At 46.2% G+C, this 57,058-nt stretch carries 60 protein-coding genes, 1 pseudogene and 1 riboswitch (2 of these 62 running past the window's edge); of the genes and pseudogenes, 29 read left to right on the plus strand and 32 right to left on the minus strand.

Annotation, left to right across the window (positions count from 1 at the left end; genetic code table 11):
* Window positions 1-102 carry the end of a tRNA uracil 4-sulfurtransferase ThiI gene (gene thiI, locus ORJ00_RS01130; RefSeq protein WP_306125220.1) on the plus strand. Its footprint begins 1,356 nt before the window's first position, so 102 of the gene's 1,458 nt are visible here — the last part of the coding sequence; the start codon falls outside the window, past its left edge; the stop codon is at window positions 100-102.
* Here thiI and ORJ00_RS01135 read toward each other — a convergent pair.
* Both ORJ00_RS01135 and ORJ00_RS01140 read right to left on the minus strand, forming a co-directional pair.
* Window positions 90-992 (minus strand): ketopantoate reductase family protein, encoded by a 903-nt coding sequence (locus ORJ00_RS01135; RefSeq protein ID WP_306138732.1) that lies wholly within the window; start codon window positions 990-992, stop codon window positions 90-92. The two genes, thiI and ORJ00_RS01135, sit on opposite strands and share 13 nt — an antisense overlap.
* A complete protein-coding gene (locus tag ORJ00_RS01140) occupies window positions 959-1,315 on the minus strand; it encodes a VanZ family protein (RefSeq protein ID WP_306138733.1) in 357 nt (118 codons plus the stop codon). The genes ORJ00_RS01135 and ORJ00_RS01140 overlap by 34 nt, the downstream gene beginning before the upstream one ends.
* Window positions 1,316-1,408: 93 nt before the next feature.
* Between ORJ00_RS01140 and ORJ00_RS01145 the strand changes: the two genes are divergently transcribed.
* Window positions 1,409-1,891 carry a YajQ family cyclic di-GMP-binding protein gene (locus ORJ00_RS01145; protein ID WP_027669639.1) on the plus strand — a complete coding sequence of 161 codons (483 nt, stop codon included), beginning with the start codon at window positions 1,409-1,411 and terminating at the stop codon, window positions 1,889-1,891.
* A gap of 71 nt (window positions 1,892-1,962) precedes the next feature.
* A riboswitch (cobalamin riboswitch) is annotated at window positions 1,963-2,148 on the plus strand.
* A 37-nt stretch (window positions 2,149-2,185) separates the two neighbouring features.
* Window positions 2,186-3,946, plus strand: a complete 1,761-nt coding sequence (locus tag ORJ00_RS01150; protein ID WP_306138734.1) for a TonB-dependent receptor domain-containing protein — start codon at window positions 2,186-2,188, stop codon at window positions 3,944-3,946.
* 33 nt (window positions 3,947-3,979) lie between these two features.
* On the opposite strand, the gene ORJ00_RS01155 is transcribed toward ORJ00_RS01150, so the two are convergent.
* Window positions 3,980-4,774, minus strand: a complete 795-nt coding sequence (locus ORJ00_RS01155; RefSeq protein ID WP_306136457.1) for a transporter substrate-binding domain-containing protein — start codon at window positions 4,772-4,774, stop codon at window positions 3,980-3,982.
* Window positions 4,771-5,307 carry a peptide-methionine (S)-S-oxide reductase MsrA gene (msrA, locus tag ORJ00_RS01160; protein ID WP_027669637.1) on the minus strand — a complete coding sequence of 179 codons (537 nt, stop codon included), beginning with the start codon at window positions 5,305-5,307 and terminating at the stop codon, window positions 4,771-4,773. Before msrA ends, ORJ00_RS01155 begins: the two co-directional genes overlap by 4 nt.
* A gap of 140 nt (window positions 5,308-5,447) precedes the next feature.
* On the opposite strand from msrA, the gene ORJ00_RS01165 reads away from it, so the two are divergent.
* Complete coding sequence (locus ORJ00_RS01165; protein ID WP_306138735.1) at window positions 5,448-6,431, plus strand: NAD(P)/FAD-dependent oxidoreductase; 984 nt, start codon at window positions 5,448-5,450, stop codon at window positions 6,429-6,431.
* Window positions 6,424-7,131 (plus strand): SDR family NAD(P)-dependent oxidoreductase, encoded by a 708-nt coding sequence (locus tag ORJ00_RS01170; protein WP_306138736.1) that lies wholly within the window; start codon window positions 6,424-6,426, stop codon window positions 7,129-7,131. Before ORJ00_RS01165 ends, ORJ00_RS01170 begins: the two co-directional genes overlap by 8 nt.
* Window positions 7,132-7,318: 187 nt before the next feature.
* Here the strand turns inward: ORJ00_RS01170 and ORJ00_RS01175 are convergent, their stop codons facing one another.
* Entirely contained in the window at window positions 7,319-10,447 is a 3,129-nt protein-coding gene (locus ORJ00_RS01175; RefSeq protein ID WP_306138737.1) for an efflux RND transporter permease subunit, read from the minus strand.
* 2 nt (window positions 10,448-10,449) lie between these two features.
* Complete coding sequence (locus ORJ00_RS01180; RefSeq protein WP_027669633.1) at window positions 10,450-11,502, minus strand: efflux RND transporter periplasmic adaptor subunit; 1,053 nt, start codon at window positions 11,500-11,502, stop codon at window positions 10,450-10,452.
* 193 nt (window positions 11,503-11,695) lie between these two features.
* On the opposite strand from ORJ00_RS01180, the gene ORJ00_RS01185 reads away from it, so the two are divergent.
* From ORJ00_RS01185 to ORJ00_RS01200, 4 genes are all read left to right on the plus strand, one after another.
* Complete coding sequence (locus tag ORJ00_RS01185) at window positions 11,696-12,379, plus strand: DUF2982 domain-containing protein (RefSeq protein WP_306138738.1); 684 nt, start codon at window positions 11,696-11,698, stop codon at window positions 12,377-12,379.
* Window positions 12,380-12,438: 59 nt separating this feature from the next.
* Window positions 12,439-12,774, plus strand: a complete 336-nt coding sequence (locus tag ORJ00_RS01190; RefSeq protein ID WP_306125228.1) for a hypothetical protein — start codon at window positions 12,439-12,441, stop codon at window positions 12,772-12,774.
* A 105-nt stretch (window positions 12,775-12,879) separates the two neighbouring features.
* The gene (locus tag ORJ00_RS01195) at window positions 12,880-14,538 is read left to right on the plus strand and encodes a flagellar assembly protein A (RefSeq protein ID WP_306138739.1); all 1,659 of its coding nucleotides are present in this window, start codon (window positions 12,880-12,882) and stop codon (window positions 14,536-14,538) included.
* A 102-nt stretch (window positions 14,539-14,640) separates the two neighbouring features.
* Entirely contained in the window at window positions 14,641-15,405 is a 765-nt protein-coding gene (locus ORJ00_RS01200) for a DUF2884 family protein (protein ID WP_027669629.1), read from the plus strand.
* Window positions 15,406-15,433: 28 nt separating this feature from the next.
* Here ORJ00_RS01200 and ORJ00_RS01205 read toward each other — a convergent pair whose 3' ends face one another.
* From ORJ00_RS01205 to ORJ00_RS01220, 4 genes are all read right to left on the minus strand, one after another.
* On the minus strand, window positions 15,434-16,489 hold the full coding sequence (locus ORJ00_RS01205) for a succinylglutamate desuccinylase/aspartoacylase family protein (protein ID WP_027669628.1): 1,056 nt from the start codon (window positions 16,487-16,489) through the stop codon (window positions 15,434-15,436).
* Window positions 16,489-17,406, minus strand: a complete 918-nt coding sequence (gene rimK, locus ORJ00_RS01210; RefSeq protein ID WP_027669627.1) for a 30S ribosomal protein S6--L-glutamate ligase — start codon at window positions 17,404-17,406, stop codon at window positions 16,489-16,491. Before rimK ends, ORJ00_RS01205 begins: the two co-directional genes overlap by 1 nt.
* Before the next feature lie 102 nt (window positions 17,407-17,508).
* The gene (gene mgtE / locus ORJ00_RS01215; protein WP_027669626.1) at window positions 17,509-18,858 is read right to left on the minus strand and encodes a magnesium transporter; all 1,350 of its coding nucleotides are present in this window, start codon (window positions 18,856-18,858) and stop codon (window positions 17,509-17,511) included.
* 25 nt (window positions 18,859-18,883) lie between these two features.
* Window positions 18,884-19,846, minus strand: a complete 963-nt coding sequence (locus ORJ00_RS01220) for a magnesium transporter CorA family protein (protein ID WP_027669625.1) — start codon at window positions 19,844-19,846, stop codon at window positions 18,884-18,886.
* A 156-nt stretch (window positions 19,847-20,002) separates the two neighbouring features.
* Here ORJ00_RS01220 and ORJ00_RS01225 point away from each other — a divergent pair, with 156 nt between their 5' ends.
* The gene (locus tag ORJ00_RS01225; protein WP_027669624.1) at window positions 20,003-20,539 is read left to right on the plus strand and encodes a DUF924 family protein; all 537 of its coding nucleotides are present in this window, start codon (window positions 20,003-20,005) and stop codon (window positions 20,537-20,539) included.
* A 49-nt stretch (window positions 20,540-20,588) separates the two neighbouring features.
* Here ORJ00_RS01225 and ORJ00_RS01230 read toward each other — a convergent pair whose 3' ends face one another.
* The 8 genes from ORJ00_RS01230 to ORJ00_RS01265 all read right to left on the minus strand — a co-directional run bounded on the left by ORJ00_RS01230 (window position 20,589) and on the right by ORJ00_RS01265 (window position 27,130).
* Window positions 20,589-22,430, minus strand: coding sequence for a DUF885 domain-containing protein (locus ORJ00_RS01230; protein ID WP_305973163.1), 1,842 nt, complete (start codon window positions 22,428-22,430; stop codon window positions 20,589-20,591).
* A gap of 95 nt (window positions 22,431-22,525) precedes the next feature.
* Entirely contained in the window at window positions 22,526-23,668 is a 1,143-nt protein-coding gene (gene hemW, locus ORJ00_RS01235; RefSeq protein WP_306125231.1) for a radical SAM family heme chaperone HemW, read from the minus strand.
* Between the two features lie 4 nt (window positions 23,669-23,672).
* Window positions 23,673-24,272, minus strand: coding sequence for an RdgB/HAM1 family non-canonical purine NTP pyrophosphatase (rdgB, locus tag ORJ00_RS01240; RefSeq protein WP_027669621.1), 600 nt, complete (start codon window positions 24,270-24,272; stop codon window positions 23,673-23,675).
* 9 nt (window positions 24,273-24,281) lie between these two features.
* Window positions 24,282-24,704 (minus strand): DUF4426 domain-containing protein, encoded by a 423-nt coding sequence (locus ORJ00_RS01245; RefSeq protein ID WP_027669620.1) that lies wholly within the window; start codon window positions 24,702-24,704, stop codon window positions 24,282-24,284.
* 46 nt (window positions 24,705-24,750) lie between these two features.
* Window positions 24,751-25,035, minus strand: coding sequence for a DUF167 family protein YggU (gene yggU, locus ORJ00_RS01250; RefSeq protein ID WP_306138740.1), 285 nt, complete (start codon window positions 25,033-25,035; stop codon window positions 24,751-24,753).
* Window positions 25,036-25,040: 5 nt separating this feature from the next.
* Entirely contained in the window at window positions 25,041-25,580 is a 540-nt protein-coding gene (locus tag ORJ00_RS01255) for a YggT family protein (RefSeq protein WP_027669618.1), read from the minus strand.
* A 27-nt stretch (window positions 25,581-25,607) separates the two neighbouring features.
* Window positions 25,608-26,423 carry a pyrroline-5-carboxylate reductase gene (gene proC, locus ORJ00_RS01260; RefSeq protein ID WP_306136920.1) on the minus strand — a complete coding sequence of 272 codons (816 nt, stop codon included), beginning with the start codon at window positions 26,421-26,423 and terminating at the stop codon, window positions 25,608-25,610.
* Window positions 26,424-26,431: 8 nt separating this feature from the next.
* Window positions 26,432-27,130 carry a YggS family pyridoxal phosphate-dependent enzyme gene (locus tag ORJ00_RS01265; protein WP_305973169.1) on the minus strand — a complete coding sequence of 233 codons (699 nt, stop codon included), beginning with the start codon at window positions 27,128-27,130 and terminating at the stop codon, window positions 26,432-26,434.
* 30 nt (window positions 27,131-27,160) lie between these two features.
* Between ORJ00_RS01265 and ORJ00_RS01270 the strand changes: the two genes are divergently transcribed.
* From ORJ00_RS01270 to ORJ00_RS01345, 17 genes and pseudogenes are all read left to right on the plus strand, one after another.
* Window positions 27,161-28,213, plus strand: coding sequence for a type IV pilus twitching motility protein PilT (locus ORJ00_RS01270; protein WP_305973171.1), 1,053 nt, complete (start codon window positions 27,161-27,163; stop codon window positions 28,211-28,213).
* A gap of 6 nt (window positions 28,214-28,219) precedes the next feature.
* Window positions 28,220-29,344, plus strand: coding sequence for a PilT/PilU family type 4a pilus ATPase (locus tag ORJ00_RS01275; protein WP_027669614.1), 1,125 nt, complete (start codon window positions 28,220-28,222; stop codon window positions 29,342-29,344).
* A 27-nt stretch (window positions 29,345-29,371) separates the two neighbouring features.
* Window positions 29,372-29,800, plus strand: coding sequence for a CBS domain-containing protein (locus tag ORJ00_RS01280; RefSeq protein ID WP_027669613.1), 429 nt, complete (start codon window positions 29,372-29,374; stop codon window positions 29,798-29,800).
* Between the two features lie 461 nt (window positions 29,801-30,261).
* Window positions 30,262-30,870: a PEP-CTERM sorting domain-containing protein gene (locus tag ORJ00_RS01285; protein WP_027669612.1), complete on the plus strand. Its 609-nt coding sequence runs from the start codon at window positions 30,262-30,264 to the stop codon at window positions 30,868-30,870.
* 219 nt (window positions 30,871-31,089) lie between these two features.
* Window positions 31,090-31,713 carry a hypothetical protein gene (locus ORJ00_RS01290; protein ID WP_306138741.1) on the plus strand — a complete coding sequence of 208 codons (624 nt, stop codon included), beginning with the start codon at window positions 31,090-31,092 and terminating at the stop codon, window positions 31,711-31,713.
* A 197-nt stretch (window positions 31,714-31,910) separates the two neighbouring features.
* A complete protein-coding gene (locus tag ORJ00_RS19085; protein WP_502221306.1) occupies window positions 31,911-32,210 on the plus strand; it encodes an RHS repeat-associated core domain-containing protein in 300 nt (99 codons plus the stop codon).
* Between the two features lie 66 nt (window positions 32,211-32,276).
* A complete protein-coding gene (locus ORJ00_RS01300; RefSeq protein ID WP_306138744.1) occupies window positions 32,277-32,753 on the plus strand; it encodes a hypothetical protein in 477 nt (158 codons plus the stop codon).
* A gap of 3 nt (window positions 32,754-32,756) precedes the next feature.
* A complete protein-coding gene (locus ORJ00_RS01305; RefSeq protein WP_306138746.1) occupies window positions 32,757-33,539 on the plus strand; it encodes a hypothetical protein in 783 nt (260 codons plus the stop codon).
* A gap of 44 nt (window positions 33,540-33,583) precedes the next feature.
* Window positions 33,584-34,417, plus strand: a complete 834-nt coding sequence (locus ORJ00_RS01310) for a hypothetical protein (RefSeq protein WP_306138747.1) — start codon at window positions 33,584-33,586, stop codon at window positions 34,415-34,417.
* 197 nt (window positions 34,418-34,614) lie between these two features.
* Window positions 34,615-35,475, plus strand: coding sequence for an RHS repeat-associated core domain-containing protein (locus ORJ00_RS01315; RefSeq protein ID WP_306138938.1), 861 nt, complete (start codon window positions 34,615-34,617; stop codon window positions 35,473-35,475).
* Entirely contained in the window at window positions 35,472-36,392 is a 921-nt protein-coding gene (locus ORJ00_RS01320; RefSeq protein WP_306138748.1) for a hypothetical protein, read from the plus strand. The genes ORJ00_RS01315 and ORJ00_RS01320 overlap by 4 nt, the downstream gene beginning before the upstream one ends.
* A 73-nt stretch (window positions 36,393-36,465) precedes the next feature.
* Entirely contained in the window at window positions 36,466-36,861 is a 396-nt protein-coding gene (locus tag ORJ00_RS01325) for a DUF4259 domain-containing protein (protein ID WP_306138749.1), read from the plus strand.
* 180 nt (window positions 36,862-37,041) lie between these two features.
* A pseudogene (locus ORJ00_RS18975) lies at window positions 37,042-37,251 on the plus strand (RHS repeat-associated core domain-containing protein); the annotation flags it as partial.
* Between the two features lie 18 nt (window positions 37,252-37,269).
* Complete coding sequence (locus tag ORJ00_RS01330) at window positions 37,270-37,716, plus strand: GIY-YIG nuclease family protein (RefSeq protein ID WP_502221307.1); 447 nt, start codon at window positions 37,270-37,272, stop codon at window positions 37,714-37,716.
* A gap of 7 nt (window positions 37,717-37,723) precedes the next feature.
* Window positions 37,724-38,638 (plus strand): leucine-rich repeat domain-containing protein, encoded by a 915-nt coding sequence (locus ORJ00_RS01335; protein WP_306138751.1) that lies wholly within the window; start codon window positions 37,724-37,726, stop codon window positions 38,636-38,638.
* A gap of 136 nt (window positions 38,639-38,774) precedes the next feature.
* Entirely contained in the window at window positions 38,775-39,428 is a 654-nt protein-coding gene (locus tag ORJ00_RS01340; RefSeq protein ID WP_306138752.1) for a hypothetical protein, read from the plus strand.
* An 82-nt stretch (window positions 39,429-39,510) separates the two neighbouring features.
* A complete protein-coding gene (locus ORJ00_RS01345; protein ID WP_306138753.1) occupies window positions 39,511-39,972 on the plus strand; it encodes a hypothetical protein in 462 nt (153 codons plus the stop codon).
* Between the two features lie 89 nt (window positions 39,973-40,061).
* Here ORJ00_RS01345 and ORJ00_RS01350 read toward each other — a convergent pair whose 3' ends face one another.
* Both ORJ00_RS01350 and ORJ00_RS01355 read right to left on the minus strand, forming a co-directional pair.
* Window positions 40,062-40,763, minus strand: a complete 702-nt coding sequence (locus tag ORJ00_RS01350) for a lytic transglycosylase domain-containing protein (RefSeq protein WP_306138754.1) — start codon at window positions 40,761-40,763, stop codon at window positions 40,062-40,064.
* 83 nt (window positions 40,764-40,846) lie between these two features.
* A complete protein-coding gene (locus ORJ00_RS01355) occupies window positions 40,847-42,130 on the minus strand; it encodes a DUF3422 family protein (RefSeq protein WP_027669611.1) in 1,284 nt (427 codons plus the stop codon).
* A gap of 325 nt (window positions 42,131-42,455) precedes the next feature.
* Between ORJ00_RS01355 and ORJ00_RS01360 the strand changes: the two genes are divergently transcribed.
* Window positions 42,456-43,337, plus strand: a complete 882-nt coding sequence (locus ORJ00_RS01360; RefSeq protein ID WP_306138755.1) for an EamA family transporter — start codon at window positions 42,456-42,458, stop codon at window positions 43,335-43,337.
* Between the two features lie 6 nt (window positions 43,338-43,343).
* Here the strand turns inward: ORJ00_RS01360 and ORJ00_RS01365 are convergent, their stop codons facing one another.
* Window positions 43,344-43,829, minus strand: coding sequence for a fasciclin domain-containing protein (locus ORJ00_RS01365; protein ID WP_305975519.1), 486 nt, complete (start codon window positions 43,827-43,829; stop codon window positions 43,344-43,346).
* 214 nt (window positions 43,830-44,043) lie between these two features.
* On the opposite strand from ORJ00_RS01365, the gene ORJ00_RS01370 reads away from it, so the two are divergent.
* Window positions 44,044-44,475: a CBS domain-containing protein gene (locus ORJ00_RS01370; protein ID WP_306125243.1), complete on the plus strand. Its 432-nt coding sequence runs from the start codon at window positions 44,044-44,046 to the stop codon at window positions 44,473-44,475.
* Window positions 44,476-44,714: 239 nt separating this feature from the next.
* Here the strand turns inward: ORJ00_RS01370 and ORJ00_RS01375 are convergent, their stop codons facing one another.
* The 11 genes from ORJ00_RS01375 to ORJ00_RS01425 form a co-directional block, all read right to left on the minus strand.
* On the minus strand, window positions 44,715-46,868 hold the full coding sequence (locus ORJ00_RS01375; RefSeq protein WP_027669608.1) for a S46 family peptidase: 2,154 nt from the start codon (window positions 46,866-46,868) through the stop codon (window positions 44,715-44,717).
* Between the two features lie 161 nt (window positions 46,869-47,029).
* On the minus strand, window positions 47,030-48,736 hold the full coding sequence (locus ORJ00_RS01380) for a diguanylate cyclase domain-containing protein (protein ID WP_306138756.1): 1,707 nt from the start codon (window positions 48,734-48,736) through the stop codon (window positions 47,030-47,032).
* 94 nt (window positions 48,737-48,830) lie between these two features.
* Complete coding sequence (hisIE, locus tag ORJ00_RS01385; RefSeq protein WP_027669606.1) at window positions 48,831-49,445, minus strand: bifunctional phosphoribosyl-AMP cyclohydrolase/phosphoribosyl-ATP diphosphatase HisIE; 615 nt, start codon at window positions 49,443-49,445, stop codon at window positions 48,831-48,833.
* Window positions 49,446-49,755: 310 nt separating this feature from the next.
* Window positions 49,756-50,529 carry an imidazole glycerol phosphate synthase subunit HisF gene (gene hisF / locus ORJ00_RS01390; protein ID WP_027669605.1) on the minus strand — a complete coding sequence of 258 codons (774 nt, stop codon included), beginning with the start codon at window positions 50,527-50,529 and terminating at the stop codon, window positions 49,756-49,758.
* A complete protein-coding gene (gene hisA / locus ORJ00_RS01395) occupies window positions 50,511-51,248 on the minus strand; it encodes a 1-(5-phosphoribosyl)-5-[(5-phosphoribosylamino)methylideneamino]imidazole-4-carboxamide isomerase (RefSeq protein WP_306138757.1) in 738 nt (245 codons plus the stop codon). The genes hisF and hisA overlap by 19 nt, the downstream gene beginning before the upstream one ends.
* Complete coding sequence (gene hisH / locus ORJ00_RS01400) at window positions 51,245-51,841, minus strand: imidazole glycerol phosphate synthase subunit HisH (protein ID WP_306138758.1); 597 nt, start codon at window positions 51,839-51,841, stop codon at window positions 51,245-51,247. The genes hisA and hisH overlap by 4 nt, the downstream gene beginning before the upstream one ends.
* Window positions 51,841-52,911 carry a bifunctional histidinol-phosphatase/imidazoleglycerol-phosphate dehydratase HisB gene (gene hisB, locus ORJ00_RS01405; protein WP_306138759.1) on the minus strand — a complete coding sequence of 357 codons (1,071 nt, stop codon included), beginning with the start codon at window positions 52,909-52,911 and terminating at the stop codon, window positions 51,841-51,843. Before hisB ends, hisH begins: the two co-directional genes overlap by 1 nt.
* A complete protein-coding gene (hisC, locus tag ORJ00_RS01410; protein ID WP_306138760.1) occupies window positions 52,908-54,023 on the minus strand; it encodes a histidinol-phosphate transaminase in 1,116 nt (371 codons plus the stop codon). The genes hisB and hisC overlap by 4 nt, the downstream gene beginning before the upstream one ends.
* Window positions 54,024-54,031: 8 nt before the next feature.
* Complete coding sequence (gene hisD, locus ORJ00_RS01415) at window positions 54,032-55,375, minus strand: histidinol dehydrogenase (protein ID WP_306138761.1); 1,344 nt, start codon at window positions 55,373-55,375, stop codon at window positions 54,032-54,034.
* A 2-nt stretch (window positions 55,376-55,377) separates the two neighbouring features.
* Entirely contained in the window at window positions 55,378-56,286 is a 909-nt protein-coding gene (hisG, locus tag ORJ00_RS01420; RefSeq protein WP_027669599.1) for an ATP phosphoribosyltransferase, read from the minus strand.
* A gap of 379 nt (window positions 56,287-56,665) precedes the next feature.
* A protein-coding gene (locus tag ORJ00_RS01425; RefSeq protein WP_306138762.1) for a M24 family metallopeptidase crosses the window boundary here: on the minus strand, window positions 56,666-57,058 show its final stretch. The gene runs 681 nt beyond the window's last position; the window shows 393 of its 1,074 coding nt (coding positions 682-1,074); its start codon lies off the right edge, out of view; the stop codon is at window positions 56,666-56,668.

Below are 57,058 nucleotides of genomic sequence, written 5' to 3' on the forward strand. Positions count from 1 at the left end.
AAGCAGTACTACTGTTATTGCGATCGCGGTGTTATGAGCCGGCTACAAGCGGTAATTTTGCAAGAGCAAGGTTATGCTAATGTGGCGGTTTATCGCCCGTAAGCTTGTTCTAATTGTGTGACCCGTTGTAATAAACCAGCATTTTGCGGCACGGCTAACTGATAGCGTGCCGCTTGCTCTACCACAAAGCCATTTATTGCAGCGATTTCAGTGCGCCTTTGATGCTTTACATCTTGGTGCATAGACGAGTAATTTTTTGCTGTTTGGATAATCACCTGCTGCACCTTTGCCAGCGTGTCTTCATACACCAGCGATATGCCCATTAGCGTTGCCAACTGGCACACCTCAGCTAAAATCTCCGCAATTTGACTGCGATACTCAGCAGCACTTAGTTGGCCGTTTTGGCAATCATATATTGCCGTTAGTGGATTTATTACTGCATTAATCGCCAATTTTTGCCATAAATAGGGCGATATATTATCGGTTAATGTTATTGGTCCCAGGGCGATATCCATCACCTGAGTAACCGCTTCAGAGCATGCTATGGCGGCACTATTAAGTGGCGCGATGACACTTTGCCCTTGTCCGGTGTGAAACAGATTATGGTGTTGTTTAAGTGCACCGTGAGTGGTGGTAAGAAACCACAGCCCTTGTGTGGGCAGTAACAACGGTTTTACCTGCGCTATAGTTCCCATACCATTGTGGCTTAGCACCAGCTGAGCATCAGGGCTAAGATGTGGTAATAAACCTTTAATGGCATCGAGTATGGCATAGCTTTTAACCGGCACCAGCACGGCATTCAACGGCGCTATCGCTGGGGGGTAACTAAACTGCTGTTCAGTGAAATCAATATTGATAATGTTTGGAGTTTTTAACCACAATGAAACGGCGTTTCCGGCCAATGACAACCTGCAGGCTGCCAATAAACCAATAGCACCTTGGCCAACGATGGTCCAGCTTAGCGCTGGCTGCGGGGACGTATTCGGTGCCATACGCTGCGTACCAGATAGAAGCTAATAACACCGCCAATATCTGCCAGTAGGTCGAACCAATCGCCATGTCGGCGGGTAAAATAATGTTGTGCCAACTCTATGCTGCCACCATAGGCACCTAAAACGATTAACGCGGTCACCGGTGACACTTTAAAGCCTTTCCATAGTAACGCTGACAAAATAGCAAAAATGCCAAAATGCGCGACTTTATCAATATGGGCAAAGCCGGCAATAATACGGTGACCGTTGAGTTCAGCCAAGAAGCTCGCTGTAGCCAGTAAAAAACAGAATAAGCACAACCAGCGATAAAAACTTTGTGACACATACACCCCCAAACCTATATGGCACTCGGATTGTAACAGTTTTCTGGTTATAATCACCAGCAGACAGAATGGCTTATGCTAAGGAGATTTTTAATGCCCTCATTCGATATTGTTTCAGAAATTGATATTAACCAGGCTAATAACGCGGTAGAGAACGCTAAACGGGAACTTGAAACCCGCTATGATTTTCGTGGCGTTAACGCCAAAATTGAGCTAAAAAAAGAACAGATTGAACTGACCGCTGAAGCGGATCAACAAGTGATGCAGTTGTTCGATATTTTTGCCATTAAAGCCAGCAAGCTGCAGCTGGATGTTAATAGTTTCAAAATTGAAAAAGAAGAGCGTCATGGTAAATTCGTCACACGCTTTGTCAGCATTAAGCAAGGCATCGATAAAGACATAGCGAAGAAAATTATTAAACTTGTTAAAGACAGCAATATTAAGGTACAGGTGGCTATTCAGGGAGAGGAGTTGCGGGTAACGGGTAAAAAGCGTGACGATTTACAAGCGGCGATGCAATTGGTACGTACCTCTGATTTAGGCCAACCTTTCCAGTTTAAAAACTTTCGTGACTAACTGCATGGCTTCGGCCATCCAGACACCTATTGACAATTCCATTCCTCACGCTAAACTGCACGCGGCTCCAGCAAGGAGCCGCTTTTTCTGGTGCTGCAGCTAACTGCAGGTAAACGGGAATCTGGTGTAAATCCAGAGCTGCCCCCGCAACGGTAAACAACTGATCTGCGTTCAATGCCACTGTCATAGTATGGGAAGGCGAATGTAGGCGAAAGCAGGTTGTTAGCCCGGAGACCGGCCAGAAAAATCCTTTAACTTTATTAAACATGCGGTGGGCATGTTTTCGGAGCTTAGATGTTTAAACCTGCTTTGGCGGCCGTGTTGGTCGCATCCTGTTGTTCAGTTTATGCTGACGATATCGAACATATTAGTATTTATGCCAACCGCACTGCCACTGCACAGCAAGATGTGTTGGCGAGTGTAACCGTACTTGAGCATGACGATATCGTCGCGCGCCAGGCATCAGATTTACCCGCCTTGTTGGCACAGTTGCCAGGCATTAATCTATCGCGAGACGGCGGCCGCGGCCAGACGAGCGGAGTGTATATTCGCGGTGGCAATGTTGGCCATACGTTAGTGCTGATTGATGGTGTGCGCAGTGGTTCTGCCACCTTGGGCTATAAATCGCTTGCCATGCTACCGTTGGAGTTGATTGAGCGTATTGAAGTAGTCCGTGGCCCTCGTGCAGCATGGTATGGCTCTGATGCGCTTGCCGGTGTTATTGCCATAACGACCCGGCGTAGTAATGCAGTCGAGCTTAATGTCAATATTGGCAGTTACGGCCAAGCCGGCACTGATCTCAGCGTTAGCCAGCGCTTCGAACAACTTACGTTGCGAGCCAGTGCTGGTGTAAGCCGCGCCGATGGCTTTAATGTGCGTGACGAACTTGATAGCGATAGCGATGGTTACAAGCAAAAATTTATTAAAGTAGCCGCAGATTACCAGACTGAACTTGGTCTATGGACGGCACAAGCCGATGTCAATTCTGGTTATTATGAATTTGATACCAGCTACGGCAACGAAGATGTCGCTGATACACTAAACCGTGCTTACTTGCTGGGTTGGCAACAGCAACTTGGGCGTTGGCAGCACCAGGCACAACTTAGCCGAAATCTTGACAGCGAAGCTAGCTATGGCCCCGACTCGCGCAGCCCTTTTATCACTGCGCGCGATGAGTTCAATTATCAGGCAGAGACCAGCCTAAGCACCAGCTTGACGTTGCTGGCGGGGGTGAACTGGTATCAGGAGAAGGTCGATCGTTCGTCCACGCCTTACGAAAAAACCAGCCGTATAAACCGCGCCTTGTTTACCGGTCTACATTATCAGCTCAATGCGCTAAAACTCGAAGCCGCGCTGCGCCGTGATTTGATTAATCAATACGGCGGCCAAAACACCTGGCAACTGGCAGCAGGGTATCAGCTGACAGAGCAGTGGCTACTGCGTGCCAGCCGGGGTACAGCATTTAAAACGCCATCGTTTAACGAGCTGTATTATCCGGGTTATGCTAATCCTGCACTAAAACCGCAAGAGTCAGTATCAGATGAGATTGCTCTACGCTTTGTTGAACAAGACTTTAGTGCACAGCTTGCCTGGTTTGACCGGGATGTCACTAATTTGATCCAAGGGGTAGAACGTGCTGAGAACGTGCTATTGGCAACAATTTCAGGCGTAGAGTTTAGTGTGCAGCAGCAGTGGCAGCAGTTTAGCAGTAATTTGGCCTACACCTGGCTTGATACTGAAAACCAAAGTAGCGGCTTAAAGTTGGAACGTCGGCCAAAAAATACACTGAATTGGCGCGGTAGCATTGTCGAAGATAAGTGGTCGGCCTTTATCACAGCAGATTACCAGAGTTCGACGTATCAGGGCATGTATGCGAGTGTCGCCAACCTGGGTGGTTTTACGCTATGGGGTATTGGCGCGGATTATCAGCTAACGCCCGCCTTAACACTGAGGGCGAAACTGGAAAACCTGTTTGATAAAAATTATCAAACAAGTGCTGGTTATACTACCGCTGGCGCAAACGTTGGCATTAGCCTGCGTTACAGTCCGGGTTAATGGCTGCAAAACCCTTACTGACAATAGCGTGGATTAGTTTTCACGCTCTGTCGGTAGGGTAATATCGTTGTCGTTTAGTAGCAAATACTGGTAATAACGGTTGGCATCACGGGTATGCTGTAAGGTTTGCCATAAACTTGCCGCAAGCTCAGTATGCTGTTGGTAAAAGCCTTTGCTAAACACCAGATAACCGGTGGTGCTGTAAAGTGGTGGATAGTTTACTTGCAAGCCATACACATAATTATCAGGTAACGGCAGCTGATTCACTTCACACAAGGTGGTTGTGGCATCCACCCGTCCTTGCTTTACCAGCTCAAAAGCTTGTTGCTGAGATTGCACTTGTACCGTTGTCACCCCTTCAGGGTACTGAGGCATCACATAACCCAGCGGTCGGGCGATAACGATACCTTCAGTGGCGCGTTCTAATACGTTTTTGCCTGGTTGTTGCACCAGACACGTCGCATGTTGACTTAGCGCTAGATTGGCGTTGGGCTGGCTCTGCGCATCGAGCGGAAAAACCGCAAAGTTGCGGCGTGATTCGTCATAGGTTGCCACAAGCGCATCAACCTTATTTTGTTGCAATAATTGTAAGCAGCGAAGCCAGGGTTTGCGTTGCAGCGTCAGCTTTACCTGAGGTAGCTGCTTTACACTGTTCTGTAAATGTTCAATCGTTACACCAGGCGGGTTTGCAACCTGTGAGCCAGCACCCGTGTAGTAAGGTAATAGTTGCTTATCTTCATAACAAAACTGCAGTTCAACTATATCCTCCGCAATCGCAGGATAGATGATGTTTAGCAACAGAATAAACATCGCGATAAACACTTTCATGGTTTTAAAAACGCCTGATAACGTTGCCGAAACTTTGCCATTTTTGGCGCCACAATAAACTGGCAGTAGCCTTGTTCCGGGTGCTGGATAAAATACTGTTGATGATAGGCTTCAGCGATAAAAAAACGGCTTACCGGGCTCACTTCAGTGACAATGTCGCCATTAAATACCTGCTGCGCTGCAAGCTCAGATATCAAGCGTAATGCCAGGTTGTGTTGTTGCTCAGTGTGATAAAAAATTACCGAACGGTACTGTGTACCGACATCATTGCCTTGACGGTTAAGTTGCGTTGGGTCGTGCAAGCTAAAAAAAATCAGACAAAGTTGTTCAAAGTCGATAACCTCGTCATCAAATTCCACCTGTACCACTTCAGCATGCCCGGTATCGCCAGCGCATACTCTGTTATAATTGGCATCTTTTTCTGCGCCGCCCATATAGCCACTTAGCGCCTGTGTCACGCCGTTAAGCTGGTTCATGGCGGCTTCTAAACACCAAAAACAGCCTGCGCCGAAGGTTGCAGTTTGACTGGCCACGTGTTTCTCCTGATGATGATGTTTTACAGTACAGTAATTTGGCATCTAGTACGAATGATACGGGCAATTGGCTTAGTGGCTGATCGTGAATAAATACCGAGTCGTACTATAACGTTTACTGATAAAGCAAGGGAAGTACTTTGACTATAGCTGTGATAGGCGCGGGCATTGCCGGCGCGGCTTGTGCTAGTGAGCTAGTGAAGCAGGGCCTTGATGTTGTGGTATTTGACAAAGGCCGCAGCGCCGGGGGCCGTATGAGCAGTAAACGAACGCCTGACGGCTATCTTGACTTAGGTGCGCAATATTTTACGGCACGCGCTGCAGCATTTAAGCGCCAGTGCGAAAATTGGCTGACCCTGGGTGTTGTTACGCCCTGGCAGGGTCGATTAGCTATTTATGAAAACGGCACATTGTGCGCTTCACCCGATCAGACAACAAGATATATTGGCTTACCATCTATGCAGAAGCCGGTACAGCAATTGTTGCAGCAGGTTAAGCTGAACAGCCCATGCCGCGTAGACACGATTAAATATGATGGTACACATTGGCAGCTTTATAGCGATGAGCAGCATCTTGGCCATTTTAGCCAGTTGGTAATTGCCTTGCCACAGCAGCAGGCGGCCATGTTGCTAGCTGAGCACCTACTACAGCAACCACAACTGCAGGCGCTGTTTAACGCCGAAGCTTTGCTACCGTGCTGGTCGGTGAATATTGAACTTGATGCGGCAACATCGGTGCCCTTTGATGGCATTTTTGTCAAAGGTGACAATGCCATTAGCTGGTTAGCCCGGCAAAGCAGCAAAACCGGTCGAGCCCCCGGGGAGCACTGGCTTGTGCATTTTTCAGCTGCTTTTTCACAATTGCACCTGGAAGCTGACGCAGCACAAATTAGTAAAGTGGCCGTCGCTGAGTTGCAGCGGATGCTGGGCGATGACATCAGTGTTGTGCAAACCTTGTGTCACCGCTGGCGCTATGCGCAGCAAGCGCCAGATTATCCGGTGCATAGTCATATTTATCGTACAGATTTATCACTGGGGTTGTGTGGTGATTGGCTCAATGGTGGTCGGGTTGAAAACGCATGGTTAAGTGGTTATCAATTGGCAAGGGCATTAAGTTATGACTAAATCGGTATTAGTTATTGGTGGCAGTGGCGGTATTGGTTCTGCGCTGGCACAGCATTACGCGGCCGCCGCATCAGTAGTTACTGTGATCAGCAGGCAAAAAGCACCAACTCAAAACAGCTGGCATTGGTTTGAAGACACCTTACAAAGCCCAGCACACAGCGCACAGTGTGTGCAGCTGGCACTAGAACAGCGACCTGAGGTCATATTTATTTGCAATGGTGTACTACATGACGCCGCGGCTATGCCAGAAAAAACCATTCGACAGTTAGATACGGCAATACTTATGCAACGATTGCACGCTAATGTCGCGGTACCTGCACAATACCTGCAATTATTATTTAGCTATATCACCAAAACGGCAAGCATAAAGGTTGTGGTACTTAGCGCTAAGGTGGGGAGTATCACTGATAATGCGCTTGGTGGCTGGTACAGTTATCGTATGAGTAAGGCTGCGTTGAATATGTTGGTGAAAAACATCAGTATTGAAGTGCGCCGGCTAAACCCGGGTGCGGTAGTGGTAAGTGTGCATCCTGGCACAACAAACACCGCAATGTCTGAACCATTTCAAACGAATTTACCGCCGGGGCAACTACAAAGTGCAGACAATACCGCAGAGCGCCTGGCGCAGGTTGTAGCCGCTGTGCAGCCTGAACAAAGCGGTAAGCTATTAAATTGGGATGCCAAAGCCTTACCGTTTTAACGTTGGATATAAAATGTGGCTATGTTAAGGCTGAATAGTTAAGCACAATCGGTTTGCCCTAAACTAACGGTTGAAACCCTGGATGGGCTGAAACGAGCCCCCAGGGAGGGGTTACGGCGTGTTAGTGTGGGCAAACCGATGGTATCTTCAACCTTAACTGTTTAGCATTACCTATGGTTTTATTGCGTTAGCTTGGATGTATTTCATCGGCAGCGTGCTCGTCTGGGGCTTCGTTTTCCAATTTATGTAATTTTTGCTCCAGGCGTTTGGGCGAACCGGTGTTGCGCGCGAAAACCATATAAGTTACTGGTACTACATATATCGTCATTAATGTTGCCAGCGCCACGCCAGAAAATATCACCATACCAATTACCATACGGCTTTCCGAACCTGGCCCACTGGCCAAAATAAGCGGAATACTGCTCATTGCTGTTGTAAACGCGGTCATCACAATAGGCCGTAAACGTTGCGTAGCCGCTTGCTGTATCGCCGTGGTAAAGGCCACACCCGAATCACGTAACTGGTTAGCAAACTCGACAATAAGAATACCGTTTTTAGCGACAAGGCCTATCAGCATCACCAGGCCTATCTGGCTATAAATATTCAGCGTCATACCGCTAAAATATAAGCCGGATAGGGCGCCGACCAAGCCAAGTGGTACGGTAATTAAAATAACCAGCGGATGGATAAAACTCTCAAACTGAGCCGCCAACACCAGGTAAGTGATGAGTAACGCCAGCACAAATACCATCAGTGTTGAGCTACCACTTTCCTGATACAGCAATGATTCGCCTTTGTAATCAATGCCTACAGTGTCTTGTATTTCGGTATGCACAATATGTTCTAAGTATTCCAGCGCTTCGCCGAGGCTGTAGCCTGGCGCCATGCTGGCGGTAAGCGTAATACTGCGCATGCGGTTGTAGCGGTTTAGGCTTGATGAAGTCGCTTCCTCACGCAATGTTACCAGGTTGTCTAATGGTATCAGCTGGCCCGACGTTTCAGAGCGGATATACACGTTTGTAATGCTACCCGGTGCGGTAAAATCGTCATCCTTACCTTCAATGATAACATCGTATTCTTTACCCCGATCAAGGAAGGTAGTTACTCGCCGCCCACCAAGCATTGCTTCAAGAGAGCGCCCTATGGCACCAACGGATATACCTAAATCACCTGCACGTTCAGTGTCAATCTCAACAAGTACCTGTGGCACTGTCTCTTTATAATCGTGATCTAGCATTAAAATATTTGGGTTTTCAGCGGCTTTTTCCAGCACAATGTCTCGCCAGCGCGCCAGTTCTTCATAAGTATTGCCCTGCAACACAAACTGAATGGGTCGGCCACCACCACCACCACCACCACCTAAGCCACTGCGCATAAACGTAAATGCGCGTACATCAGGGATTTCATTTAATTTTTTGCCAACTTCACCCATTAATTCACTGGTGCGGCGCTTACCATTATGCCAGTTTTCAGTACCAACAATCGCAACACCACCACTGTTACCCCAACCCGGTACCCGGACTAACAGCCGGTTAAACTCACCTTGTTGATAGTAAGGCATCAACACATCTTCAATCAGGCGCATATTGCGGCTGTTGCTTGCATAGCTGGCACCTTCTGCCGGGCTCATCATCACAAAAAATGTACCCCGGTCTTCGCTTGGTGCCAGTTCACTTGGTAGCATCTTAACGAGCAGGTAGCTGGCAACAAAGCACAACGCCACAACGATCATCACCGGCCAGCGGGTGGCGCAGACGACTTCTAATTGACGACGGTATGCGTTTTCCAATTTATGAAAAGCCGCATGTAGCCAAAGGCCAAGCTTACTCTCGCGTTTTTGATGGGTGAGTAATTTGCTGCACAGCATGGGAGATAACGTCAGTGCCGTGACACTGGAAAATGCGACGGCGGCGGCAATGGCCAGCGCAAATTCGGTGAAGAGTTTTCCCAACTGGCCTTGCATAAAGACTAATGGCACAAATACCGATATTAATACCAGCGTTGTGGCCACTACAGCAAAGCCGACTTCACGAGCACCACGATAAGAGGCTACCATTGGATGCTCGCCCAGTTCAATGCGGCGGTATATATTTTCCAGCACAACAATGGAATCATCTACGACCAGACCAATGGCTAAAACCATCGCCAGCAAAGTGAGTAAGTTGACGGAGAAATCCAGTGCAAATAACACGGTAACGGCGGCAACCAGAGCAACCGGCACCGTAACGGCCGGAATAAAGGTGGCGCGAATATTACCCAAAAATAAGAAAATAACGATGATAACCAACACCATAGCAATGCCTAGGGTGTTGTATACCTCTTTGATGGACTCAGCGATAAAGAGTGATGAATCGTAACCGGGTTCAATGGTTGTGCCTTGAGGCAGCGTTTCTTTTATGCGTTCCATCTCTGCGCGGGCAGCACGCACCACCTCAAGGGTATTGGCTTTTGATTGCTTAATAATACCAATACCAAGTAAGTTTTTGCCGTCACCGCGGAATTCACTTTCTTCATTTTCAGCCGTTAGTAGCACCTCAGCAACTTCACCTAAGCGCACCAGATAGTTGTTATTGCCGCGCTTTATCACCAGACGGCGAAAATCTTGTTGCGTTTTATAGGCTCGCACCACGCGAACGGTGAAATCACGATCGGTAGATTTAATATTACCGGCAGGTAACTCTACGTTTTCTGCCCGCAATACGCTTTCTATATCCTGTACCGTAACACCACGCGATGCCATGGCATCGCGGTTTAGCCAAATACGCATGGCATAATCACGTGCGCCACCCAGCTGTAAGCGGGCTACACCATCGACCACAGAAAAGCGTTCAACAATATATCGGTCTGCATAGTCGGTAAGCTCCAGTGACGACATGTTTTCACTGTTAAGCACAAACCAGGCAATGGTGTCTTCGTCATCACTTGCTTTTGACACTTCTGGTGGATCTGCTTGATCGGGTAAGTTATTCAGCGCACGTGAAACACGATCGCGTACGTCGTTAGCAGCAGAATCAATATCTCGTTCAACATTAAATTCAATGGTAATGTTAGAACGGCCATTGCGGCTGGTGGAGTTGATATTTTTGATACCCTCTACACCACTTATACGATCTTCCAGAAGCTGGGTAATTTTTGATTCGACTATTTCAGCTGATGCACCCGGATAATTCGTGCTGATACTGACAATAGGGGTATCAATGTCCGGGTATTCCCTTAGGGGCAACATCGTAAAGCAAACGATGCCAAATACTACCAGCAGTAAGTTTACAACAGTGGCAAAAACCGGGCGTTTAACAGAGGTGTCAGATAGCCACATAATCAGCCCCCGACACGATTAATAGTAACGCCAGAGCGCAGTTTCTGAATGCCTTCAACCACCACTTCATCGCCTTCTTCCAAGCCGCCTATTATTTCGACCCAACCAGGTATGCGTTGACCAATAGTTACTTCAACTTGCTGGACGGTATTGTCAGCACTTACTTTATACACAAATTGTTTTTGCTGCTGAGGGACCAGTGCTTTTTCAGAGATTTGTTTCGCTACATGTTGTTCCAACACCAGATTTACGTTTAGTAGCATGCCAGGGCGCAAGCGTAAATCATCATTGGGCAAAGTGCCGTGCACGGTAACGGTGCGAGTTAATGGGTCTAGTCGGGTATCTATTGCACTGACGGTGCCAGCAAAACGCACATCACCATAGGCTGCATTAGTTACTGTTAATGGCATACCCACTTTAATCTCGGCCAAATAATGTTCAGCCACACTAAAAGCAACTCGCAAAACAGCTAAATCATCAAGGGTGGTAATGGCCGTACCAGTGTTGATATAAGCACCCTGGCTAACCTGTCGTAACCCCAGGTAGCCATCAAAGGGCGCTGTAATTGTCATTTCTGCTAACTGTGCGGTGGCAATATCCAGTTGGGCTAATGTCGTATTAACCTTGGTTTGTTGTTCATCCAGCATTTGCTGCGCGGTAGCTTGAGTGGTTGCTAAGTTTTTCAGACGGTCTAACTGACGCTTTTGGTCTACCAGTATACCTTGTAGCTCAGTAACCCGAGCGCGCTCTTCCACATCGTGCAAGCGGGCAATAACTTCGTCGCGTTTAACTAATTTGCCTTCACGTATATTAAGCTCGGTAATAAAGTCACTGGTAGGCGACGTTAAGGTAATGGAGTTGTTTGCAATGCCAGTACCTAGCGAGCTGATACTGCGGATCATGGCTTTGGTTTCCACTTTTGCAGTACTTACTGCTACGGCTGCGCCGCCACGACGTCCATCAACTTTTTGGCTTGGCACCCAGTACAAATAGGCAACAAACACCAGCAAGATGATCAGAATTAGCCAAATTAATTTTGAATGCAATTTTGCCACAGTAACCCCAAATAAACGACGATATAAAACCCTGCGTTATTGTATGGAAGAAACAGCGATTTAGATTTCCTATTATCGCAGTCACTCCGGCGTTGGTCGCGTAAGCACACTTGAACTGCAGATCAATTAGGCACAATATAGAACCTTAATGGTGAATAACCAGCCTAAATACAGATTTCACTGGGGAAATAATATGCCTGATAGCACGGTTGGATTTGCGCCAATAAGGGTTCAAGGTGCTGCAAGTCGTGGTGGCGCTAGCTTAATGTTGGGCAGCTCTGTGGTTATGTTGCTATTTATATTAAGTTTGATTTTGGTAGAGCAGTTGCAGCCGTGGCAAGGTTTGGTGTTTGTTGGAGCTGGCTTAGGTATGTTTGCTGGATGGGCTAAATTATCCGAACCAGAATACTTTTTGCAGTTTGACTCTGACGGTGTGCGCTACCAACACCGGCGTGGAAGCTGGCTGTTGCCCTGGGACTGTTTTTTATACAGTGGTATACCGCAATTTAATCAACAATCTCTTGGTTTTATTGGATTTAACGTTACAGACTATGATGGTTTTTTACAGCATTTGCCACTGAGATTAGCAGTTCGTATTATGACGGAGCAACGGGCGTTATATATTGAGGCTGTGCGACAGGGTTGTGCGGGTGGACAATGCGCCAGTGAAATGCTGGCTGAAGTAGCAAACTTTAGCACCAAGCATATGCAATATAATGGCATAAAAGCCGCATTTGCTCATCGCATGCAACGTCTTTCTAATGCGACAGGGTTTGACGTTTTTATTCCCGTTAGTTTTAATGAAACAGAAGCACAACAGTTGTGTCGGCAAATTAATCAAACCAGACTACAATTAACTCAGAATACAGCAACCTAGACACTCTGTGCGGTCTGTATCATAATAATGGCAATATTACATGTTACGCAGGGCAGTTGATGAATAATTACGAAAAAGCATTTTTGGTAAGTGGTCGTAATACTTTGATCCATAAAAATAAAAAAATGGATCTTGTAGTGGTCAATGACGATAACGACCCTAATATCGTCGTAACGCGCCATGGTGTAAAGCTGTTTACCGAAGCGGTGCCTACGAACCGTGCAGAAGCAAAAGAACGTTACATGGAGGTAGTTGATATCTCCAGCTCAGACGTGTTTGGTGAAGCTAAGACGCTGTTGTTTATCCAAGCTATCAATAATAAAGAATATAAAGTGGATTACAGTAAAACAGGAACAGATCTGTTTATTCGCATCCATCAGGAAAATTATATTTAAATTTTCCGGATAAATAGCCCTGTTACACTTTTCAGGGCTTGCCTTTAGCCAGGTTATTTGTTTCAGTAGGGTTGCTTTAACGTAGTAACCAAAAGTGTGAATAATATGCAATTTACCGAGCACAATAATAGTATAAAAATAACGGTGCCAGTAACGCTTGCGCCGCTAAGTGCGCAGGACGTGAATACTCAGCTACAAGCGGCAGGCTATGGTCGATGCCTGGTTATTCAAGAACAAATTACTAATCTGCTGGTGGAATATCAGCAAATCCAGCAAAAAATCAAAGAAAAACTTCAGCCCGAAGGCGCATTACTTTCTTATCGTGTAGCCGAAAAGCGAGATGCCGAGCTTAGTTTTGACATCACTGAAGATAAAATGTCAGCGGCAGCAATCATTACAGCAGCCTGGGGCGGCGCACCAATGTCTGCCAATGCTTTGGTTAAGGCAGCACAAGAAGCCAGCATAGTATTTGGTTTCAGTAAAGACCACATTATTAAACTTGTCACCCACGCCAGTAAAGCTGACTCCGGCAGCAAAGTTAAACTACTCGTTGCGCGGGGGCGTGCCGTTGTGCATGGACAAAACTCACGTTTTGAACCATTAATTCCCGAAATGCAAAGCCGGCGCAATAAGCCGCTGGTGCAAACTGAAGACAAAGCTGATTTACGTGACTTTGGTGTGATTCCAGCAGTACGTGCGGGGGACAACTTGATGCGTCGCCACCCGCCAACAGCGGGGGTTGATGGCATGCTGGTCGATGGCAGTCTTATCCCCGCTAATCCAGGGCAAGTTATTGAATGGCAAATGGCTGAAGGTAGCGAGCTATCAGCTGCTGACAATGAATTGCTGATTGCTGCGCGTGATGGTTTGCCACGTGTTGTTGATAATGGTGCTACCGTTGATGAAGTTTTTACGGTAAAAAATGTGGATCTGTCAACCGGGCATATTATCTTTAAAGGCTCAGTTGTCATTAACGGTGATGTTACCGAAGGTATGAAGGTTATTGCTGGTGGTAACGTGTTTATAAAGGGCTTTGTTGAAGGCACGTTGATTGAGGCCGGTGGTGATATCAACGTTGGTGGCTCGATTATCGGTCACCAAATCCCCAGTGCTGAAAAAGACAGTGAATATAGCACTGAATTAAAGGCTAAGGGTGATATTCAATGCAACATCGCCCAGTATGCCAGACTTAGTTGCGACGGCAACATATACGTTAACAAGCAACTTATGCATTGTGCCGTAGCGGCAGCAAAAGTGTATGCGGGGCCAGAAGATAATCCCAACGGCAAAGTTATTGGGGGTTATTTTTATCTGGATTACGGTATTTATACCGGAAACCTTGGCGCGCCATCAAGTAGTAATATTCTGATCGAGCTTAATCGCATGATAGATCCGATTGCAGAAAAGCAAGAGGTATTGCGTGCCAGTGTGAGTGCAGCAAAAAAAGATATGCAGGACATTCGTGAGCAACTGGAGAAATTAAAGAAAATTGAAGGTAACGCCCAGATTGAACTTCGCAAGCAGGAGTTACAGCAGGCGTTTGAGGATAACCGGAATGTGGCGATGGCCCTGATTGAGGATATCAAGCAGTTAGAGTCGCAGCGCCGGGAAAAGTTAGACCAGACGTTGATCGTGGTGCGTCAGCAGTTATTTTCTGCAGTAGTTGTGCATTTTGGCACTGATCATATTCGCAGTCGCCGTGAGTATGGCCCATCAAAAATAATGCTTGTTGACAACAGCCCTGCAATAGAACCGTTTTTATGATGTTGTTTTCGACAATTGCCAATGTTTGTGCGGCATACGCTAAAGCTTTCGTTTGGATAGTGTCGTAAGCTCTAGCGACGTGTTGGTGTTGGAGCCTGTGGTATGAAATCCTATATTTATCTGCTTGCCATGGTGTTTGCTACGCCATCGGTATGGGCTGCTGAATGCAATATGGCGTTTACCCATGGTGTGCTTATTGCGCCAGAACACATCCGTATACTGCAAAATAACCGCACCCATGTGCAAATAAGTGGTGACACACAACTGTTTATCCGAGGCGAATGGATTAACTTATCTGCCGAAGAGTCCCTGTTATTGCAGCAGTATAGCCATGGTTTACGCAAGTTTGTGCCAGAGATAGTCAGTATTGCTGTTGATGGTGTTGAACTGGGTTTGTCTAGCATTGAAGCCATGTTTACAGGTATTGGTAGTAAATCGCAGCAGGCTGAATGGCGAGAGTTGGTGCGAGAAACGACATTTCAGTGGATGTCACGTTTTGTGCGTACAAATGAACACTTTTATTTGGCGCCTCAAAGTTTGAAAGAGCTTGATTATTTTTTGCATGCCGAACTTAAACCACAACTAGATAACTTAGCACGGCGCACAGTAGGGGCAGTTTGGGGCGCATTGCGAGATGCGTTACGCCATTCTGATAGTAACTTTGAACGCAGCGATAACCAGGAGTGGCAATCTGTTGGTCACTTAGTCGATAAAATAAATTTGGGCCTGGATGCCAAAGCGGTAGAGCTTGAAGAGAAATCCGCTTTGTTTTGTCAGCGTATGCAAGAGCTGGATGAAATAGAACAGCAGCTGCAGCAACGTTTACCCGCGTTAAAGCCTTACGATGTTGTTGCAGAAAAAGACTAATACCTATTTTGTGTAAGCAGGCGTAGCATTACACTACGCCATATTCCTCGCCCAATACCGGCGGCATGGCATTGTCCACTTCATCGTTAATGGCGTCGAGCGTTTTTTCGGCTTCATCTAGCGAGCTGACTTCGGCTACATGAAACAAAGCTTCGCCTTCGTTTACCAATGGTAAGTTGTTTCTGCCAATAACAATACCTGCAAAGCTGGCATGTACCGCAACTTCAAAATCGGAGTAGGGTGAGTAGATATGTGCCAGAACGTCACCGGGCTTCACTGTTTGGCCCAGGCTAACATAATAGCGTGCTATGCCATCGTGTTCGGCTCTTACCCAGCTACTTTTTTTCGAGAATAACGATTTCGTGTTTGGGCGTTTCCGGCCAGCTCTTAACATGCCCAAATCCGTCATTACATTGAGTATTCCGCGTACGCCAACATTTATAGCCTGCTCGTCAAAGCGCAGCGCTTCTCCGGCTTCATAAAGTAATATTGGAATACCGAGGTTGTTTGCCGTGCCGCGCATTGTACCGTCCCGGCTGGCCGCTTTAATGATAATGGGGGCATTGAACATTTCTGCCATGCGCAGTGCTATTTTATCCTTAGCGCTGGCACGCACCTGGGGCAGATTAGCGCGGTGAATCGCACCGGTGTGCAAATCTATGGCATGGGTGCATTTGCGCAAAAATTGCTCAGTAAACTGACAAGCCATTCGGCTACCCAGTGAGCCTTTTTCACTGCCTGGGAAACATCGGTTTAAATCACGCCGGTCTGGCAGATAGCGGGACTGTTGTACAAAGCCGTAAGTATTCACAATAGGCACTACAACCAATGTGCCTTTTAACTGGCTCAGGCGGGGAAGTTTTAGCAGGCGGCGGCATATCTCCACGCCGTTAATTTCATCGCCATGAAGTGCAGCCGTAACCAGTAAAATAGGGCCAGCTTTTTGACCATGCACAACATGAGCACCAATATTCAGTTCGGTATGGGTATACAACTTGCCAAAGGGAATATCAACAACCGCGCGGCTGCCGGGTGGAATGCTGCTGTTACCCAATATAAACGGGGCTCGGTTGCCGGTCTGCATTAGCCAGTTCCTTTGGTATTAAGTTTACGTTTGGTTTTATGGGCAGCCACTTTTTGCTCCAAAAACGCAATGGTCAAATCAGCAATATTCTTATCTGTTGCCGCTTCAATACCTTCAAGCCCGGGTGAACTGTTAACTTCCATCACCACTGGCCCATGATTTGAGCGCAGTAAGTCTACGCCGGCAACATTTAACCCCATGGTTTTCGCGGCGCGAATGGCCGTGCTGCGTTCATCTTTACTCAGGCGCACAGTTGATGCAGTACCTCCCCGGTGCAGGTTTGACCGGAATTCACCTGCTTTAGCCTGCCGTTTCATCGCCGCAATCACTTTATTACCGACTACAAAACAACGGATATCGGCGCCGTTAGCTTCGCGGATATATTCTTGTACCAGTATGTTGGCGTTTAAACCCATAAAGGCTTCAATCACACTCTCTGCTGCAGTACGGGTTTCCGCCAGCACAACCCCAATGCCCTGGGTGCCTTCCAGTAATTTTATCACCAGCGGCGCACCGCCCACCATCTCAATAAGATCGGGAATATCGCCTGGCTTATCTGCAAAACCCGTTACGGGTAAGCCAATACCCTGGCGCGCTAGCAGCTGCAGGCTGCGCAGTTTGTCCCGTGCACGGCTAATCGCCACAGACTCGTTAAGGGTATAAACACCCATCATTTCAAATTGGCGCAGCACCGCGGTACCATAAAAGGTGATAGAGGCACCAATACGTGGGATAACCGCATCAAAGCCTTCCAGCGCTTCACCTTTATGGTGAATTGATGATTTGATTTGATTCACATTGATGTAGCAGGTTAGGGGGTCGACCACCTGAACCTGATGGCCACGGTTTGTTGCTGCTTCAACCAAGCGTTTGGTGGAATACAGCTCTGCATTGCGCGATAAAATCGCAATTTTCATGCGCTCTCCGATAAGCGATAAGTCTATTTGCTATTGTAAAATTGTCTGGCGCTGGTAGCAGCAAGAATACTGCTACCAGCATGAAATAATTGCGTTGCTTTTTCAGGCCATTAAGAATAGAGAGCCTAAACCGAGAAAGGCAAAAAAGCCAACGACGTCTGTCACTGTGGTAAGAATAACTGAACCGGAGAGGGCAGGATCAATATCCATTTTCTCCAGCCAAATCGGGATCATCACCCCTGATATAGCTGCGGCGACAATATTAATGACGATGGCTAAACCAATTACGCCGCCAATAATTAAATCACCAAACCAAAAATAGGTAATGGCGGCAATAACCAGCGCCCATAACAGGCCATTAATGGCCCCAACACCCAATTCTTTTCGCAGTAATGTCATGTACGTTTTGGGGGTGATTTGTTCCAGCGCCAGGCCCCGGATCATTAACGTAAGTGTTTGGCTGCCTGCTATACCGCCCATACTGGCGACAATTGGCATTAATACGGCCAGAGCGACGACTTGTTGTAAGGTCGCTTCAAATAAGCCAATGGTCCAGGCGGCAAGAAATGCGGTTAACAGGTTAATCCCCAACCAAAGTGCCCGGCGTTTTGCACTGTTAAAAATCGGTGCAAACAAATCTTCTTCTTCGTCCAAACCTGCTGTATGCATAAACTGGCTTTCAAGGCTTCTGCGCACGTTTTCCAAAGCTTCACCAATCGACAGACGTCCCAGTAGCTTGCCGTTTGAGTCTATTACCGCTAAGGCGGTGTAGCCCGAGCGTGAGACAATATCTGAGCCTTGATCCAAATCCATCTCCCCCTCTACCAGCGGTGCTTCTTTATCTATCACCGTTTCAACCGGTAAGTGGCTGCCAAGGCCTAACAATTGGGTCGCATGCACTAAGCCAACGTAGCGGCCTGTGCGATCGACGACAAATAAAGCATCGTGATATTCAGCGTCTTCTGCCAACTGACGGAATAAACGAATGGCGTCCCGCACCTTGGCGTTTTTGTTGATAATGAGCATATCGTGATCAGCGTAACGGCCGCACTGATCTTCATCATATCCTAAGGCGGTGTCCAGCCAACGGCGCTGACTTTCGTCAAGGCGTGAGCAGGCGTAGTCGTATATTCTCTGTGGAAGTTCGTCTAGCAATTCAATCAGATCATCAACTTCCATGCCCTCAACTAAAGAGCGCAGTTGTTGTTCGTCTAATTGTTTAAAAATGTTATCACGGGCATCAACCCGCATATAGGTTAAGGCAGCAATCTGGTCATCAGGATGTAAGCTCAGCCAGGTGCTCACCCGCTGTTCAACCGGCATTGCTTCTAAAGCAATAGCAATTTCCTCCGGTTCTAACTGGCTTAATTTATCCGTCAGTTGTTCCGCTTCGTTCTCATCAAAGCTGTCGCGAACAATTTCTTCAATATCCAGCGGTTGGTTATCAGCCATCTACTACTCCCTAGCCCGGGTGGTATTACCACCAGCCGCGTATTTTAAACCAAATCAAACCGGCAATGCCGCCTAACGCCATCAAAATTAACACAATAAAATAGGCATTGGCTATTTGTAGTTCAGGCATGTACACAAAGTTCATGCCGTAAATGCCGGCTATAAAGGTCAGCGGTATAAAAATGGTGCTGACAATGGTCAATACTTTCATACGTTCATTAATTTGATGTGAAGTAGTAGAAATATAACCCTCTACCAAGTCACTGAGTTGATCGTAGTATAAATCTGTCATGCTGTGCAGGCGTTCAAATTTTTCATAGAAGTCGCGTACATCTGTGGCGCTAAAATGCCGCAACAGCGGATTCTGCTCTTCATAAAAAGCGTCAGCAAAAATATCTTTTTGATAGGCCAGATTACGGTTAATTTTTCTTAGTACTGAGCGGTAGCGCATAATTCGCGCCATCTGTTCATCTGTGCCTCGTTGTAGCATACCATCTTCAAGTTCACTTTGTTCTTCTTCAAAGTTAATCAGTTTTTCCAGATAACTTGCAGACACTGTTAAAATTAGATGTTTAATCCACTCGGCAATATCAGCGCTTTGTGTTGTCTTAATTTGCGGTTTAAGTTGGCTAAGTAAACTGGCGTTATGACAGTAAATCCGGCTGATTAATACCTGCTTAGAGTACAATAAATTTACCTGCGCACTGCCGCTATACTCGCTAAAATCGACGTCGGCATATCCCCGCAAAATAAGCAGCGTAAAATGAGTTTCTGCTTCCAGTTTTGGTGGGTGGCGTTGGCGGCCAAAGTCTTCTGCTAAAGTAGGTGCAATAGCAAAATGCTGCAGTATCGTCTGTTGCTCATCACTGCTGGCGTCATTCAGGTTTATCCATAAACGCGCGTCAGCCGGTAACTGGGTGGGCAACTGATTAAATGTTATTGGCTGCCATTGCTGGGTTTCTGGCTCATAATAGTTTAATGAAATCATATTGTTTCTCTGGCAAAGGCCTATAGTCCACAGCATACCTATAAATGCGCGCAAGGGGCAAATATCAGGTGCTACATCGCACTAAAATTGCAAGGTAACGCAACAGCTTATAAGCTAGAGTGTGATGTAATGCTATAAACCTATAAAAGGACTGACATGTTTAAAGACATATTAACTTTCTGGTTTAGCGATATTGAACCCAAACAGTGGTGGGTGAAGGATGCCGCTTTTGATACGTTAATTACCCAGCGTTTTTCCTCGGTGTTAGAACAGGCTGCAGCCGGTGAGTTATACCTATGGCGTAGTAGTCCTCAGGGACGGTTAGCAGAGATAATTGTGTTAGACCAGTTCTCACGTAACATTCATCGCGATTCGCCCGCTGCGTTTGCTCAGGATGCAATGGCATTGGTATTGGCGCAAGAGGCAGTGGCGGCTCATGCACTGCTTGGGCTAAATACGGATGAGCGCAATTTTTTGTTGATGCCTTATATGCATAGTGAATCGCGCGCTATTCATCAGCAAGCTGAGGTATTATTTAAAAACTATGCGCCAGAGAATAACTACCAATTTGAACTTAAGCATAAAGCTATTATCGACCGCTTTGGCCGTTATCCGCACCGCAATAGTATTTTAGGGCGTAGTTCAACCGCTGAAGAGTTAGCGTTTTTACAGCAACCGGGTTCAGGTTTTTAATGCAAAGAAGCCGGTGATAACACCGGCTTCTTATTACCCTGCAAAGCAATTATGCTTGTGTTGCAGCAATATACTCGTCTACTAACTGCTCCAGCACATCCAATGGCACAGCGCCGTTTTTCAAAACCACATCGTGAAAGGCGCGGATATCAAATTTATCACCTAACGTAGTTTTGGCTTTTTCGCGCAGCTCAATCAGTTTAATCATGCCAATTTTGTAGGCGGTAGCCTGTGATGGCATAACAATATAACGCTCGATGGCTTTTTCAATAGCGGTTGCGGTATTGGGGGTGTTATCCAGTAAATATTGAATAGCGTCTTCACGACTCCACTTTTTAGCATGAATGCCGGTGTCTACCACTAAGCGACAGGCCCGCCAAAGTTCCATTGCCAAACGGCCGAAGTCAGAGTACGGGTCTTGATACAGGCCAATTTCTTTTGGTAACAGCTCGGTATATAACCCCCAGCCTTCAATATAGGCGGTATAGCCACCAAAGCGGCGGAATTTGGGCATATCTTCCAGCTCTTGAGCGATAGCCAATTGCATATGATGGCCAGGGATCCCCTCATGATAAGCCAAGGCTTCCAGTTCATACTTTGGCATGTCACTCATACGATACAGGTTAGCGTAGTATATGCCTGGGCGTGAGCCATCCATTGAAGGTGACTGATAAAATGCCTTGCCGGCAGTTTTTTCTCTAAACGGCTCCACGGCTTTAACAATCATCGGGGCTTTGGGTTTTACCAAAAATAACGTGTCTAACTGGGTGCGCATATGGTCGATAACCGCGGTGGCCTGCGTCAGATATTCAGCTTTGCCTTCCTCTGTTTCTGGGTAATAAAACTGCGGGTCGGTTTGCATAAAGGTAAAAAAGGCATGCAAGTCACCGTCGAAGCCGGTTTTTTGCATAATAGCGCGCATTTCATCATGTATGCGGGCAACATCGTCTAAGCCAATTTGATGAATTTGCTCTGCGGTTAATTCGGTGGTAGTGGTGTCTTTTAATTTGGCATTATAAAACGCCGCGCCGTCTTTAAATCGCCATACGCCATCTATGCTACTGGCTTGTTGCTCAAGGCCTTGTAAATATTTAATCAGCGCGCTGTAGGCCGGCTTAATACTGGTCAGCAGAGCCACTTTAGCCTCGTCGATCAGTAATTTTTGACTCGCGTCATCAAGTGACAGCGCGGCAACTTTTTTTGTGAAATCAGCTAGCAAGGTGCTGTCTTCGCCCTCTTCAAAGGGCGCGCCTTTAATCACATTTTCGCTGGCAGAAATAACATGTGGAAATACAAATTTCGGCGCAATAATGCCGGCTTCTGCGCGTTGCTGTAATTGATGCTGTAACTGGCTAAACAAAGTAGGTACCGCGTTTAAACGGGCAATATAGGCTTTGGCATCACTCTCGTTGCTGATTGTATGCTGGTTAATAAGCAATGAAGGCACCTGTGAGTGCGTACCAAACATTTGGTTAACCGGGTAGCTGTACAAGCGCCATTTCGCCTCGTCAAGGTCTTGCTGCAGGTTGCGCTGCATCAGTAAGTAACTGACGCGGGTATTGTCATCCAGCTTGGTAACGTCTATTGCTTCTAACATAACCAAATGTTGGCGTGTTAGCTCAAGCCCGGCTTCAAAGTGAGCGTCAGATAAATCCTGCCACTTGTCGTAATCATCTTTTATGCCCAGCCGGGTTTGTTGCACCGGATTACGTTTAACGCCAGCCATAAAAATTTGTTCGAACAGCGCATTGGCTTTGTCTGACTCGCTTTGTTGCTGAACTGCAACCGCTGTTTGGGTTGGGGTGGCGGTTTGTTGTGGGCCGCAACCAGCAAGCAGTGCAGCACTAATGGCTAGCGGTAAAGCTAACTGACGCACGGAGAGTGACTTCATGGATATTCCCTTTTTTATCTTTATTGTAATGATTTTATTCTACGTCACTGCTTCAATATGAAAAGGTCAGCTGTCGCAGCGAATGGTTAATCAACCTAGATAAACAGGGTCAGTAAGTCATTTAAGTAACGTGCACCTTTGTCAGTAATTTGCCAGTGGCTGTCACTTACGCTAAGCAGGCCTTTATGTTCTGCTTCTGTTATCGCTTGTTCTATGGCGCTAAGTGGCAAGCCGGTGTAAGCGATAAAGTCTGCTTTTGGGCAGGGTTCCAGCAACCGAAAGCGGTTCATAAAGAACTCAAAGGGTCTGTCATCACAGTCTACTGGTTCCCGGCTATCTAAATAACCGCGACTGATATCCATATAGCCTTTGGGATGCTTAATTTTTACCGTGCGTAAGATAGCATTACGTGAGGGCAGGGTAATTTTACCGTGTGCACCACAGCCAATACCTAAATAATCACCGTAGCGCCAGTAGTTTAGGTTGTGCTGACATTGCTGTCCGGCTTTGGCATAAGCTGAAATTTCGTATTGCTGATAACCATGCTGTTGTAACAGTGCAAGGCCCTGCTGCTGAATATCCCACAGTGTATCATCTGGTGGTAACACGGGCGGGCGGGAAGCAAACGCGGTGTTAGGCTCAATGGTCAGTTGATACCAGGACAAGTGCGGTGGAGCCAGATCGATTGCCTGTTGTAAGTCAGCCAGGGCACCACTGATATCTTGTTGTGGCAAACCGTGCATTAAATCCAGATTAAAGCTTTGTAATGGTAATTTTTTTGCCAATTGAGCCGCAAAAATGGCCTCTTTGCTATCATGGATCCGGCCTAAGGCTTTAAGTTGAGCCGTTTGAAAGCTCTGTACACCAATAGAAAACCGCGTTACCCCCGCGCTGACGTAACCGGCAAAGCGCTCCGCCTCAACCGTGCCGGGGTTGGCTTCCATCGTAACTTCCATATTGGCATCGCAGGTTAAGCGTTGCTTTACACCCTGAAGTATTTGGCTAATACCGTTGGCACTAAATACACTTGGTGTGCCACCACCAATAAAAATACTGCTAAGGCTACGCCCGGCAACAAGGGCAAGATCTTGATCTAAGTCTGCCAACAAATGGGCAATATATTCCTGCTCTGGAATGCCTTGTTTTACCGCATGCGAGTTAAAGTCGCAGTAAGGACATTTCTGAATACACCACGGAATATGAATGTAGAGCGCCAGTGGCGGTAACTGCAAGGCCACTGCGTTATCCTTTTAGTTTGAGCAAGGGTAACAATTGGCTTAACGCTATGGCGCGGTGGCTTAGTTGTTGTTTACGTTCAGCAGGCAGTTGTGCACTGGTGCAACCTTCATCTGGTAAAAAAAACACCGGGTCGTAGCCAAAACCCGCGCTTCCAGCCGGTGCACGGGTAATATAGCCACGCCATACCCCATGACATACCAATGGCGTGGGGTCTTCAGCATGGCGCATATAGACGAGTACGCAGTGAAATTGTGCACCGCGCTGTGCATCGGGTACTTTTTCAAGCGCACTAAGCAGTTTAACAATATTATCGTTATCACTGGCCGCTTCGCCGGCATAACGCGCCGAATAAATCCCAGGTGCGCCTGCGAGTGCATCTACTGCCAGGCCGGAGTCGTCGGCAATAGCGGGCAGGCCGGTCGTCAATGCGGCATGGCGCGCTTTGATAATGGCATTTTCAATAAAGGTTAAGCCAGTTTCATCGGCATCGGTTACGCCCAGTTCTGTTTGCGGCACTATCGTTAACTGCAAAGGTGCTAATAACTGAGACAGTTCAGCGACCTTACCTTTATTACCGGTAGCAAGTACAATTTTTTGTGTCATAAAGCGTTATTAATCTACGTAAAAGGTTTGATCAAACATCAGTTGCTGCGTTTCGCTGCTATTGCTAATAGAAATAGTGAAAGTGAAACGTTGCTCATGGCGAAATGGCAGCTGGGCCAGATAATAGACTGCCGAGCCTTCGGTAACTTCAGTAAACTCCAAAGTGCGCTGACGGCCTTGTAAATCTTTGGCAATACCAGAAATAGTAACCTGTTGTGCCTGTTTAGATTCGGTATCCAACACTGAAATATTGATGACGCCGTTATATTTACTGCGTTGCAGTTTGTATTGCTGGGCAATTTCTGGCGTAAGAAGCGGTGCAGGAAAAGCAATATAGTGTACATCCCAGTTGCCCAGTTGTTTTTTCTGCTCAGCGTCGGCGTTAAAACTCAGGCTAAGTACGAGTAAACAGACTGTGATAAATATTTTCATAATGAGCTCCGTGCTGTGGTGGATGTTGACTACTAAGTATAGTGTTTTAGTTCGCCAGCAGGTTTTTTATTAATTCAGGTAACTGCTGCGGAGTGCGGATCAATACCGTCTTATGTCTACCCAACTGGCCTTTTTCAATTTCAACATCACTTTTAGCCACGTTAAAACACATGGCTAAATACTTTTGTAAGTGGCTATTAGCTTTACCGTCAACCGGCGGGGCGGTAATGGCGACTTTGATTTCATCGCCATGTAAGCCTACCCAGTTATCTCGACTGGCTTTGGGCTGAACATATAGCATAAGCCTTAGGTTGCCATCCGATGTTAACACACAGCTTAAAATGGCGGGATCCAGCCTTGTGTCAGTTTGTTTAATACATTCAATGCAATAATGACGATTAAAACGGATAAATCTAATCCCGCTATCGGCGGAATAATGCGTCGTACCGGGCGTAATACTGGCTCAGTCAACTGATGCATTAAATATTCTATGGGGTTATTTCCCTGACTAAACCAGCTCATAATGGCGCGAATAATCAAGATCCAGAAAAACAGTGTCAGCGCTTCACGAATCAGTAATGGTATGGCCATAATCATTAAATTAACGATGAATACCTGGCCAAAAGCGAGGTATCGTAAGCAAATTGATTGCGCAATAACCAAAACCAGCGCTAAAAATACCGATGCAGTGTCTATTTTACCTATGCTTGGTAAAATACGACGCAGCGGGATTATTAATGGATTGGTGGCTTTAACCACAAATTGGCTAAGTGGGTTGTAAAAATCAGCCCGTGCCCATTGAAGCCAAATGCGCAATAGCACAACCATAAGATATAAACTAAAAGCGGTATTGATTAAAAATATCAACGCTTGCATCGGGCTCTCCTGTTAAAACGCGACATGCTACAGACTTTTTGCCATTTCTTGCGCGCGCTTAATAGCGGCATACATGGCGTCAGAAACCATTTTTTCAAGCCCTTGCTCAGCAAAAGTAGTTACCGCTTCATGGGTTGTGCCGCCTTTTGATGTTACCTGCGCGCGTAGCTCGGCAAAACTATGATCGCTTTGCAGCGCCATGGTCGCAGCACCCAGAGCTGTTTGTGCGACCATCTTTTTCGCCTGCTCTGGCGCAAAGCCTAATTCTTCTGCCACTTGCTGCATCGCCTGCATAAAAAAGAAAAAGTAGGCGGGTGAGCTGCCGGTAACGGCAATAATATGGTCAATTTGGCTTTCTTGCTCTAGCCATACTGTCATGCCAGTACCTGCAAAAACATGATCAACAAAGGCTTTTTCGTAGTTGGAACAGCCACTTGGAAATAGCCCTGTTACCCCTAAAGACACTAATGAGGGGGTATTTGGCATGGCTCTAACAAAACGAACTTTACCAAGCCATTGCTGGTAGCGAACAACAGGAATACCTGCCGCCAAGGTAACGAAGAGTTTTTCGCTAATTTCCGGTGCCGCTAAAATTAAGGCCTCACATACGTCTTGCATCATCTGAGGTTTAACGGCCAATACAATAACATCGGCTTTTTTGGCCGCTTCAACATTATCTAATGTGGTTTCAATCGCATAGTCGGCATGTAAAGCGCTAAGTTTAGGCTGGCTTCTGTTGGCTGCAATAATATTGCTTGCCGGGTAGCCTGCGCTAATCATCGATGCGATAACACATCTGGCCATATTGCCAGCACCAATAAAGGCGACGGTATTGTCATTCATTTGTTGGTTCATTCCTTCTTATAATCCCTTGCGCCAAAAATAGCCGTACCTAATCGTATCATAGTTGCACCATATCTCAGAGCCAAAGGCCAATCGTCAGACATACCCATCGATAATTCAGTCGCCGAAGGATAGTGCTGTTGTAAGCTGGCGGACAACGCCTGCATAGCTGCAAATGCTTGTTGTTGCTCTATTTCTGGCTTACCTGGCGCCGGAATGGCCATTAAGCCTTTTAAACACAACTGGGGTAGCGCGGCGATTTGTTCAGCCAGTTGCAGCATTGTCGCTGGCGCAATACCTGATTTACTGCCTTCATCACTAATATTAATTTGTATTAGCACATTTAACGCGGGCATTTGCTCAGGGCGCTGTTCTGACAGTCGCTGAGCAATTTTAATTCGGTCAATGCTGTGAACCCAATGCGCATGTTCAGCAACCAATTTGGTTTTATTCGATTGCAAAGGCCCGATAAAATGCCAAATAAGGCCAGCGAGGTCTGTGGCATCGCGCGCTTTTTCGGCCAGTTCTTGTGGATAATTTTCCGCAAAATGCCGATGTCCTGCAGCAAAAGCACAGCGAATATCAGCTAGTGGTTTTGTTTTACTAACGGCGATCAATTGTACAGTGTCTGTTTGACGTGACAGCAACTGACAATTTTCGTCAATCTTGTGATAGGCGAGGCTGAGTTGTTCTGCTATGTTATTCATATTAACTGGCAACGTGGAGTAGAAATTGTCATGGATATTACCGAATTATTAGCCTTTAGTGTGCAACATAAAGCATCAGATTTACACCTTTCTGCAGGTGTGCCGCCCCTTATCCGGGTAGACGGCGATGTGCGTAAGTTAAACATTCCGCCCTTGTCGCATAAAGATGTACATGCATTAGTGTACGAGATTATGACGGACAAACAGCGCAAAGAATACGAAGAAAACCTGGAATCGGATTTTTCGTTCGAAGTGCCTGATTTAGCCCGCTTCCGGGTAAATGCCTTTGTAACAAATCGCGGTGCAGCGGCAGTATTTCGTACCATCCCCAGTGAAGTATTGTCATTGGATGATTTGGGTGCGCCGGATATTTTTAAAACGATCTCTGAAAACCCACGCGGTTTAGTGTTAGTTACCGGGCCTACTGGTTCGGGTAAATCTACCACGCTGGCGGCAATGATTGATTACATTAATACCATGCGCCACGATCACATTTTAACCATTGAAGATCCTATCGAATTTGTGCACAACAATAAGCTTTGCCTGATAAATCAGCGCGAAGTGCACCGCGATACACACAGTTTTAGTAACGCCTTGCGCTCTGCACTGCGTGAAGATCCCGATGTTATTCTGGTAGGTGAATTACGGGATTTAGAAACCATTCGTTTGGCAATGACCGCGGCCGAAACGGGCCACCTGGTGTTTGGTACACTGCACACCACCTCAGCGCCGAAGACCATTGACCGTATTATTGACGTGTTTCCGGGTGAAGAAAAAGACATGGTGCGTTCTATGTTATCTGAATCACTACGTGCCGTTATTTCACAAACCCTGTTGAAGAAAGTGGGTGGTGGCCGTATTGCCGCGCACGAAATTATGGTGGGATTGCCCGCCATTCGTAACCTTATTCGTGAAGACAAAATTGCACAGATGTATTCCGTTATTCAAACTGGGGCGGCTCATGGTATGCAAACCATGGATCAATGTTTACTCAATCTGGTTAATCGCGGTTTAGTGTCGCAAAAAGATGCGGCTACCAAAGCGCAGGATAAGAATACGTTTGGCGCCATGGGCAGGATGTAAACCTTTATGCATCTAAATGATTTTCTAGACAAAATGATCGTTGAGAAGGCGTCGGATTTGTTTGTAACCGCTGGTATGCCGGTGGCTGCAAAGATAAACGGCGAATTATTGCCAATTGATGAAAACCCGCTAACGGATGCGGGTTCACTTAAATTGGTTTTGTCAGCGATGAATGATAAACAGCAGCAAGAGTTTATGAATAGCAAAGAATGTAACTTTGCTATTTCAAACGATTCAGGCCGTTTCCGTGTGTCCGCATTTTGGCAGCGAGACTGCGCTGGGATGGTGGTGCGGCGCATTGTTACCGACATACCGCATGTTGATGAACTGGGCCTGCCGCCCATCATGAAAGAAGTGATCATGTCCAAGCGGGGCCTGGTGCTGTTTGTTGGTGGTACCGGCACAGGTAAATCAACCTCGTTGGCGGCTTTATTAGGGTATCGCAACAGAAATGCTAAAGGCCATATTCTCACCATTGAAGACCCCATTGAATTTGTGCACGACCACCATAAGAGTTTAATTACTCAACGTGAAGTGGGTATCGACACCGAGTCGTTTGAAGCCGCGCTGAAAAGCTCGTTGCGTCAGGCGCCCGATGTTATTTTGATTGGTGAAATTCGTAGCCAGGACACCATGGAATACGCGTTGTCATTCGCCGAAACCGGCCATTTATGTATTGCAACCTTGCACGCCAACAATGCCAACCAAGCGATTGACCGTATTATGCATTTGGTCCCCAAGGAAATGCACCAGAAGCTGTTGTTCGATTTATCATTAAACTTGCGCGGTATTGTGGCGCAGCAATTGGTGCCAACTGCAGATGGTTTCGGTCGCGTTGCGGCTATAGAGGTGCTGCTTAACTCACCATTGATTGCCGACTTAATCGCCCGCGGTGAAATGGGTGAAATTAAAGCGGTAATGAGCAAATCGCGTGAGTTGGGTATGCAAACCTTCGACCAGGCGTTGTATGACTTATACCAGCTTGGACGTATAAGCTACGCTGATGCATTGCACCATGCCGATTCACCTAATGATTTACGTCTGATGATTAAACTGCGCAGTGGTGACACCAAAGGCGCAGGTTTCTTGTCGGGTGTAACCATCGAAGGGCTTGAAAAAGAAGACGATTAAGCATCTATCACATAGCGCGAGGCCGGTATGAGTATTGCCAATATAATGACCCGCCGTAACAGGTTAGTTACCACTCTTGCCGATGCAAGTCTGGCCACGCTGCATGATGTTTTTGCAAAATCCCGTTTTCAACATGTACCAGTCATTGACAGTAGTAATCGCCTCATCGGTATTGTGTCGGTTAAAGACTATTTTCGGGTATTAAGCCCCGTGATGGACTCGGCAACCGACCCTGCTATTGGTATATTTATCCGCAGTCGCAAAGTACATCAGGTTATGGTGTCGCCGGTTATTACCGGTACTGAAACCACGTCGGTAAAGCAGGCCGCGGCACTGCTACTCAAACACAATATCGGTTGTCTACCTGTCATTGATGAACAAAAACACTTACTGGGGCTCGTGTCCTGGAAGGACATTATGCGTGCTGCGCTAGGCAAATCAGGCTCAGGAACATAGTTGGCCAAGTAGCAGCACATACCTTAAACCTGCAACAATTAATTCTTTCTTACGCCATGCGCTTCCAAGGCGCAAAACCTCGCAGATTCGTTTTGGCTGCCGTTAAGCAAGCCGCCTGGCGGGTTTTCAGCAAATACATAAGCTTATAGCGGACTCTGTGACGCTATGCTGACTTTTCTGTCGAAGGCTCATGAAGGAGTTACTGGGAACGCTATTTAATTAACGATAATAAGCAATATAATTTACTATTTAATAAACTAATTGTTTTTTCTTTCCTTTATTGTTTAAGGGCCATATGAATATAAGTGTCAAATATCTTTACGGGTTATTAAGGAGATTGCCACTAATTAACTTAACTGCCTGTATTATAAGATTTTAATTCTAGGCATGCTTTTTGCTTTGGATTAAACCAACTAAAACTTTCCAAATATCAAAGGAAAGAAGTTAAAAAGGAATATTAAATGAAGTTTAAGGTTTTTTTTAAAGCCGCTTTTGTCGGTCTGATTTTATCGGTAAGCGGTTTTGCTAAAGCTGGTCTCATTATCGATATTTACGATAATGGTAGCGGGTTAACAGAAATAAAATTAAGTGGGTCTGATTTAGCCCTTGCGGGGTCACAAAATATTACCAACGGTTTTTGGCTTAATGATATCAGTTTACTCAACATAGGGACTTCTGCTAGTACATTCACGATACTTGAGTCTTTGTCTTTTTTTACAACGACAGATGGAATTAACACTAATTTATCTGATGTATATACTTCAATAAACAGCTCTTGCTGTGCATTTGGATTTAGGATGGCTGATGGTGTTTTTAGTGTATCAGCTGGCGACATAATATCGTTATCAGGCCGTTTGTTAGTTAATAAGCTATTTACGGATTGGAAGGCGGGAACCTATCAATACACAAGTTACTCGGCATACAACGATAATTCCAGCCGTACTTTTTTGCGTGATGGTTTGACTGTTAACATTGGTAATGTGTCGCAGGTACCTGAGCCGTCAACACTAGCTATATTAGCTTTGAGCCTGATTGGTTTAGCATCACGTCGGTTTAAAAAAAGATTTTAATCTAGCTTCAGTACGTCGCTTAGAAAAACACCAATTGTCATGATTGGTGTTTTTTTTCGTCTGATGTTTGTACACGTGAGAATGTCTATAAATGTTAAGGCTTTATTTTGTAATGCTGAAAAGCGCCTTTCAACATTAGAGTAACCAAAGTAAGCAGCTAAGCTCGTTTATTCCTTGTTTGATGTCGTGCGAATTACACTGAGTGCAGCAGTTTGCCGGTTGTCAGGCCCTTGCAGCTATAATGCCTTTTTGTCCAATGAACCACACAGTATTTTTACTGAAGGCCGCTGTAACGGCTGTGGTTTTCCGCTGGGTGAGCGAAATGAAGTGCTGCTAAATAGCATTACTAAATTAAAAAATGGCGTGGGTTATTTTTCTAATACACGCCCACGCATTTACTATTACTCGGCTGCGTTGTTGGAGCAGTTAACAAACCTGTTTGGTGCGGTGTTTAGCACCCGGCCTATTTTATACAAAGGTGAGCCAACCGACTATGTCGAAATTCTCAATGCCCCTGATGTGCATTATCAGTTGCACAAGGGCGTTAAAGCAGATTCTAAGCTGAAAACAACCTTTAAATGCCAGCAATGCCACCGGGCGTCGTTTGCAAATAGGGGAAAGCAAGCACTAGCTGTTGAAGCGTTAAAACCCAATAGCGTAAATTTTGTGCGTTCAGATGCGCTAGATACGTTATCCTTGGTTTTGGACTCAAAAGCCGTGCAGCAGATAAATCAAAAATTACGGTTGCACCGGTTTTCAGCTGTACCTGTGCAGGTAATGCCAGAGGAACAGCTGTACATACCCACCGACTTACCGGAAGTGGAGCATATTAACTGGCGCTGAGCGGCAGAGATGTTAAAAAGCCCGGCAAGATTATCAATAAAGCGCTGCTGTATGGTTGCCCCCAACAGCAGTCGTTGCCAAAGGCTCAGAACAATGGATTTCTGTAAGGGGTAAAATTTGAGCCTTACGCTCAGGTAATTGCCGAAACCAACGATAATGGCCAGGCGATAAAAACCTACCTGTACGGCGATGATTTAATCAGCCAGAGCAGCGGCGGGCAAACGCACCGCTTCCACTACGACGGTTTAGGCTCCACCCGGTTACTTAGTGATGCAGCAGGTAATGTCAGCGACAGTTATAGCTACGCCGCCTTTGGGGAGCTGCTTAATTCAACCGGCGACACAGATAATAACTATCTGTTTACCGGTGAGCAATTCGACGACAGCCTGGATAACTACTACCTGCGGGCCCGCTACTACAACCCGGACATAGGCCGCTTTACCCGCCAGGACGAGTGGCAGGGGCGCGATGGCGAGCCGGTAACGCTGAATAAGTAACTGTATACCCATGCGGATCCTGTGAACAATCTTGATCCCTCTGGAAACACTACCTTAGCCGGTGTAATGAGCGCAATCAATATTCAGATCAGTCTGAGGATTGTCAATACAAGTCATAAAGTAAACCAAGTTAGACGAACTGCAGCGAGACTATGTAATATCTGTGCAAAGCTGGCCAAGAGAGCAAATGATGAGGGGGAATTGCTGTTAAAGTTTAGCTACCGTAGTGTAGGTAAAGCTACGGGAGGTACGAAATATCATGCACATCACGTTATTCAAGACGCTGCGATGAGAGTGAAATTTGATACTACTTACCGAAAAGCACTAGGGTTAGCTGTGCCTTTATTTGGTAACTCGTATGGTGGAGGAGCAAAAAAGGGAAGTCCTCATTATAATGCAAATCAAGCTCAAAAAGGGAGCGTAGGAAAAAATCCTGTCCATGTTGCTTACAGTGCCTTAACCGCTGCTGGTTGCCGCAGTAGTGATGCTAGAGAAATCGTTCAAATGTTCGAAGTTGCATACAAACTTGAAGGTTGGTTGTAGACAATGGTCTTTTCAGAACTTTACAGAAAAAAGCTACAAAACCTTTCGTTTGAAATTTGGGTAAAAGATGTGAATAGAGCCTTCTCCGAGGTTTCTGGAGAAGATGGTCTTAGTGATATTGTCTATTTATTTTTACTAATTGACTGTGACACAGATACCGCAATTTTTGAAAAGATTAGAAAGGGACTCGGATTGCTTCGTGATCATCAAAAAAATTTTATTTTTGATGAGTTGACTGATTCTGTTAGTGAGCTGGATATTGAAGCATTTTTAAACTGTGTAGTTAGGCAGGACTTTGTTTTGGCAGTGGGATTGTTCCGAAATTTTTTATATAGTGAAAAAGTTTCGGTCATTGATAAATTTATACTATATGGTGAACTGGTAAGCGAGTTGGATAATGCTGAATGTTTTTATATTTTTACAAATAATATTATTGATATAGCAGCTTCGGTATTGTCCAATGATTTATCTGTTAAAGGTGAAGTTCGTTTTGCTGTTAGAATACTCAAAATGATAATTAGAGATGTAGGTAAATATAAGGATGAATCTCAGGAGGTACTTGATGCACTGTATGTGCAGAATGAGGTTTGGAAAATGTATTACGAAGAAGAAATTTCGCACAGAAAAAAAGTTCTCACAGAAAGCTTTAATTTGAAAGTGAATAACGCAATTAAGATCGGGGATTACGAAAAAGTTATAAAGTTAATTGGCCCTTATGAAAGCGAGATTTCTGGATTGCTAAAGAAGAAGCTTATGTTTTGCAGGAAAAGGCTAGCGAATAAATGAGCTATGTTGAAAAAAATAAGCATAAATTCTTGTAAGGTGATGCAATGAGCAACAAAAACGTCTACGTAGTTAATTGGTTGCACCATGATGATGCTCATGTGCTTTGGCTGGAAAAACAGCCGGAAATTCAGGCTGAAAGTAATGAGCTTGAAGCAGCGAAAGATTGCTTGTGTGAGCTAATTTGTGACCACCTGGGGGATAGTGAAGCCTGTTTAGAACTAAAACCGGTTAATTACCTGGACTTGGCAGAATGGTATGCGTTAAGGCCCATCGAACAAGCCGGTTTGTCCAATGAGCCGCACAGTATTTTTACTAAAGGCCGCTGTAACGGCTGTGGTTATCCGCTGGGTGAGCGAAATGAAGTGCTGCTAAATAGCGCGAATAAATTAAAAAATGGTGTGGGTTTTTTTTCTAATACACGTCCGTATATTAATTATTACTCCGAAGCACTTCTGACACAGTTAACAAACCTGTTTGGCACAGTGTTTAACACCCGGCCTATTTTATATAAAGGTGAGCCAACCGGCTATGTTGAAATTCTCAATGCCCCTGACGTTCACTACCAGTTGCACAAGGGGGTTAAAGCCGATTCTAAGCTAAGAACAACCTTTAAATGCCGGCAATGCCACCGGGCGTCGTTTGCAAATAGTGAAGAGGAAGCGCTAGCTGTTGAAGCGTTAAAACCCAATAGCGTAAATTTTGTGCGTTTAAGTGCATTAAACACATTAATGCTGGTTTTGGACTCAAAAGCCGTGCAGCAGATAAATCAAAAATTACGGTTGCATCGGTTTTCAGCTGTACCTGTCCAGGTAATGCCAGAGGAACAGCTATACATACCCACCGACTTACCGGAAGTGGAGCATATTAACTGGCGCTGAGCGGCAGAGATGTTGAAAAGCCCGGCAAGATTATCAATAAAGCGCTGCTGTATGGTTGCCCCCAACAGCAGTCGTTGCCAAAGGCTCAGAACAATGGATTTCTGTAAGGGGTAAAATTTGAGCCTTACGCTCAGGTAATTGCCGAAACCAACGATAATGGCCAGGCGCTAAAAACCTACCTGTACGGCGCTGATTTAATCAGCCAGAGTAGTTCAGGGCAAACGCATAGCTTCCACTACGACGGTTTAGGCTCCACCCGGTTACTTAGTGATGCAGCAGGTAATGTCAGCGACAGTTATAGCTACGCCGCCTTTGGAGAGCTGCTAAGTTCAAACGGCGACACAGATAATAACTATCTGTTTACCGGTGAGCAATTCGACGACAGCCTGGATAACTACTACCTGCGGGCCCGCTACTACAACCCGGAAGTTGGCCGCTTTACCCGCCAGGATGAGTGGTTAGGGCGTGATGGCGAGCCGGTAACGCTGAATAAGTACTTGTATACGCATGCTGATCCGGTTAATGGTACTGATCCAAGCGGTTATCAGAATTTGATTTCAGCCGGGATCGCCAACTCGATTAATACTGCGTTGGCGGGGGGCAGAGCGGTGAACTTTAGGCTCTTTCTCCGGGAGGCGACTAATGGTGCACTTTGTTTAATGCTTCAAGAAGCGACTGAGTATGCTATTGGGGAAGCGTTTAGTGGGGTTTATATATTCGAAGATAGTAATGAGAAGAAACCCTACGTGGGTCGGTCTGGCAACTACCGCAAGCGCAAAAGCCAGCATGACGCGTTAAACCGAATTAAACGGGAAATTGCTAAGGTTGAAGTGGTGATAGATAACGTATATAAAAAATTTGGCTTCTCGGATAAAACAAAATCTGCAGTTAATCAGCTGCGGTTAGTTGAGCAGTGGTTTATTGAGTATATTAAGTACGATAATACAGCTAATGCCAGAAGGGAAGTTGCCGATTCGCCGAGAAGTATAAACAGTAAACAGTTAAGAAAGCTGTTAAAAGGTAATATCGATTTCTGTGATGATAAGGTGAAATTATGAAAGAGCTGTCATTTGAAAATGACATTAATCAGCGCGATATTGTTTACTGGGAGCATCGGAGCTTGTGCCGGCTGTACAATAAGATAACGCCTGAATCTATTGAAATAATGCATCGCCTGGAATTTGATGAACTTAGTTTTGAAAACGGAGTTTGGGACGATTTAAGTTTTTTGCAGGCATTTAATGGCAAGATACAAAAAATCAGTATCAATACAAGTGAGGTGGACTGGCAAGGCTTGCGCCATTGCGATTTGGTTGAGCAGCTTATTTTCCCAGACGTTATGAAAAATACCATCGATTTCTCAATATTCAAAAATCTTAAACGTCTTTGGATTGATGGCCGGGAAAAAAATATAGAGCAAGTTCTGTCTTTAACCAGCTTGCAGGACTTAAGAATTGCTAACTGGCAGGGAAGCGATTTATCTGCGCTTCGGCAGCTAACGAATCTGGTATGCCTGGAGCTGGTCGATGCAAGAAAGCTGCAAAGCCTAGATGGCATTGCTGCTTTGACGCAATTACAAATGTTCAAACTACGGTTTTGTGCAAAATTAGTCGATATTGCCGCGTTAACGACGTTACATGACTTGAAAATGTTTAGTGTCGAGAGCTGCAAAAAAATTGAGTTTGCGGCAGATTATTCGATGTTTACCTCCTTAAAGTATTTGAGCTTGTGGGGGCAAAAGCAATTGTCATCGTTACTGCCATTTAGCCAATGCCACACGTTAGAAATTTTAAAAGTCAGTGATGTGCGGGTATTGGATGGGAAGGTTGCCTTTATTCAAACTTTCCCCAATTTAAAGAAACTTATTCTGCAACAGAAAAAAGACTATGACGCAGACCTAAGCGCATTTGAACAATCATTAGAGGCGAAGTTTGGTGATTATATAATTCAGGAAAAGCACTTTCAGCAGGGTTAATAAAGGCAGCTTACCTAACAGAGTACACGTCGCCAGGCTGGATATAATTTAATAACGAATAAGGAGATAACCTATGGGCGCATGGTCAGCAGAGCCATTTGGTAACGATACCGCCTGTGATTGGGCAAGTGAGTTGGAAGACAGCCAAGGGTTGTCGGCAGTTAATAAGGCGCTGCAAGCGGTACTGGAGTGCGATGATTATATCGATGCCGATATCGGTGAAGAGGCACTGGCGGCGGTGGAAGTGATTGCCAAACTGCTGGGTAAAGGCACGCAAAACGATGCTTATACCGAAGACGTTGATGCGTGGGTAGCAGCACAAACAGAACAGCCAGATGCCAGTGTTATTACCAATGCAAAACAGGTGCTTAAGCGGCTGTCATCAGATGAGTCTGAGTTGATGGAGCTTTGGGAAGATGATGATGATTTTACTGACAGCCTTAACCTATTAGCCCAGCAAATAAGCTGAAGCATTAGTTATAACCTTTTTTAGTATCTATACCTGATTAAATGGCCAGAAAAGACGAATTCTGGCCATGATTAGCCAGCCTTTTCCCTCAGCTTTCACTACGACGGCTTAGGCTCTACCCGGTTACTTAGTGACGACAGCGGTAATGTCAGCGACCAATACCGCTTCGCCGCCTTTGGAGAGCTGCTAAGTACAAACGGCGACACGGATAATAACTATCTGTTTACCGGTGAGCAATTCGACGACAGCCTAGATAACTACTACCTGCGTGCCCGCTACTACAACCCGGACATAGGCCGCTTTACCCGCCAGGATGAGTGGTTAGGGCGGGATGGCGAGCCGGTAACGCTGAATAAGTATTTGTATACCCATGCGGATCCGGTTAATGGCTTTGACCCATCTGACTTTATGACGTTGTCAGAGCTGGGGACAACACTAAACATATCTGCTAGGCATACTCTATCGTGGGCTGGAAATTATAGAATACTCATAAAAAAAACCGGTTGCGTGGTGATTAAATCAATTGTAGAAGAGGTGGTTACGCATGGTGTGTATGTTTTCTTGGACGAACTTGCGGACAATAAACCCTATGTTGGGAAGTCCAAGAGAGACTTAGATAAACGAATAAAGGAACATGCGAAATCAGGTAGCAGAAGAGCAAGCCTAATTGTGTCTAAAATTAATGTTAAAGGAAGTAAGGATGATGTGCAGGTTATTGAGCAGTTAATATATGATTTGTTGGCTGGTGATAATGCTGACTCGCTATCTAATACTAACAGACCTTTAAGTAAGACAAGGGCATCTAAACATAAGCTTAGGCAAAAGTTAGCCACACTCAAAATTTGCAGCAAATAGGTTTTATATGTCTCAGACTAAATGCAATGTTATTGGTAGTAGACTTTACTTGGCGGGTTCATTTTCAAAAGAAATAGAACATGCTCTGAAAAATAATAGAGTCACAGAGCTCGAGTTTCTTGAAGACTGGAGTGACTTTTCTTGTTTTGATGGATTAGTTAACGAAATAGAATATATTAAATTATGCGGGGCGTCAGAAAGTGGCAAAATTAGTGCTGTTGATAACATTGGTGTTTTCATTAAATTGAAAAAGCTTGTGATGTTGTCGAAGGTGAAAAAAGATTTTGATTTGTCTGTGCTCCATAATTTAGAAATGATAGATGCAATATGGCAAGCGAAGCTATCTACCGCACTAAAATGTAATAATCTTAATAAGTTAATTATTCATTCTGTTGGTTCGGATTTTGTTAACTATTTTGGTCAATGTAGCCATGTTGAATATCTCTGGTTATCAAAGCCAAAAATAGATGACTTAAGTTGTTTGAAATACTTTCCAGGGCTTACAACTTTGCGCATCACTGATGCTCATAAAATAGAGACTGTTGACGGGATAGCTTATTGTAAAAGCCTGAGGAAGCTGGATGTTGAAAATGCTAAATTACTGCATGATATTGGTGAAGTGATTCAATTGCAGAATCTTAGTAATTTACGTCTTATTAAGCTTTCAGAAAATCTTGATATCTCGATAGTTAAAAGCTGTTCAGCTATTGAAACATTGTATGTAGGCGGCCCAAATGCGCCAGTGCTAAATTGGACAGTGTTATTAAAAAATCTTCCATTAAAAAAAGTAATTGGATGGTGGAATCCTTTGGATGCTCCAAAAGATGAGCTACTCAGTGCCCTAGGTTCCGGTAAAACGCCAAGTAGGTTTGATGTAGTAGGAGGAAAGGGAAGGCAGCTCCTTACTATTGAATTTTCATAGTTTATTGGGCCAGTTATAGGTGTAGGAAAAAGTGGTCATATTTGCGCTCAATAGAATAGCTTTTGCAGCTTGTTTAATACTGAACTTATTCGCGTGTAGTGATACAGATCTTGTCAGGAAAAAGGAAAACATTACTGTGCTTTTAACTGAAAAAAACTCGGGATACCAGCGAGGGACCGAGCAATGGTTAGGCTTTTTAAAATGCTGGCAAGCAACGGGGGAGGCAGAGTTAATTCGCTTTGAAGGCAATACTGTGAATGAGAAAATAAAGCCTTCGGCCGGTGTTAGCTTACCCAATTCAGTTAAGGATTTTTACCAGGCTTATGCCCTGCTGAGTGGGCAGTTTGTTGAGCCGCAGAGTGATGAGGTAGGCCTGTTCCAACCGGAAAATATAGTTACTCTGGTTGAATATTCCGCCGACTTACAGACCGCGTTGCAGGCTTGGCCTGCAACCTCTGACGATGAAGCTTACTATACTTATGGTGTTGAGCAAGACACGGCAACTAGCCGCACAAGTAATTACGCTGGAGCTTTAGTACTTGGCCGGTTCGGTCAATTCCCCGAAGAAATTATTCTGCTGTATCCAAACAGCCTTACTGCTGATGGCGAGTATGAAACTGCAATTTTATCGCATGCTTATGAGTTTCGAACGCCGTCATTTGCTGAAATGATGCGTCAGCTTAGTATTCTGGAGACAGAGAAAAAAGATCTAATGCCGCCTTATTCCTACCAGGAAAGCCTAAATTACTGTTCGGCTTTGTTGGCGTTGAGGGATGTTTGGTGGAAGTAACCGCTAACTGCAGAATGACGGATAAATACCAACATCGTTGTTCAAAAAGGGAATGTTAAACAGTTAATTCAATGGATTTAAAATGAAAAGAGAAAAAGCTTTCGAAATACTAAATATTATGGAAGATGAAACTACATTTTCATTATCGAATTTTATTCCATCTTATGCTGTTCTTAAGGTTTTTCTTCAGCAGCACATTGCAGAGAATGCTCTGGAGGCAAAGCTAAGCTTTCCGTTTGATGAACAGCTGTACCGTGAAGTTACTGATTTATTGGTGGCCGGGGAAATTGGCCGGCGTTTTGAGCAGGTTGCTGTTCCAGCTTATGTTGATACGCCGTTAAAGTGGGAAGCCTGGGTATGCAATAAAAAATATGCAGTCCCTTATGAAGAGTACTTAAAACTTATCGAGACTGAAAACGATGCATTACTAAAGCTGAATGCTGCTTTGGATGGCGCGGAAGATGAAGTCTCTGCTTTGAATTTAGCCTATTTGGATAGCGCGCAGCAAAGTGCTGACTTTTTTAATAAATACAGTAAGTCCTAACAGGTGGCTGTTGTCAGCTAAAATGCGAAAACGGCTATTTATCTAAGGAGTAAAACATGCCAGGTGGCGGTGCTAAGCTGTGTTATGCCTTAACCTGCGCGCTGGTAGCGTTTGTGTAAAATGGCTACCCGCTCAACGTAGGCTTTGGTTTCAGCGAAGGGGGGGATGCCGTTATATTTTTTCACATTACTGGCACCGGCGTTGTAAGCCGCCAGGGCGAGTGTTAAGTCGCCATTGTGCTGTTTTAATAAATTTGCCAGGTAGCGGCTGCCACCGGCAATGTTTTGTTCTGGCAAGGTGGCATCGTCAACCCCCAATTGCGTGGCCGTTTCTGGCATAAGTTGCATTAAGCCAATAGCGCCTTTGCGGGAAATAACGCTGGGGCGAAACGACGACTCGGCATGAATGACCGCACGAATAAGTGCCGGGTCTAACTTGTTTTCACTGGCGGCATTACTGATTAACCGATTATAAGGTCGCAGATACAGCGGGGTAGTGTGCCAGTTAACGGTTGATACCGGATCACAGGCAAAGCAGTCGTAGCGTTTAAGCTCAAATGGCCGGTTAATCGGTTGGCGATCTGAAAACGAGGCAGTGCCATTGGCGCTAACCGATTTATAGACCAAGGTTTGTGGCTGAACGTTTTTTATCGCCGGTGTCATGTTGGTTAGGGGCTTATCACCGGGAGACAGTTTTAGCTGTTTTTTAGCATCCGCTGGCGCATTGGCAAGTGCTACCGCACTTAACACGCTTAGGCATAGATAAAAAACACAATAGTTAACTCGGTGCACCTTTGCCAGATCCTTTATTTTGCAGGATCGCAAGTAAAGCACTAAGTTAGCAAAATCTCAAGTACAGAGCGCGAGTGGCTTTGCTAGGGCGATTTGTCCCGGTGTAGTTTTCGGTTGATCCAGATAAGCACTGCAGCAACCATTAGCACCACAACAGGAACACTGATACTTTGCCACTGCTCGGCATTTACCTGTGGCAGCCAGTAACTTAACGCCTTTATCGCTTTGTCACTTAGCTGTACCGCATAGTAACTAATAGCTACCAATGATAAACCTTCTACCATCTGCTGCATATTCAGCTGCAATTTGGCCCTTTTATCCATTGATGCCAGTAATTGTTGGTTTTGCTGCTCCAATTTTAAGTTAATACGGGTGCGTAGCAGTTCAGTTGAGCGGCCTAAACGGCCTGACAGTGCATTTTGACGATACACCACAGATTCACTGGTGCGAAACGCTGGTGTCAGGCGTCGCTCGGTAAAATCCTGCAGCGACAACAAGCCTTCTATTGGGGTTTCATTCAGGCTTTTTATCCGGTCTAACGTTAACTGATAGTACGCCGCCGTGGCTTGCAGGCGCGAACTGGTATCGGCAATAAGATGCTCGGTTTGTGCCGCCATGGTGGTTATTTCATTGAGCAAATGTTCGTCGTCATTGCGTTTATGCTCAATACGCTGGGTAATGTCAGACAACTGCTTTTCCAGTAAGCTAAGTTTACTCAGTGCCTGGCGTGATAGCGGCCAGCCTAATAGCGATAATTTGCGATAGTTACCCAAGTCGAGCAGCTGCTGTACTAAACGCCCCAATGCTGCCGGGCTTAAGCCTTGATCCAGCAGCACCATGCGGCCGGCACCTTCGGCATGTTTTTGAAAATCGGTCCAGATCCGGGCTTTTTGCCCAGCCAGTAAACTGCTAATACAGTTGTCAGGATTGAACAGGGTGTCAATGTTGCCATAGGTGGTTAACTGCGACGGGGTGATAATGCTTAGTTGCACAATACGAAAAATTTGGCCTGGGATATCATCAAACCAGGTTTTAGCAGGCAAGAAATCGGCTGGATCATCAAATAACTGTTTTTCACTGCCGCTTTGCATAAAGATATAGCTGGAAAACTCGCCGTGCTTTTCAAAACGTAAACTGCCGCCAAACAGTGGCAGGTTGATATCATGGTCGGTTTCACTGAAATGGCTGCCTTGCTGGCTAGCCAGTTGTTGTATAAAGCTAAGTTCGCTGCTGCGCGATGCCGGTGATACGGTCAGCATAAACTGGCACAGCCGACACGGAGCCGTGAGCGCCGGGAATGTTCGTTGTTGCAGTTCTTTATCCAGAACATCACGCAGTGGATGGCTGCGGTTATGTAGTCCGGTCATACCAATGCTCCTTAGTGTGAGAAGGAAAATAGCGAATGAGCACACATGCCGTTAACGTTAATAAAGCAGATAGTGTGCCACTAGCTTGAAAAATGCCGGTAGCATGAACCCGCAAATGGCACTTTGCGCTTAACCTATTGCTACATAATGATGTTGTTTTGACAACTTCGTGTTTTTGCAAGCAGGGTGGAGCCAAACCACGCTGAGCTTTGCCCTGTAATAAGGCACAAACGCCGCATCCTGGGGCATCATGACGTGCCTTTTGCAGCAGTTGCGGGCTACAATATCTTTTCTAAGCGTGGTGCTTTTCCTGTCAGGTTTTTCTATGTCTATTTCGGTTAATCGTGCGTTGCTGGTGGCTATTGTCAGTGTGGTACTGGCAATGATCACTATTCAGTCTGGTGCTTCAATTGCAAAACAGTTGTTTCCATTAGTTGGGCCAGAGGGCACTACCGCGCTGCGCCTGGGCTTTTCTGCTGTAGTGCTATGGCTGGTATTTCGCCCCTGGCGCAGCCTGCCATCAGGACGGCGCGACTGGCTGGCGGTTATTACCTATGGTATTTGCCTGGGTGGCATGAATATTTTGTTTTACTTAGCTATTGAGCGCATTCCGCTGGGTATTGGTGTCGCGCTGGAATTTACCGGACCCTTAGCTGTGGCACTGTTTTCATCGCGGCGTAAGCGTGATCTTGTTTGGGTCGCCTGTGCCCTTGCCGGTATTTTACTGTTATTGCCGGACATGCATGGCGTAGATGCGTTGGATCCGGTTGGGGTGGTTTTAGCATTAGCCGCAGGTGCCTGCTGGGCCGGTTATATATTATTTGGTAAAAAAACCAATGCTAAAGGCTCTGGCGGTATTACGGTAGCGCTGGGCATGACAGTGGCAGCGGCGTTTTTGGTACCTATTGGTGCCATAAGCCAGGGTATGGCGTTATTAAGCTGGGACGTATTACCACTTGGGCTATTGGTTGGTGTGTTATCCAGTGCCTTGCCCTATTCGCTGGAGATGGTAGCGCTTAGAAACATGACATCGCAAAATTTTAGCGTGTTTATGAGTGTGGAACCGGCAATTGCCGCGCTGGCGGGTTTTGTTCTTTTGGCTGAGTTATTAACGTTGTGGCAATGGCTGGCAATAGGCCTGGTTATTGTCGCGTCTGTAGGTAGCTCTTTAACATCGTCTCAGGCGGTAAAGCCTGAGACAGAATAAACCGCGTTATTTTGGCATTACTACAGAATCCAGCACGTGGATTACACCGTTACTGGTTTCTATGTCTGTGGCAATAACCTGAGCGCCGTTAACATAGACTTTGCCATCTTTAACGGTAATGGCCAGATCCTGACCTTGAACTGTTTTAGCTGAGGTTAAATTTACAACATCAGCTGCCATTACTTTACCGGCAACAACATGATAGGTAAGTACGTTAGTTAACGCTGCTTTGTCGGCAACTAACGCATTTAAATCGGCTGCCGGTATTTTTGCGAAAGCTGCATCATTTGGCGCGAACACGGTAAAGGGGCCTTCACTTTTCAGTGTTTCTACCAGCTCAGCTGCTTTTACTGCAGTAACCAAAGTGGTGAATGAACCAGCCGCAACAGCAGTATCAACAATGTCTGCTTTCATTTTGTGGTTATGGGCTTGGGCGGTAACCAGCAATGAACCTAGTAACAATGAACCGGTAATAAGCTGTGACAGTTTCATAATGTTTCCTTTTTTTAGTACAAAGTTAGACATAATTTACAGCTATAACAACGCAGGCTTTGCCAGGAAAGATCAGATTTAAATTTTTACTTTTTTGCCAAACCATATTGTTTTGCCAGCGTACGGCGAAAAACTTGATCCAGTTTGCTGCAGCTATGCCAATTTTTCGCTATATCTATGGGTGCCTATACAAATTTCATTGAAGGAGCCTTGCATGACTATTCGCACTGTTGCTGAACTGATGACCGTTGATCCCTTGTGCGTTACCCGTGATGCCAGTTTAAAAGACGCCCATGATTTGATGCGTAGTAAGAATGTGCGGCATATTCCGGTAATAGACGAGAAAGGCGAGCTGGTGGGCATGCTGACGCAAAAGATTATGATAGCTAAGGTTATGGGGTTAATGGCGCAATTTGGTGCTACGGCGCTTGAGCGTAAAGAAAAACAGCAACTTATCACCGATTTAATGGCAACCGATTTTGCTGCGGTAACGCCCGATCAGTCGTTGAAAGACGTCGCCGGTTTTTTTGTTACGAACCGTCATGGTTGTATGCCGGTGGTGGATGAAAATAACAAGCTAATGGGGATTTTAACGTCATCAGATTTTGTCCGGCTGGCAGCAGAATTATTAGAAAAAACAAACTAGATAAGAGGCCTCAACTTAGTGAGAATCGGCTTGTTCTAAACAGACCGTTGACGGCATGGATGCCGGACAAATTCGTCTGGAGCGAATTTGAACAGCGAAGCTGGTCCGCAGGATTAACTTCATGGACGAAGTTTATAATCGAGCCAACAGGGATGTATTTACGGCGTGCCTGTGTGGACAAGCCGGTTCGAATCGGAGCTGTAATTAAAAAAGGGCCTTACGGCCCTTTTTGCGGATGGTTATTTAACACCCATTTCTTTTAACAGGTTCTCAGCGCCGTCCAGCTGCATTTGCCACAGCATAAAACGGTGATCTACCTGAATAGAGCGGGTATTGTTTGGGTTGTAATCCCAATCTGAAATTATAGAGTCTAGTGTGCCGTCAAAAGCTAAGCCCACAAGCTCAGCTTTGCTGTTTAATACCGCTGAACCAGAGTTACCCCCGGTAATATCCAGTGTGGCTAAAAAGTTTACCGGCACAGAGTTTAAGCTTTCTACCTTGTAAGGGCCGTACTGCTTGGCGTTAATGGCATCAAGCTGGCTTTGTGGTGCGTTAAACTCGCCCTCACCAGTGGCTTTAGCCGTTATACCGCGCAGAGTGGTGAACGGCGCCCAGGCATTACCGTCTTCGTTACCATGGCCCCGGCCTTTTACGTTACCGTAGGTTACCCGTAAAGTGCTGTTAGCATCGGGGTAAACGGCCTGGCCTTTAGACTGCATAAACGCAATTTTCGCGCGCATATAGCTGGCATAGGCCTGCTGAATTTTGCCTTCCAGTTCTTCCTCTTCAGCTTCACGCTTTAACGTCCATTTATGCAGTGCCACGGCAGCTTTTACAAAGCTATCGCTGCTTTGTGCAAACTGCTCAGGGGTCATTTCAAGCAGGGCATTACGGTTTTCTAACGTAGCAAGGCCCGAGTTGGCGTACCAACTGTCAATTAACGCCTTAAGTTGCTGCTCGTTCATGCCATCTTTAATGCCCATTACTTTATCAAACTCGGCATCACGCTGCTTTTTAGGCTGCGCGGCATAACGGCCAAGGTTGTATAAGTCCAACGCTTTTTCTACGCTAACGGCAAGGTTGCGTTCCATGCCAGCAACAAAGGCTTTATAGCGTGGTAAGTCGCGGCTTTGGTAACCCGCTTTACGCTGTGCATCTGGTTTGGTGGTCTCTTCTGACAGGCGATAAAGGGCGCTGGCAGCTATTAACAACCGTGGTTTTGCATTACCTAAAAGGTAGTCGCGACGGTCTTGTTGCTGGCGCTGTTTAAGCAGTTTTTCTATTGTTTTTAAATCATCCGCGTAGGCTTTTTTATTATCCCGGCTGCTGTTAACCCAAGCCGTTAATGCCACATGCTCCGCTGTTTTGCGTGCTAAAAAATCGCTGTCGGCAAAGCTATCCAGCATGCCCTGGCGGTTTTTCATGTAGTTATTTAAACCCGCCACACGGCTGGCATATTTAAGGTCGGCGTCTTTATCGTTGGCTGTTTCGCGGCCAATAATATCTAGCGTATTTTTAAAATGGCTTACCGTGTTAGGGTATGACCATTCAAAAGTTTCACTCACTTCACTGGGTAAACGGTGGCGGTTGGTGCGGCCGGGGTAACCCATGGCCATAACAAAATCACCTTCTTTGACGCCATCTTTAGCCAGGGTTAAGTGAAAATCTGGCTTGTAAGGTACGTTGTCAGCACTAAAGTCAGCCGATTTCCCTTCCGGGCTGACATAAGCGCGGTAGAAGCTGTAATCACCTGTATGGCGCGGCCACATCCAGTTGTCGGTGTCGCCACCAAACTTACCCACGCCTTCAGCCGGGGCATGTACTAAACGCACGTCTTTAATTTCCAGTTGTTTAATACGGTAGAACTCCAGGCTGCCGTAGTAAGCGGCCACGGTACAACGATAGCCTTCGTCTTTTTCGCATTCGGCTACTAACGCTTTTTGGTTCGCTTCGATGGCATCAATGCGCTTTTTACCGCTCAGTTTAGCCGTAGCCGCATCGATTACTTTGTCGCTAACGTTATCTACTGCTTTAGTGACAAAAATACGGCTACCTGGCGCAGCGGGTACTTCATCACTTAGTGTTTTAGCCAAAAAGCCATTGGCTAACAGGTCATTTTCTGGTGTGGAATTGTGAGCAATGCTGCCATAAGCGCAGTGATGATTGGTTGCAACTAAGCCATTGGGTGAAACAAAAGAAGCAGAGCAACCGCCTAAGCTGACAATAGCTGCGGCTGGAAATTCGGTTAGCTTGGTTAAATCTGCAGGGTCTAGCGCAAGACCGGCAGCTTTTAACTCGTTGGCAATTTCTGGCAATTGTTGCGGCATCCACATGCCTTCATCTGCCATGGCGAAACTGCTGGCCAAGGCCAGCATCAGAATAGATTTTCTCATAAGGACTCTTTTTATTTTTGTGTTGTAAGAAATGTTATACGTAATTAACACGCTATAGTCTTTGGCTGGCAATAGCTTGTCAATACACAGACAAAGCCTGTTACATTTTAATGTGGTAAATAAAAGACAAAAAGCGTTCTGTAGTGATTACAGCACCAAATTTACTCTGCTGTTTGAGCTGAATACCAACATGGCTGGTTCGACCCCTGGCGTTTTGCTTGATACATGGCGCTATCAGCTTGGCGGAGTAGCTCGTCATAATCGTTGTCGTTTTGAAATAACACCAGTCCAATACTGCAAGCGCATTGGTGCATCAGATTATCCGACAGCGGATAAGGGCGGGACAGTTCTTGAGCAATCTTTAATGCTATTTGTTGCATGTAGAGCCGGCTAAGCTTGGTATCAGTATCAATGTCACGTAGTAGCACAATAAATTCGTCGCCACCAAAGCGGGCAACAGTATCTGCTGAGCGAACGGTTGTGGTTAAGCGCTTAGCCACTTCTATCAGCAGGGTATCGCCAACTTTATGGCCAAACAAATCATTAACTGGCTTAAAGTTATCCAAATCAATAAACATTAACCCACAGTATTTTTGATTGCGCTGGCTGGATGACATGGCTTGTAGCAAGTGTTCCTCCAACAAGCGGCGGTTGGCTAAACCTGTTAAAGCATCATAAAACGCTAACTGACGTATTTGAGAGGTACTTAAACTGCGGCTTATTGCTAATTCGGCTAAGTTGCCGTATGCAACAATTTGTTTGAGTAACTCAGGTGATGGCGCTGTGGGCTCGTTATGATAAATAGCAAAGGTGCCCAGTACTTCACCCTGAGCATTTTTAACCGGTTGAGACCAGCAGGCTTTTACATCGGCCAGTGCGGCGAGTGCCTGATAAGGTTGCCAGTAAGGGTGAGTCTCTATATTGTCAACAATGACCGTTTCGCCTGTTACCGCAGCGGTACCACAAGAGCCTACACCTACGCCTGTCTTTATGCCATCAAGCGCCTCATTGTAAGCGTCAGGTAACGATGGTGCCGCACCATGACGTAGCGTCTCACCATCGGTATCTAACAGTAAAATAGAACAAATCATTTTAGGGTTAAGCTGCTCTACCTGCATAACCAAATTATGTAAGATGGTTTTAAGTGCGACACCTTCACTAATTTGACTCAGGATTTGATTTTGCATTTGCAGCTCTTGCGTACGCTGTGTAACTTGTTGTTCTGTATGTTGCAAGCTGCGTTGATAGCGGTCATTAGTCAGGCTAAGTTCGGTAATTTGTAGGGCCAATAGCCCCAGCATATTCAGCATGGCGGGGAGTTTACTTTCATCGACAATAGCGACCTCGGCCAAAGCAGCCATATAGTCATCTTGTGCAAAGCCCGCCTCTTTGGCCTGCGCGATAAAGTGCTCTGTGCTGGGTTCATTTAAGAAAAATTGCCCAATAAACAAATTGGCAATATGTTCACCTTCCAACATGATAGGGGTTGCGCAATCTGTCAGGCCATTACCGCAACGATAAATAGAATAATTTTTACCTTGCTGCAGTTGCATTGCTAAGTTTTTGTCGCTTTCTAAGCAGCGGCCTAATGTTGGGCTTGCTTGGCGGTGAAATTGAATACAGGCACGTTGCCAACGAGAAGAAGCAAGTACCTTGCCCTGTAAATCAATTAAAGCAATGGGAACATTCATCACCTGCAGGAAATTTTCAAACAGGGCATTTAAACGACTAAAATCGAGCGCAGCAACTAACGTACGGGTAACCGTAGTATCAGGTTCTGGCATGGCCTTATTCCAATCGCTGGATAATGGGTCCAGCATTTGGATCAGGTTTGCCTCACGATGCAGATGTGGCGATTTGGCTGTCATGTCGCGAACAGTTTAGTTTGCTTTACAGTTTGCTGCCAGTTACACATTAAATATTTGTCGTGAATTACTGTACATACAAACTGCCAGCATTTAATTACTTGTGACGCTGCTGCAGTACCTTTATCACATCATTTAATTCCAGCTTTTGGCTACGTAGCAGTACCAGCAGGTGGAACATCAGATCGGCCGCTTCGTTGGCCAGCTCTTCTCTGTCACCCGCCATCGCGGCAAGCGCCGATTCAACACCTTCTTCACCCACTTTTTGAGCAATACGTTTTACGCCTTTGGCAAATAAACTGGCGGTGTAGCTACTGCTGGGGTCTGCGCCTTCGCGGCTTTTAATTACTTGCTCCAAGTCATATAAAAAAGCCAATTGCGGGCTATTGGCGCTATTGTCGTGCCAGCAGGTTTCGGTGCCAACATGGCAGGTAGGGCCTTGTGGCAGTGCCAGTACTAAAATGCTGTCGGCGTCGCAGTCGTTGTCGATACTAACTAGTTTTAGCGTGTTGCCAGAGCTTTCGCCTTTAGTCCACAAGCGCTGTTTACTGCGGCTGAAAAAGGTAACGTTGTTGCTTTGCAGCGTGTGCTCAAGCGCCTCGGGGTTCATATAGCCCTGCATTAGCACTTTGCCAGAGATAGCATGTTGTACTATGGCCGGTAATAGCTGGGTTTCGGGCCAGTTTAGGGTGGTAAGTGTGTCTTTTTTCATATGTAACCTTTAAATAATTTTGCGCCATACCGTTGTAAGCTCTGAGGTTTAGTTACACAGAGACGCCGTAAATACATCTTTGTAGGCTCCTCTGTGGCATCCATGCCACAGACGCTCTGTTTAGTAACTAATCCTCGGCGCATTAGACATTTGCTTTGCGGCTGGCACAAGCAAAGCAAGCGCGGATGTACTTTTTTCAGCGACCGTTGAAGCCCTGGACGGGCTGAGACGAGCCCCCATGGATGGGTTCACGGCGTGTCGCAGAAAAAATGTACGCAGTGATTGCGTGTTCGATGCTCCGTTTCTGCATTTACGGCCGTATGCTGATGCCATCAGCTATCAACTTGGCTTTAAGCTGTGCAATTTCAATAATGCCTTTGTGAAATACACTGGCTGCCAGTGCGCCGTCAACATCTGCCTTGCTAAATACGTCAGTAAAGTGCTGCATAGTACCGGCACCGCCACTGGCAATTAACGGCACGCTACAAATATCACGAATGCTTTTTAATTGCGCAATATCATAACCCTGACGCACACCGTCCTGGTTCATACAATTAAGTACGATTTCACCAGCACCGCGGCTTAACACCTCTGCCACCCAGTCGCGGGTAAGCCACTGTGTTTTCTGTGTGCGGCTTTCATCGCCGGTAAACTGATACACCTGATACTGACCAGAGGCAACATCAAAAAAGCTGTCGATGCCAATAACCACACATTGTTGACCAAAGCTGTGGTTAAGCTCGTTAATCAGTTCGGGTCTTGCCAGAGCCGGGCTGTTAACCGAAATTTTATCTGCACCCATTTCCAGTATTTTGCCAGCATCTTCAACACTTTTAATCCCACCGGCAACGCAAAACGGAATATCAATAACCTCGGCAATGCGGCGCACCCAGCTTTTATCGACGACACGGCCGTCGCTGGAGGCGGTGATATCGTAAAACACCAGTTCATCTGCACCGGCCTCGGCGTAACGCTGCGCCAATGGCACTATGTCGCCAATGATTTCGTGGTTACGAAACTGTACGCCCTTTACCACTTTGCCATCGCGTACATCTAAACAAGGAATTAACCGTTTTGCCAGCATGCTATGGCCTCCTCAAGGCTGAACTTACCTTCAAGCAATGAGCGGCCCAAAATAACACCGGCTACGCCACTGTCTATTAAAGCGCTAATATCATCCAGCTTGCCAATGCCGCCTGAAGCCTGCCACTGAATTTGTGGGTATTTAGCTGCTAACTCTTTGTATAGCTGTACATTGGAACCCGTTAAGGTGCCGTCTTTACTGATGTCGGTGCACAGTACATGCTTAGCGCCCGCGTCAATATAGCCATCAAGCACCTGCTCTAAGGTAATATTCGATTGCTCAATCCAGCCGTGGGAGGGCAGGGTTTTTTCACCTTTTTCATTTATTGCTACATCCAGCGCTAACACAATATGGTCACCGCCGTACTTGCGCACCCAGCCTTGCACCAGTTCGCTTTGGCGAATGGCTAAACTACCAATCACTACACGGCCGGCACCGGCGTCGAGCAAATTAATAACGTCTTGCTCGTTTCGCACACCGCCACCTACCTGAATGTGTAGCGGTGACGCTGTCATCAGTTCTGTTAGCAAGGCTAACTGACGCTTAGTGGCGTCTTTGGCGCCAGATAGGTCGACAATATGTAACCAATCGGCGCCGGCCTGAGCATATTGATTACGCAGGCTAAGCGGGCTGAAATCATATTGCGTGGTATTGTCGTAACGGCCCTGATATAACCGAACTACATTGCCGTCAATCAAATCAATGGCGGGGATAATCATAGCTGCCACTCCAGAAAGTTTTGTAATAAACGCGCGCCGGTTTTGCCTGAACGCTCGGGGTGAAACTGGGCGCCGGCTACGTTGTCTTTGCAAATCACGGCAGCAAAATCACTACCATAGTGGCATTGCGCCAGGCTGTAGCTGCTTGGTGCAACAGCAAAGCTATGTACAAAATACAGATAGTCACTGGCAGTAAAACCCTGCATTAATGGGTGGTCACTGATGCTGTGTAGCGTATTCCAACCCATATGCGGTAAGCGCAAGCCCGCGCTTTGCATCGGCAATACTTCGCCTGGTATCAGGTTTAAGCAGGGCACATCACCTTCCATGCTGTGACTGGTAAGCATTTGCATGCCTAAACAAATACCCAGCAGCGGTTGCTGTAGGCTTTGCAAGGTGTGGACAAGTTCTGCCTGCTGTAGCTTTGCCATCGCATTATGGGCAGTACCAACGCCGGGCAGCAGTACTTTGTCTGCGGCTTTAATAACGCCTGCTTCGCGGCTTATGCTGGCTTCTACGCCTAAGCGTTTAAAGGCAAAATACACTGAGCTGATATTGGCACAGCCGGTATCAACAATAACCAGCTTACTCATTACAACACCCCTTTAGAGCTTGGCAGAGCCTCGCCCGAAACCGTTATCGCCTGGCGTAGCGCGCGGCCAAAGGCTTTAAACAACCCTTCTACCTTGTGGTGCTTATTACCCTCGGTAATGCTTAAGTGCAGTGTCATCAGCATGGCATCACTTAATGAGCGGAAAAAGTGAGGCACCATCTCCAGCGTTAACCCACCTACGGCACCATCACCCAGCTCACCATTAAACACAAACAATGGCCTGCCGGATAAATCCAGCACACATTCAGCGCGGCATTCATCCATGGGTAAAACAAAGCCAAAGCGGTTAATGCCACGTTTATTGCCCAGTGCCTGCTTTAACGCCTGGCCCAGTGCCAATGCTGTGTCTTCCACACTGTGGTGATCGTCAATGTGGTAATCGCCAGTCACTTTTACCTGCAGTGAAAAACCGCCGTGGGTGGCAATTTGCTCCAGCATGTGGTCGAAAAAACCTACGCCGGTGCCAAAAAAGTTATTGCCACTGCTGTCCAGATCAACACTGATCTCAATGTCGGTTTCTCGGGTAGTGCGACGCACGGTAGCTTTACGGCCACGGCTTAGCAGTTGTTTAGTAATCTCGCTCCAGCCCAGGGTTTCGCGGTTGTACTGAAACGACGGTAATCCCATGTTTTCTGCCAGTTGTACATCAGTCGCACGATCGCCAATAACATAAGAGTTGGTAAAGTCGATTTTGCCTTGTTGCAGGTAGTCTTTTACCAGCCCAAGTTTGGGTTTACGGCAACTGCAGTTATCTGCGTCAAAGTGTGGACAAATCAATACATCATCAAACTGAATACCTTGTGAGTTGAGTAACTGCATCATTTTGTCTTGCGGCGCATCAAAGGTGTTGCGTGGGAAGCTGTCGGTGCCCAAACCATCCTGATTAGTGACCATGACCAGGCGGTAACCCGCTGCTTGCAGCTTTAAAAGCGCCGGCACCAGGCCAGGTTCATAAGCCAGCTTTTCCAGGCTGTCGAGCTGCTTGTCAATGGGGGGCTCTTCTACCATGGTGCCGTCGCGGTCGATAAATAATATAGGCTGGCCACTCATGCGTTTACTCCCTCTGTTTTTAAACTCTCGGTGTTTAAGCTATTAGTAAAATACTGCTGCATCGCCTGCTGTAAGCGTTGCATTTCATCTGGGGTGCCAATGGATACCCGTACCACTTCAGACAAACCAAGTTGGCTGGATTGATTGCGAATAAGAATGTCGTCTTTTACCAGAGCGCCAACGCAATCTGCAGCATTGTCTACCTGCAACAGCACATAGTTGGCATTGCTGGGCCAGACTTTTCTCACGCCGCTTTGCGCACTGGCAAAAGCGATAAAGTCGTCACGTAGTTGATTGATTGTCGCCACACTGTGTTGCATTTGTACGATGCCTTTATCTGACAGAGCCTGAGCCGCAATTTGTGCCACCGGCTCGGCGATGGGATAGGGCGCTATCATCTTTTTCAGTGCGTTAATTATTTCCGGCGCCGCCAGGGTGAAACCACAGCGTAAGCCCGCTAAACCAAAGGCTTTAGACAGCGTGCGCAGTATTACCAAATGCGGGTATCTGCTCAGTAAATTCACCACTGAGGCGTGTGGGGCAAATTCAATGTAGGCTTCATCTACTACCACTAACGCCTTGCCGGCAAAGTGCTCAAGTACCGCAATAATCTGCGCTTGCGGGATCAAATCGCCGGTTGGGTTATTCGGGCTACAGATAAATACCAGTTTAGGCTTGGTGGCATAAATGCCCGGCAAATCAAGTTGCTCACCTTGTAGCAGTAATACTTTGTCAACCGCTGTCTTGTTGCTTTCGGCACTAATGGCATACATGCCATAAGTCGGCGGGCAAATGGTAATGCGGTCCTGCCGGGGCTCACAAAAGCTACGAATTAAAAGCTCTATACCTTCGTCAGCGCCGCGGCTGACGAGCACTTGCTCGGGGGCGACACCGGCATAGGCGGCATAAGCATTGATCACGGCTTTTGGCTGGCAAGACGGGTAGCGGTTAAAAGTGCCATCCAGCTGGTAGGCTGGAGCCAACGCGTTTTCATTGGCGTTAAGCCAAACTGCACCGCCGCTCATGCTGCTGCGGGCTGAAGCGTAAGGCACCAGATCTTTAACCAGTTGCCTGGCCAGCTGATTGACGCCTGTGGGGTTTTTGTCCGACATCTTTTACCTCAACCCTGATTAATGGTGTTTAGTTCTGCCAGGCGCAAACGTACCGCGTTGGCGTGTGCTTCCAGGCTTTCTGCTTCTGCCAGCGTAACGATGGCCGGGCCAATATTTCGCATGCCCTGTGCCGACAGTTTTTGTACCGTGAAACGGCGGTAAAAGTCGGTTAGTGACAAACTTGATACCGTGTTGCTATAACCATAAGTGGGTAGCACATGGTTGGTACCGCTGGCGTAGTCACCGGCTGACTCAGGCGTCCACTTGCCAACAAAGATGCTGGCTGCACTGGTAAACTGCTCCGTCAATTCATCATCACAAGCGGTTTGCACAATTAAATGCTCGGGCGCATAAGCGTTTGTCACGGTAACTGCTTGCGCCAGGTCAGTGGTTAAAATATAGCGACTATGGCTAAGTGCCGCTGCAGCAATGTCCTGGCGGGGTAACTGCGCTAATTGTGTGGCCACTTCTTGCTGTACAGCATTAATTAATGCTGCACTGTCGCTCACTAAGATAACCTGCGAGTCAGGGCCGTGCTCGGCTTGTGATAACAAATCAGCTGCCACAAAGGCCGGGTTGGAGCTGTCGTCAGCCAAAACCAGCACTTCAGACGGGCCTGCGGGCATATCAATCATCGCGCCTTTAGCATCCTGGCTAACCTGCTGTTTGGCTTCGGTTACAAAACGGTTGCCGGGGCCATAAATTTTATCCACTTTGCCAATGGTTGCAGTGCCATAAGCCAGTGCAGCGATGGCTTGCGCACCACCGATAGTATAAATTTCGCTAATGCCACAAAGCTCAGCCGCATACAAAATTTCTGGCGCGATATCGCCAGCTTTCGGCTTACCGGGTGGTGTGACCAGCACAATACGGCCACAACCGGCTAATTGCGCAGGCACACCCAGCATTAGCACCGTTGAAGGTAATGGCGCACTGCCGCCAGGAATATACAAGCCGACAGCAGCAATAGCGCGGCTTTTAAGCTGGCATACAACGCCAATACTGGTTTCTACCTCAATATCACGTGGCAACTGCGCAGCATGAAATTTACGAATATTGTCATACGCCAATTCAATGGCCGCTTTACGCTCTGGCAATAGCTTGCTGAGCTGGGCCTGTTTTACCTCGTGGCTTAACACTAATGGGTTGTTATCCAGACCATCAAATTGTTTGCTGTAAGCACGTAGCGCGGCGTCACCTTGCTGGCGTACGGTGTTGATAATGGCGGCTACCTGGCCGCTTAGCGCTGCAGAATCGGCAAGGTCAGGCCGTGCCAGCGCAGCTTGTTGTGCTGGCGCTGACAATTGTGCCCAGTTAATTACCCTGGCCGCCTGCTCAGGTTTACTGGTCATAGTTACTCCATCATCTTTTCTATTGGCAGAACCAGAATGGAGCTGGCGCCAAGCGCTTTTAACTGCTCCATGGTTTCCCAAAACAAGGTTTCACTACTCACCACATGTATTGCCACCATGGCATCGTTACCGGCTAGCGGCAGCATCGTTGGGTTTTCTGCACCGGGTAACAGCGCAATAACTTCATCTAAACGGGCGCGCGGGGCATGCAGCATAATGTACTTGCTTTCATTTGCCTGCATAACACCATTAATGCGCGGCATCAGTTTATTAATCAGTTGTAGTTGTTTACTGTCGGTAAGCCCTTTTCGTTGAATCAGTACGGCTTTGCTTCGGTATATAACATCCACTTCTTTTAAACCGTTTGCTTCTAAAGTGGCACCGGTGGAGACCAAATCGCAAATCGCATCGGCCAAACCTGCACGTGGGGCCACTTCTACCGAGCCTTTTAAATTAACAATACGGGCATTAACACCTTGCTCTTTTAAATAACGCGCCAGTAAACGCGGGTAGGTGGTAGCAATGGTTTTACCGTCTAACGAGGCAACGCCGGTATAATCTTCTTCTTGTGGCACTGCAATAGACAAACGGCAGCCGCCGAAATCTAAACGTTTGAGTACGGTGTAATCAAAACTATCGTTGTCCATTTTGCGCTGCAAGGATTCTTCTTCCAGTACGTTTTCACCAACAATACCTAAGTCACATACGCCATCCATTACCAGGCCAGGAATGTCGTCATCACGCACCCGTAAAATATCGATATCCATGTTTTCGACATGCGCAATAAGGCGTTGCTCGCGCAGGTTTATTTTTAATCCGCAGCTGGCAAACAGTGCTTGTGAGTCGACCGACAAGCGTCCTGATTTTTGCATGGCGATGCGTAAGCGTTTTGATTCTGTTGCTGGACTCATACTTGTCTCCCAATAAATTTATAAAGCGTAATAAACAAAAACCCCGTGCCTGGGCTCGGGGTTTGTTTGCTGTACCACCGGAGCGCCAGAATATAGCCCTCCGAAAATATCGGACGGCTAGTCGCTATGATGGTGTAGTACAGTTACAAAAGTCATTTCAAGATTCTTGCTTGTTAAGATGTTATACAAGTTAACTGCAGGCGCACTAAACTGCAAGTGAAAGTTTTAATCTGGATAGTGCCCTGCATTTAAATAAATAATTGATTTTATTATATTTGTCATTATTTTCTGTTTTATTTTATTAAAGTGTCTTTTCGTTAAATCACAATTTTAGTTAATTTGCAGGTTGATTATTAATCAGGTTGTATAGTCAATTTGGTTAAGCTGGTAGTTGTTGTAGTTGTCTTGGACTATGGGTTAGTAGCTCATAGCCGTGCTGGGTAATGACAATATCATCTTCAATTCTTACACCGCCAAAACCGGGTCTGTATAGTCCTGGCTCTATTGTCACGACCATGTCAGCAACCAGCGGCACCTGGCAACCGCGGCGCATAAGTGGAAATTCGTGCAGTGCCAGGCCAACACCATGGCCCAGGCCTTCACCCACATAAGCCGCATAAGGAGACTGCGCCAACACCGATTGTGCAATCTGACCCAGTTGATGCCCCGTGATGCCGGGTTTTACGGCAGCCAGGGCCGCTTGCTGTGCGGTTAACACCGTATGATAAAACTGCTGTTGTTCATTGCTCGCTTCACCCAGTATGACGGTGCG

It is taken from the genome of Rheinheimera baltica, assembly GCF_030731985.1.
In the GTDB taxonomy this organism is placed as follows: Bacteria; Pseudomonadota; Gammaproteobacteria; order Enterobacterales; family Alteromonadaceae; genus Alishewanella; species Alishewanella baltica.

Bases quoted from the DNA above. Each gene is read 5' to 3' on its own strand.
- ORJ00_RS01135 (WP_306138732.1), bottom strand. From the start codon at position 992: ATGGCACCGAATACGTCCCCGCAGCCAGCGCTAAGCTGGACCATCGTT.
- ORJ00_RS01145 (WP_027669639.1), top strand. From the start codon at position 1,409: ATGCCCTCATTCGATATTGTTTCAGAAATTGATATTAACCAGGCTAAT.
- ORJ00_RS01150 (WP_306138734.1), top strand. From the start codon at position 2,186: ATGTTTAAACCTGCTTTGGCGGCCGTGTTGGTCGCATCCTGTTGTTCA.
- ORJ00_RS01155 (WP_306136457.1), bottom strand. From the start codon at position 4,774: ATGAAAGTGTTTATCGCGATGTTTATTCTGTTGCTAAACATCATCTAT.
- ORJ00_RS01170 (WP_306138736.1), top strand. From the start codon at position 6,424: ATGACTAAATCGGTATTAGTTATTGGTGGCAGTGGCGGTATTGGTTCT.
- ORJ00_RS01175 (WP_306138737.1), bottom strand. From the start codon at position 10,447: ATGTGGCTATCTGACACCTCTGTTAAACGCCCGGTTTTTGCCACTGTT.
- ORJ00_RS01185 (WP_306138738.1), top strand. From the start codon at position 11,696: ATGCCTGATAGCACGGTTGGATTTGCGCCAATAAGGGTTCAAGGTGCT.
- ORJ00_RS01190 (WP_306125228.1), top strand. From the start codon at position 12,439: ATGAATAATTACGAAAAAGCATTTTTGGTAAGTGGTCGTAATACTTTG.
- ORJ00_RS01195 (WP_306138739.1), top strand. From the start codon at position 12,880: ATGCAATTTACCGAGCACAATAATAGTATAAAAATAACGGTGCCAGTA.
- ORJ00_RS01200 (WP_027669629.1), top strand. From the start codon at position 14,641: ATGAAATCCTATATTTATCTGCTTGCCATGGTGTTTGCTACGCCATCG.
- ORJ00_RS01205 (WP_027669628.1), bottom strand. From the start codon at position 16,489: ATGCAGACCGGCAACCGAGCCCCGTTTATATTGGGTAACAGCAGCATT.
- rimK (WP_027669627.1), bottom strand. From the start codon at position 17,406: ATGAAAATTGCGATTTTATCGCGCAATGCAGAGCTGTATTCCACCAAA.
- mgtE (WP_027669626.1), bottom strand. From the start codon at position 18,858: ATGGCTGATAACCAACCGCTGGATATTGAAGAAATTGTTCGCGACAGC.
- ORJ00_RS01220 (WP_027669625.1), bottom strand. From the start codon at position 19,846: ATGATTTCATTAAACTATTATGAGCCAGAAACCCAGCAATGGCAGCCA.
- ORJ00_RS01225 (WP_027669624.1), top strand. From the start codon at position 20,003: ATGTTTAAAGACATATTAACTTTCTGGTTTAGCGATATTGAACCCAAA.
- ORJ00_RS01230 (WP_305973163.1), bottom strand. From the start codon at position 22,430: ATGAAGTCACTCTCCGTGCGTCAGTTAGCTTTACCGCTAGCCATTAGT.
- rdgB (WP_027669621.1), bottom strand. From the start codon at position 24,272: ATGACACAAAAAATTGTACTTGCTACCGGTAATAAAGGTAAGGTCGCT.
- ORJ00_RS01245 (WP_027669620.1), bottom strand. From the start codon at position 24,704: ATGAAAATATTTATCACAGTCTGTTTACTCGTACTTAGCCTGAGTTTT.
- ORJ00_RS01255 (WP_027669618.1), bottom strand. From the start codon at position 25,580: ATGCAAGCGTTGATATTTTTAATCAATACCGCTTTTAGTTTATATCTT.
- proC (WP_306136920.1), bottom strand. From the start codon at position 26,423: ATGAATGACAATACCGTCGCCTTTATTGGTGCTGGCAATATGGCCAGA.
- ORJ00_RS01265 (WP_305973169.1), bottom strand. From the start codon at position 27,130: ATGAATAACATAGCAGAACAACTCAGCCTCGCCTATCACAAGATTGAC.
- ORJ00_RS01270 (WP_305973171.1), top strand. From the start codon at position 27,161: ATGGATATTACCGAATTATTAGCCTTTAGTGTGCAACATAAAGCATCA.
- ORJ00_RS01275 (WP_027669614.1), top strand. From the start codon at position 28,220: ATGCATCTAAATGATTTTCTAGACAAAATGATCGTTGAGAAGGCGTCG.
- ORJ00_RS01280 (WP_027669613.1), top strand. From the start codon at position 29,372: ATGAGTATTGCCAATATAATGACCCGCCGTAACAGGTTAGTTACCACT.
- ORJ00_RS01285 (WP_027669612.1), top strand. From the start codon at position 30,262: ATGAAGTTTAAGGTTTTTTTTAAAGCCGCTTTTGTCGGTCTGATTTTA.
- ORJ00_RS01300 (WP_306138744.1), top strand. From the start codon at position 32,277: ATGAGCGCAATCAATATTCAGATCAGTCTGAGGATTGTCAATACAAGT.
- ORJ00_RS01305 (WP_306138746.1), top strand. From the start codon at position 32,757: ATGGTCTTTTCAGAACTTTACAGAAAAAAGCTACAAAACCTTTCGTTT.
- ORJ00_RS01310 (WP_306138747.1), top strand. From the start codon at position 33,584: ATGAGCAACAAAAACGTCTACGTAGTTAATTGGTTGCACCATGATGAT.
- ORJ00_RS01320 (WP_306138748.1), top strand. From the start codon at position 35,472: ATGAAAGAGCTGTCATTTGAAAATGACATTAATCAGCGCGATATTGTT.
- ORJ00_RS01325 (WP_306138749.1), top strand. From the start codon at position 36,466: ATGGGCGCATGGTCAGCAGAGCCATTTGGTAACGATACCGCCTGTGAT.
- ORJ00_RS01330 (WP_502221307.1), top strand. From the start codon at position 37,270: ATGACGTTGTCAGAGCTGGGGACAACACTAAACATATCTGCTAGGCAT.
- ORJ00_RS01335 (WP_306138751.1), top strand. From the start codon at position 37,724: ATGTCTCAGACTAAATGCAATGTTATTGGTAGTAGACTTTACTTGGCG.
- ORJ00_RS01345 (WP_306138753.1), top strand. From the start codon at position 39,511: ATGAAAAGAGAAAAAGCTTTCGAAATACTAAATATTATGGAAGATGAA.
- ORJ00_RS01355 (WP_027669611.1), bottom strand. From the start codon at position 42,130: ATGACCGGACTACATAACCGCAGCCATCCACTGCGTGATGTTCTGGAT.
- ORJ00_RS01360 (WP_306138755.1), top strand. From the start codon at position 42,456: ATGTCTATTTCGGTTAATCGTGCGTTGCTGGTGGCTATTGTCAGTGTG.
- ORJ00_RS01365 (WP_305975519.1), bottom strand. From the start codon at position 43,829: ATGAAACTGTCACAGCTTATTACCGGTTCATTGTTACTAGGTTCATTG.
- ORJ00_RS01370 (WP_306125243.1), top strand. From the start codon at position 44,044: ATGACTATTCGCACTGTTGCTGAACTGATGACCGTTGATCCCTTGTGC.
- ORJ00_RS01375 (WP_027669608.1), bottom strand. From the start codon at position 46,868: ATGAGAAAATCTATTCTGATGCTGGCCTTGGCCAGCAGTTTCGCCATG.
- ORJ00_RS01380 (WP_306138756.1), bottom strand. From the start codon at position 48,736: ATGACAGCCAAATCGCCACATCTGCATCGTGAGGCAAACCTGATCCAA.
- hisIE (WP_027669606.1), bottom strand. From the start codon at position 49,445: ATGAAAAAAGACACACTTACCACCCTAAACTGGCCCGAAACCCAGCTA.
- hisF (WP_027669605.1), bottom strand. From the start codon at position 50,529: ATGCTGGCAAAACGGTTAATTCCTTGTTTAGATGTACGCGATGGCAAA.
- hisA (WP_306138757.1), bottom strand. From the start codon at position 51,248: ATGATTATCCCCGCCATTGATTTGATTGACGGCAATGTAGTTCGGTTA.
- hisH (WP_306138758.1), bottom strand. From the start codon at position 51,841: ATGAGTAAGCTGGTTATTGTTGATACCGGCTGTGCCAATATCAGCTCA.
- hisB (WP_306138759.1), bottom strand. From the start codon at position 52,911: ATGAGTGGCCAGCCTATATTATTTATCGACCGCGACGGCACCATGGTA.
- hisC (WP_306138760.1), bottom strand. From the start codon at position 54,023: ATGTCGGACAAAAACCCCACAGGCGTCAATCAGCTGGCCAGGCAACTG.
- hisD (WP_306138761.1), bottom strand. From the start codon at position 55,375: ATGACCAGTAAACCTGAGCAGGCGGCCAGGGTAATTAACTGGGCACAA.
- hisG (WP_027669599.1), bottom strand. From the start codon at position 56,286: ATGAGTCCAGCAACAGAATCAAAACGCTTACGCATCGCCATGCAAAAA.